General features: G+C 59.7%; 56 protein-coding genes and 2 riboswitches (1 of these 58 cut by a window edge). Of the genes, 25 read left to right on the forward strand and 31 right to left on the reverse strand.

Features of this window, described 5'->3' with window-relative positions:
• From pheT to rraA, 8 genes are all read right to left on the reverse strand, one after another.
• Positions 1-1,480 (reverse strand): phenylalanine--tRNA ligase subunit beta (gene pheT, locus RSF91_RS14650; RefSeq protein WP_332569115.1); only part of this gene is annotated, 1,480 nt, incomplete at its 3' end.
• 161 nt (positions 1,481-1,641) lie between these two features.
• A complete protein-coding gene (gene pheS / locus RSF91_RS14655) occupies positions 1,642-2,697 on the reverse strand; it encodes a phenylalanine--tRNA ligase subunit alpha (protein WP_332569116.1) in 1,056 nt (351 codons plus the stop codon).
• Between the two features lie 115 nt (positions 2,698-2,812).
• Positions 2,813-3,172 carry a 50S ribosomal protein L20 gene (gene rplT / locus RSF91_RS14660; RefSeq protein ID WP_099736470.1) on the reverse strand — a complete coding sequence of 120 codons (360 nt, stop codon included), beginning with the start codon at positions 3,170-3,172 and terminating at the stop codon, positions 2,813-2,815.
• Between the two features lie 26 nt (positions 3,173-3,198).
• Entirely contained in the window at positions 3,199-3,402 is a 204-nt protein-coding gene (gene rpmI / locus RSF91_RS14665; protein WP_332569117.1) for a 50S ribosomal protein L35, read from the reverse strand.
• Positions 3,403-3,598: 196 nt separating this feature from the next.
• Positions 3,599-4,228, reverse strand: a complete 630-nt coding sequence (gene infC, locus RSF91_RS14670) for a translation initiation factor IF-3 (protein WP_099736469.1) — start codon at positions 4,226-4,228, stop codon at positions 3,599-3,601.
• Positions 4,229-4,309: 81 nt separating this feature from the next.
• Entirely contained in the window at positions 4,310-6,229 is a 1,920-nt protein-coding gene (gene thrS, locus RSF91_RS14675; RefSeq protein ID WP_332569118.1) for a threonine--tRNA ligase, read from the reverse strand.
• A gap of 336 nt (positions 6,230-6,565) precedes the next feature.
• Positions 6,566-7,897, reverse strand: a complete 1,332-nt coding sequence (aceA, locus tag RSF91_RS14680) for an isocitrate lyase (protein ID WP_332569119.1) — start codon at positions 7,895-7,897, stop codon at positions 6,566-6,568.
• Between the two features lie 575 nt (positions 7,898-8,472).
• A complete protein-coding gene (gene rraA, locus RSF91_RS14685) occupies positions 8,473-9,000 on the reverse strand; it encodes a ribonuclease E activity regulator RraA (RefSeq protein ID WP_332569120.1) in 528 nt (175 codons plus the stop codon).
• 289 nt (positions 9,001-9,289) lie between these two features.
• On the opposite strand from rraA, the gene RSF91_RS14690 reads away from it, so the two are divergent.
• Positions 9,290-9,604 (forward strand): SWIB/MDM2 domain-containing protein, encoded by a 315-nt coding sequence (locus RSF91_RS14690; protein ID WP_099736465.1) that lies wholly within the window; start codon positions 9,290-9,292, stop codon positions 9,602-9,604.
• Between the two features lie 83 nt (positions 9,605-9,687).
• Here the strand turns inward: RSF91_RS14690 and RSF91_RS14695 are convergent, their stop codons facing one another.
• From RSF91_RS14695 to RSF91_RS14715, 5 genes are all read right to left on the reverse strand, one after another.
• On the reverse strand, positions 9,688-11,115 hold the full coding sequence (locus RSF91_RS14695; RefSeq protein ID WP_332569121.1) for a sulfite reductase subunit alpha: 1,428 nt from the start codon (positions 11,113-11,115) through the stop codon (positions 9,688-9,690).
• Positions 11,091-12,200 (reverse strand): FAD:protein FMN transferase, encoded by a 1,110-nt coding sequence (locus RSF91_RS14700; protein WP_332569122.1) that lies wholly within the window; start codon positions 12,198-12,200, stop codon positions 11,091-11,093. The genes RSF91_RS14695 and RSF91_RS14700 overlap by 25 nt, the downstream gene beginning before the upstream one ends.
• A gap of 83 nt (positions 12,201-12,283) precedes the next feature.
• Positions 12,284-13,084, reverse strand: a complete 801-nt coding sequence (locus tag RSF91_RS14705) for a DUF4198 domain-containing protein (protein WP_332569123.1) — start codon at positions 13,082-13,084, stop codon at positions 12,284-12,286.
• Positions 13,085-13,246: 162 nt separating this feature from the next.
• A complete protein-coding gene (locus RSF91_RS14710; RefSeq protein ID WP_332569124.1) occupies positions 13,247-13,768 on the reverse strand; it encodes a DUF2271 domain-containing protein in 522 nt (173 codons plus the stop codon).
• Positions 13,769-13,793: 25 nt separating this feature from the next.
• Positions 13,794-14,444, reverse strand: coding sequence for a PepSY-associated TM helix domain-containing protein (locus RSF91_RS14715; protein ID WP_332569125.1), 651 nt, complete (start codon positions 14,442-14,444; stop codon positions 13,794-13,796).
• Between the two features lie 375 nt (positions 14,445-14,819).
• On the opposite strand from RSF91_RS14715, the gene RSF91_RS14720 reads away from it, so the two are divergent.
• From RSF91_RS14720 to RSF91_RS14760, 9 genes are all read left to right on the forward strand, one after another.
• Entirely contained in the window at positions 14,820-17,081 is a 2,262-nt protein-coding gene (locus RSF91_RS14720) for a TonB-dependent receptor (RefSeq protein ID WP_332569126.1), read from the forward strand.
• Between the two features lie 276 nt (positions 17,082-17,357).
• Positions 17,358-18,038 (forward strand): Fe2+-dependent dioxygenase, encoded by a 681-nt coding sequence (locus RSF91_RS14725; protein WP_332569127.1) that lies wholly within the window; start codon positions 17,358-17,360, stop codon positions 18,036-18,038.
• 11 nt (positions 18,039-18,049) lie between these two features.
• Positions 18,050-19,183 (forward strand): alpha-hydroxy acid oxidase, encoded by a 1,134-nt coding sequence (locus tag RSF91_RS14730; RefSeq protein WP_332569163.1) that lies wholly within the window; start codon positions 18,050-18,052, stop codon positions 19,181-19,183.
• Positions 19,184-19,272: 89 nt separating this feature from the next.
• Positions 19,273-19,566, forward strand: coding sequence for a (2Fe-2S)-binding protein (locus RSF91_RS14735; protein ID WP_099737896.1), 294 nt, complete (start codon positions 19,273-19,275; stop codon positions 19,564-19,566).
• Positions 19,567-19,721: 155 nt separating this feature from the next.
• On the forward strand, positions 19,722-20,450 hold the full coding sequence (locus RSF91_RS14740; RefSeq protein WP_332569128.1) for an energy transducer TonB: 729 nt from the start codon (positions 19,722-19,724) through the stop codon (positions 20,448-20,450).
• A 23-nt stretch (positions 20,451-20,473) separates the two neighbouring features.
• The gene (locus RSF91_RS14745; RefSeq protein ID WP_169106770.1) at positions 20,474-21,196 is read left to right on the forward strand and encodes a MotA/TolQ/ExbB proton channel family protein; all 723 of its coding nucleotides are present in this window, start codon (positions 20,474-20,476) and stop codon (positions 21,194-21,196) included.
• A 3-nt stretch (positions 21,197-21,199) separates the two neighbouring features.
• Positions 21,200-21,616: an ExbD/TolR family protein gene (locus RSF91_RS14750; protein ID WP_099736455.1), complete on the forward strand. Its 417-nt coding sequence runs from the start codon at positions 21,200-21,202 to the stop codon at positions 21,614-21,616.
• Between the two features lie 6 nt (positions 21,617-21,622).
• Positions 21,623-21,820, forward strand: a complete 198-nt coding sequence (locus RSF91_RS14755) for a hypothetical protein (protein WP_332569129.1) — start codon at positions 21,623-21,625, stop codon at positions 21,818-21,820.
• Positions 21,821-21,896: 76 nt separating this feature from the next.
• Positions 21,897-22,106, forward strand: coding sequence for a hemin uptake protein HemP (locus tag RSF91_RS14760; RefSeq protein WP_442878861.1), 210 nt, complete (start codon positions 21,897-21,899; stop codon positions 22,104-22,106).
• A 205-nt stretch (positions 22,107-22,311) separates the two neighbouring features.
• Here the strand turns inward: RSF91_RS14760 and RSF91_RS14765 are convergent, their stop codons facing one another.
• Positions 22,312-22,719 carry a GlcG/HbpS family heme-binding protein gene (locus tag RSF91_RS14765; protein WP_332569130.1) on the reverse strand — a complete coding sequence of 136 codons (408 nt, stop codon included), beginning with the start codon at positions 22,717-22,719 and terminating at the stop codon, positions 22,312-22,314.
• A gap of 193 nt (positions 22,720-22,912) precedes the next feature.
• Here RSF91_RS14765 and RSF91_RS14770 point away from each other — a divergent pair, with 193 nt between their 5' ends.
• The 3 genes from RSF91_RS14770 (at position 22,913) to RSF91_RS14780 (ending at position 24,787) form a co-directional block, all read left to right on the forward strand.
• A complete protein-coding gene (locus RSF91_RS14770; RefSeq protein WP_332569131.1) occupies positions 22,913-23,605 on the forward strand; it encodes a Bax inhibitor-1/YccA family protein in 693 nt (230 codons plus the stop codon).
• Between the two features lie 129 nt (positions 23,606-23,734).
• Positions 23,735-24,091: a hypothetical protein gene (locus RSF91_RS14775; RefSeq protein WP_332569132.1), complete on the forward strand. Its 357-nt coding sequence runs from the start codon at positions 23,735-23,737 to the stop codon at positions 24,089-24,091.
• A gap of 207 nt (positions 24,092-24,298) precedes the next feature.
• Complete coding sequence (locus RSF91_RS14780) at positions 24,299-24,787, forward strand: DUF2325 domain-containing protein (protein ID WP_442878863.1); 489 nt, start codon at positions 24,299-24,301, stop codon at positions 24,785-24,787.
• 244 nt (positions 24,788-25,031) lie between these two features.
• On the opposite strand, the gene rlmD is transcribed toward RSF91_RS14780, so the two are convergent.
• Together rlmD and RSF91_RS14790 are read right to left on the reverse strand one after the other, a co-directional pair.
• On the reverse strand, positions 25,032-26,531 hold the full coding sequence (gene rlmD, locus RSF91_RS14785) for a 23S rRNA (uracil(1939)-C(5))-methyltransferase RlmD (RefSeq protein WP_332569134.1): 1,500 nt from the start codon (positions 26,529-26,531) through the stop codon (positions 25,032-25,034).
• Between the two features lie 309 nt (positions 26,532-26,840).
• Positions 26,841-27,152 carry a hypothetical protein gene (locus RSF91_RS14790; RefSeq protein WP_332569135.1) on the reverse strand — a complete coding sequence of 104 codons (312 nt, stop codon included), beginning with the start codon at positions 27,150-27,152 and terminating at the stop codon, positions 26,841-26,843.
• Between the two features lie 205 nt (positions 27,153-27,357).
• Between RSF91_RS14790 and RSF91_RS14795 the strand changes: the two genes are divergently transcribed.
• The 4 genes from RSF91_RS14795 (at position 27,358) to RSF91_RS14810 (ending at position 29,735) form a co-directional block, all read left to right on the forward strand.
• On the forward strand, positions 27,358-27,882 hold the full coding sequence (locus RSF91_RS14795) for a GbsR/MarR family transcriptional regulator (protein ID WP_332569136.1): 525 nt from the start codon (positions 27,358-27,360) through the stop codon (positions 27,880-27,882).
• A gap of 83 nt (positions 27,883-27,965) precedes the next feature.
• On the forward strand, positions 27,966-28,847 hold the full coding sequence (locus RSF91_RS14800) for an NAD-dependent epimerase/dehydratase family protein (protein ID WP_332569137.1): 882 nt from the start codon (positions 27,966-27,968) through the stop codon (positions 28,845-28,847).
• Positions 28,840-29,262: a DoxX-like family protein gene (locus tag RSF91_RS14805; RefSeq protein WP_332569138.1), complete on the forward strand. Its 423-nt coding sequence runs from the start codon at positions 28,840-28,842 to the stop codon at positions 29,260-29,262. The genes RSF91_RS14800 and RSF91_RS14805 overlap by 8 nt, the downstream gene beginning before the upstream one ends.
• Complete coding sequence (locus tag RSF91_RS14810; RefSeq protein WP_332569139.1) at positions 29,259-29,735, forward strand: DUF2269 family protein; 477 nt, start codon at positions 29,259-29,261, stop codon at positions 29,733-29,735. The genes RSF91_RS14805 and RSF91_RS14810 overlap by 4 nt, the downstream gene beginning before the upstream one ends.
• 57 nt (positions 29,736-29,792) lie before the next feature.
• On the opposite strand, the gene hdhA is transcribed toward RSF91_RS14810, so the two are convergent.
• On the reverse strand, positions 29,793-30,560 hold the full coding sequence (gene hdhA, locus RSF91_RS14815) for a 7-alpha-hydroxysteroid dehydrogenase (RefSeq protein ID WP_332569140.1): 768 nt from the start codon (positions 30,558-30,560) through the stop codon (positions 29,793-29,795).
• Between the two features lie 111 nt (positions 30,561-30,671).
• Positions 30,672-31,148 (reverse strand): Lrp/AsnC ligand binding domain-containing protein, encoded by a 477-nt coding sequence (locus RSF91_RS14820; RefSeq protein ID WP_099736443.1) that lies wholly within the window; start codon positions 31,146-31,148, stop codon positions 30,672-30,674.
• A 170-nt stretch (positions 31,149-31,318) separates the two neighbouring features.
• Here RSF91_RS14820 and putA point away from each other — a divergent pair, with 170 nt between their 5' ends.
• Positions 31,319-35,074, forward strand: coding sequence for a trifunctional transcriptional regulator/proline dehydrogenase/L-glutamate gamma-semialdehyde dehydrogenase (gene putA, locus RSF91_RS14825; protein ID WP_332569141.1), 3,756 nt, complete (start codon positions 31,319-31,321; stop codon positions 35,072-35,074).
• 189 nt (positions 35,075-35,263) lie between these two features.
• On the opposite strand, the gene RSF91_RS14830 is transcribed toward putA, so the two are convergent.
• From RSF91_RS14830 to tauA, 3 genes are all read right to left on the reverse strand, one after another.
• A complete protein-coding gene (locus RSF91_RS14830) occupies positions 35,264-36,163 on the reverse strand; it encodes an ABC transporter permease subunit (protein WP_332569142.1) in 900 nt (299 codons plus the stop codon).
• 85 nt (positions 36,164-36,248) lie between these two features.
• Positions 36,249-37,085: a taurine ABC transporter ATP-binding protein gene (locus RSF91_RS14835; RefSeq protein WP_442878862.1), complete on the reverse strand. Its 837-nt coding sequence runs from the start codon at positions 37,083-37,085 to the stop codon at positions 36,249-36,251.
• Complete coding sequence (tauA, locus tag RSF91_RS14840; protein ID WP_332569143.1) at positions 37,072-38,091, reverse strand: taurine ABC transporter substrate-binding protein; 1,020 nt, start codon at positions 38,089-38,091, stop codon at positions 37,072-37,074. Before tauA ends, RSF91_RS14835 begins: the two co-directional genes overlap by 14 nt.
• A gap of 166 nt (positions 38,092-38,257) precedes the next feature.
• Here tauA and tauD point away from each other — a divergent pair, with 166 nt between their 5' ends.
• Complete coding sequence (gene tauD / locus RSF91_RS14845) at positions 38,258-39,097, forward strand: taurine dioxygenase (RefSeq protein WP_332569144.1); 840 nt, start codon at positions 38,258-38,260, stop codon at positions 39,095-39,097.
• A 164-nt stretch (positions 39,098-39,261) separates the two neighbouring features.
• Here the strand turns inward: tauD and RSF91_RS14850 are convergent, their stop codons facing one another.
• The 9 genes from RSF91_RS14850 to RSF91_RS14890 form a co-directional block, all read right to left on the reverse strand.
• Positions 39,262-39,576, reverse strand: coding sequence for a hypothetical protein (locus RSF91_RS14850; RefSeq protein WP_332569145.1), 315 nt, complete (start codon positions 39,574-39,576; stop codon positions 39,262-39,264).
• Positions 39,577-39,822: 246 nt separating this feature from the next.
• On the reverse strand, positions 39,823-40,446 hold the full coding sequence (locus RSF91_RS14855) for a sugar O-acetyltransferase (RefSeq protein WP_332569146.1): 624 nt from the start codon (positions 40,444-40,446) through the stop codon (positions 39,823-39,825).
• Positions 40,447-40,627: 181 nt separating this feature from the next.
• Positions 40,628-42,502 (reverse strand): family 2A encapsulin nanocompartment cargo protein cysteine desulfurase, encoded by a 1,875-nt coding sequence (locus RSF91_RS14860; RefSeq protein WP_332569147.1) that lies wholly within the window; start codon positions 42,500-42,502, stop codon positions 40,628-40,630.
• Positions 42,503-42,581: 79 nt separating this feature from the next.
• The gene (locus RSF91_RS14865; protein ID WP_332569148.1) at positions 42,582-43,520 is read right to left on the reverse strand and encodes a family 2A encapsulin nanocompartment shell protein; all 939 of its coding nucleotides are present in this window, start codon (positions 43,518-43,520) and stop codon (positions 42,582-42,584) included.
• Between the two features lie 62 nt (positions 43,521-43,582).
• Entirely contained in the window at positions 43,583-44,506 is a 924-nt protein-coding gene (gene epsC, locus RSF91_RS14870) for a serine O-acetyltransferase EpsC (protein WP_332569149.1), read from the reverse strand.
• A gap of 189 nt (positions 44,507-44,695) precedes the next feature.
• The gene (locus tag RSF91_RS14875; RefSeq protein WP_332569150.1) at positions 44,696-45,172 is read right to left on the reverse strand and encodes a rhodanese-like domain-containing protein; all 477 of its coding nucleotides are present in this window, start codon (positions 45,170-45,172) and stop codon (positions 44,696-44,698) included.
• Between the two features lie 98 nt (positions 45,173-45,270).
• Complete coding sequence (locus RSF91_RS14880) at positions 45,271-46,203, reverse strand: CysB family HTH-type transcriptional regulator (protein ID WP_332569151.1); 933 nt, start codon at positions 46,201-46,203, stop codon at positions 45,271-45,273.
• A 435-nt stretch (positions 46,204-46,638) separates the two neighbouring features.
• The gene (locus RSF91_RS14885; RefSeq protein ID WP_332569152.1) at positions 46,639-46,875 is read right to left on the reverse strand and encodes a hypothetical protein; all 237 of its coding nucleotides are present in this window, start codon (positions 46,873-46,875) and stop codon (positions 46,639-46,641) included.
• Positions 46,876-47,005: 130 nt separating this feature from the next.
• Entirely contained in the window at positions 47,006-48,040 is a 1,035-nt protein-coding gene (locus RSF91_RS14890) for a sulfate ABC transporter substrate-binding protein (RefSeq protein WP_332569153.1), read from the reverse strand.
• A gap of 146 nt (positions 48,041-48,186) precedes the next feature.
• Here RSF91_RS14890 and RSF91_RS14895 point away from each other — a divergent pair, with 146 nt between their 5' ends.
• The 3 genes from RSF91_RS14895 (at position 48,187) to mnmC (ending at position 51,824) form a co-directional block, all read left to right on the forward strand.
• The gene (locus RSF91_RS14895; RefSeq protein WP_332569154.1) at positions 48,187-48,462 is read left to right on the forward strand and encodes an oxidative damage protection protein; all 276 of its coding nucleotides are present in this window, start codon (positions 48,187-48,189) and stop codon (positions 48,460-48,462) included.
• A 293-nt stretch (positions 48,463-48,755) separates the two neighbouring features.
• Positions 48,756-48,847, forward strand: a riboswitch (glycine riboswitch).
• A 13-nt stretch (positions 48,848-48,860) separates the two neighbouring features.
• Positions 48,861-48,980, forward strand: a riboswitch (glycine riboswitch).
• Positions 48,981-49,032: 52 nt separating this feature from the next.
• Entirely contained in the window at positions 49,033-49,698 is a 666-nt protein-coding gene (locus RSF91_RS14900) for a trimeric intracellular cation channel family protein (protein WP_332569155.1), read from the forward strand.
• A gap of 179 nt (positions 49,699-49,877) precedes the next feature.
• Positions 49,878-51,824: an FAD-dependent 5-carboxymethylaminomethyl-2-thiouridine(34) oxidoreductase MnmC gene (gene mnmC, locus RSF91_RS14905; protein WP_332569166.1), complete on the forward strand. Its 1,947-nt coding sequence runs from the start codon at positions 49,878-49,880 to the stop codon at positions 51,822-51,824.
• Positions 51,825-51,926: 102 nt separating this feature from the next.
• Here mnmC and RSF91_RS14910 read toward each other — a convergent pair whose 3' ends face one another.
• Positions 51,927-53,246 (reverse strand): hemolysin family protein, encoded by a 1,320-nt coding sequence (locus tag RSF91_RS14910; RefSeq protein WP_099736431.1) that lies wholly within the window; start codon positions 53,244-53,246, stop codon positions 51,927-51,929.
• A 295-nt stretch (positions 53,247-53,541) separates the two neighbouring features.
• Between RSF91_RS14910 and RSF91_RS14915 the strand changes: the two genes are divergently transcribed.
• The 3 genes in view from RSF91_RS14915 to RSF91_RS14925 are tightly spaced (at most 41 nt apart) and all read left to right on the forward strand, a layout consistent with a single transcriptional unit that may run on beyond the window.
• On the forward strand, positions 53,542-55,326 hold the full coding sequence (locus RSF91_RS14915; protein WP_332569156.1) for a nitrite/sulfite reductase: 1,785 nt from the start codon (positions 53,542-53,544) through the stop codon (positions 55,324-55,326).
• 41 nt (positions 55,327-55,367) lie between these two features.
• On the forward strand, positions 55,368-55,766 hold the full coding sequence (locus RSF91_RS14920) for a DUF934 domain-containing protein (protein ID WP_332569157.1): 399 nt from the start codon (positions 55,368-55,370) through the stop codon (positions 55,764-55,766).
• Positions 55,763-56,011 carry the 5' end (the start) of a phosphoadenosine phosphosulfate reductase domain-containing protein gene (locus RSF91_RS14925; RefSeq protein WP_332569158.1) on the forward strand. Its footprint extends 387 nt past the window's final position, so only the first 249 of its 636 coding nucleotides appear in the window; it begins with the start codon at positions 55,763-55,765; its stop codon lies beyond the right edge, outside the window. The genes RSF91_RS14920 and RSF91_RS14925 overlap by 4 nt, the downstream gene beginning before the upstream one ends.

Genomic DNA, 56,011 nt, shown 5'->3' on the forward strand with positions numbered 1-56,011 from the left:
GCGAGATAGGCGCCAGCGGCTTGGTGGTCGGCAGGTTTTCGTAGCCAATCATGCGGGCCACTTCTTCGATCAAATCTTCTTCCAGATTGATGTCGAAGCGGAACGTAGGCGCAGTCACAGAGACCACGCCTTCACTGACCACGGTGGCAGGCAGGCCCAGACCGTTCAGCGCATCCAGCACTTGCTGCTGGGTCACGGCCATGCCGATGACCTTGGCAGCACGGGCCACGCGCAGTTGCACGGGCTTTGGCTGGGGCATGTTGGGCTTTTGGTCGTCCATGGCCGCAACTTGCGTGTCGGGCGTGCCGCAAATTTCCAGCACCAGCGCGGTGATGCGCTCGATGTGCTCGGTGGTGAACTCGGGGTCCACGCCGCGCTCGAAGCGGTGACCCGCGTCGGTCGAGAAGTTGAAATGGCGTGAACGGCCAGCCATGGCCTTGGGGAACCAGAAGGCGGCTTCGATGTAGATGTTTTGGGTGTCGTCAGACACGGCAGTCGCATCGCCACCCATGATGCCGGCCAGCGATTCGACTTCCTTGTCGTCGGCAATCACACCCACTTTGATGAAGTCGTCAATCTTGATGGTGTTGCCGTTGAGCAGCTTGAGCGTTTCGCCCTGCTGGCCCCAGCGCACGGTCAGGCCACCGCTGATCTTGTCCAGATCAAAAATGTGGCTGGGGCGACCCAGCTCGAACATCACATAGTTGGAGATGTCAACCAAGGGCGACACCGAGCGCTGGCCGCAACGGGCCAGACGGTCAACCATCCACTGGGGCGTCTTCACCTGCGTGTTGACATTGCGCACGATGCGGCCCGAGAAGCGGCCGCACAGATCGGTCGCTTCAATCTTGACGGGCAGCTTGTCTTGCAAGGCCACGGCGGCGGCGGGGAAAGACAGTTGCTTCAGCGGCGTGCCGGTCAGTGCCGACAACTCGCGTGCTACGCCGTACACCGACAGGCAGTGCGCCAAGTTAGGCGTCAACTTCAGCGTGAACAGCGTATCGTCCAGATTCAGGTACTCGCGCACGTTTTGACCCAGAGGCGCATCCAGCGGGAACTCCAGCAGGCCGTTTGCGTCGTCGTCAATGCCCAACTCCTTGGCCGAGCACAGCATGCCAAAGCTTTGCACGCCGCGCAGCTTGCCCACCTTGATCATGAAGGGCTTGCCGTCTTCACCGGGAGGCAAAGCTGCGCCCACGGTGGCACAGGGAATGCGAATGCCCACGCGCGCATTGGGTGCGCCGCAGACGATGTTCAGCAGCTCGGGGCCGCCCACGTCCACCTGGCAGATGCGCAGACGATCGGCGTCAGGGTGCTGCACAGCTTCCTTGATTTCACCGACGACGATGCCGGTGAAAGGAGGTGCCACAGGATCCAGCTCTTCCACTTCCAGACCGGCCATGGTCAGGGTGTCGGCCAGTTGCTGGGTGGTCAGGTTGGGGTTGCAGTATTCGCGCAACCAGGATTCAGGAAATTGCATAGTCAGACTCTTTGGCGTTCAGGCCAGTTGCCACAGGGAAATCAACTGGCTGTATGGCGATCTTGCTTTCAAAAAAGGAGCTGTTCGCGCTTTTTTCACCTGGATTTCTGATTGTTTTATATTGGAAATCCTTAAGGAATGAGCGCAGCCAGCTCACTTTTTCATTGCTGAAATTGCGACAGAAAACGGATGTCGCCGTCGAAGAACAGGCGCAGGTCGTTCACGCCATAACGCAGCATGGTCAGGCGGTCAGGGCCCATGCCAAAGGCAAAGCCGATGTACTTTTCGGGGTCCAGACCCATGTTGCGCACCACATTGGGGTGCACCTGGCCGGAGCCCGCCACTTCCAGCCACTTGCCGGCCAACGGGCCGCTCTGGAACTGGATGTCGATTTCAGCCGAAGGCTCGGTGAACGGGAAGAAGCTGGGGCGGAAACGCAGCACCAGATCGTCCGATTCAAAGAAGGTCTTGCAGAAGTCGGTAAACACGACCTTCAAGTCCTTGAAGCTCACGTTCTCGCCAATCCACAGGCCTTCGCACTGGTGGAACATGGGCGAGTGGGTGGCGTCCGAGTCCACACGGTAAGTGCGACCTGGGGCAATGACGCGGATTTCGGGCATGGATTGGCCGGCATCAAGCGCATTGCGGTATTTTTTGACGTGCTGAACAGCGTGGCGCACCTGCATGGGGCTGGTGTGCGTGCGCAGCAAGTTAGGGGCGTGCGCCGTGCCGCCTTCTACATAGAAGGTGTCGTGCATGGAACGCGCGGGGTGGTCTTCGGGCGTATTCAGCGCCGTGAAGTTGAACCAGTCGGATTCGATCTCGGGCCCCTGGGCCACATCAAAACCCATGGAGCCAAAAATGCCTTCGATGCGCTCCAGCGTGATGGACACGGGGTGCAGACCACCGGCACCGCGGCGGCGGCCGGGCAATGTCACATCCAGCACTTCGGCCTTCAGGTGGGCTTGCAGCTCGGCATCAGCCAAGGCCTGGCGGCGGGCGGTCAGGGCCGCTTCAATTGCCTGCTTGGCTACGTTGATGGCAGCGCCGCGCGATTTTTTCTCTTCGACGGAAAGCTGCGCCATGCCCTTCATGAGCTCAGTCATCTTGCCCGACTTGCCCAGAAACTGCGCCTTGGCATTTTCCAGATCAGCGGGGGTATGGGCCTGCGCAAACAGCTGTTGCGCGCTCTCGACCAGAGAATCCAACTCGTTCATATCGACTCTTTATCGAATCTTAAAAATAAACAAGGGCTAGTGCCTTTTCAAGCCCTAGCCCTTGCTGTTTGTGCGCCAGCAGCTACTCAATTAAAAGCAACTACCGATCGTGACCTCAGGCAGCCAGCTTGGCTTTGACTTGGTCGACGATAGCTGCGAAAGCAGCCTTGTCGTGCACAGCGATATCGGACAGCATCTTGCGGTCGATTTCGATGGCAGCCTTCTTCAGACCGTTGGCGAATTGGCTGTATGTCAGACCCAGTTCACGTGCAGCAGCATTGATACGAGCGATCCACAGCTGGCGGAACACGCGCTTCTTGTTGCGACGGTCACGGTAGGCATACTGACCAGCCTTCATTACGGCTTGCTTGGCAACGCGATAGACGTTACCACGGCGGCCGCGGAAACCCTTAGCAAGGGCTAGAACTTTTTTGTGACGGGCACGGGCCGTTACACCACGTTTGACGCGAGGCATGTGTTTTCTCCTAGTTCGTCAGTGAATTACAGACCAGCGCCAGGCAACATCTTTGCGATGGAGCCCATATCGCCTTCATGCACGGAGACAGTGCCACGCAGGTGACGCTTGTTCTTCGTGGTCTTCTTGGTCAAGATGTGACGCTTGAAGGCTTGACCGCGCTTGACGGTACCACCGGGACGAACGCGAAAACGCTTCTTCGCGCTGCTCTTGGTCTTCATTTTGGGCATGTGAATGCTCCTATTGAATTTGTGCTCGCAAGGCGGCGTACAACCTGCACGCACTTCGCTAGCCTCCGAGGCACTTGTTCATCAGTCAGGCCGAAACCTCACTCATGTCTTGCAGGCAAGCCTGCAAATTCTTTTTTGTCTGCCTTACAAAACAAAAGTGGGCTGAGCCCACTCTTGCTGAAAAGCAAAACGGCAATTATGCCTTATCTGCAGCCTCTGGTGCTGCAGCAGCGCCATCACCCGAGACTTTTGCGCCAGGGGCAGGCTTTTTACCTGCGCGAGCTGGAGCAATCATCATGATCATCTGACGACCTTCCAGCTTGGGGAATTGTTCCACCTGGATGGAGTCAGCCAGATCATCACGCAGACGATTGAGCAGATTCAGACCGAGCTGCTGGTGCGTGATTTCACGACCGCGGAAACGCAGCGTGATCTTGCACTTGTCACCATCCGCCAGGAATCGGCGGATATTGCGCAGCTTGATGTTGTAGTCGCCATCATCGGTACCAGGACGGAATTTCACTTCCTTGATTTCGATGACGGTCTGCTTGGCCTTAGCTTCAGCAGCCTTCTTCTGTTCCTGATACTTGAACTTGCCGTAGTCCATCAAACGGCAAACGGGAGGAACCGCTGTTGCAGCGATTTCCACCAGGTCAACGTCCAGCTCACCGGCCATACGCAGCGCTTCTTGCAGCGATACGATGCCCAGAGGCTCGTTTTCAGGACCAGACAGACGCACTTCAGGCGCCATGATTTCTCGGTTCAGTCGATGCTTGCGCTCTTCACGGTGGCGGCGATCGCGAAATTCAGTAGCTATGGTTTTCACCTTGGATTGAAATGGCTACAACAGCGTAGCCGGCTAGCGTGCATTGCACGCAGACCGACCCGCCACAAAAATTAATTTGCCTCAGGCTTTGGCCGTGATGTCTTGGGCGATCATTTCAATAAATGCATCAACCGACATCACACCGAGGTCTTTGTTACCCCGGGCGCGCACTGCAACCGCACCAGCTGCCTTCTCTTTATCGCCTGCGACAAGGATGTAGGGCAGCTTCTGCATGGAATGCTCACGTATTTTATACGTAATCTTTTCATTGCGCAGATCAGTTACTACTCTAAGGCTTTGATTCGGCAATGCTTTTTGCAGCTTTTGCGCCACTTCCTTGGCATAGTCCGCCTGAGCGTCCGTAATATTGAGTACGGAAACCTGCACAGGAGCCAGCCAGGCGGGCAGCGCGCCAGAGTGGTGTTCGATCAAAATACCAATGAAACGCTCGAGCGACCCCAGAATGGCGCGGTGCAGCATGATGGGGCGGTGACGGTCACCGTCTTCACCCACAAATTCCGCATCAAGGCGCTCTGGCAAGTTCGGGTCGACCTGAATCGTGCCGCATTGCCACTCACGGCCCAGCGCATCCTTCAAGGTGTATTCGATCTTGGGGCCGTAGAAGGCACCCTCACCCGGCAGATATTCAAACTCGCAGCCCGAAGCACGCAGGCCTTCGGCCAGAGCGTTTTCAGCCTTGTCCCAGTCTTCGTCTTTGCCGATGCGCTTTTCAGGACGAGTCGACAGGCGATACAGGATATTGGTGAAACCAAAATCTGCGTACACCTTTTGCAGCAGCGCCGTGAAGGCCGTCACTTCAGCCTGAATCTGATCTTCAGTACAGAAGATATGGCCGTCATCTTGAGTGAATGCACGCACGCGCATGATGCCGTGCAGCGAACCTGTGGGCTCGTTGCGGTGGCAGTTGCCAAACTCACCAAAGCGCAGTGGCAGATCGCGGTAGCTCTTGATACCTTGCTTGAAGATGATGATGTGACCGGGACAATTCATCGGCTTGAGCGCGTATTCGCGCTTTTCCGAATCGGTCGTGAACATGTTTTCGCGGTACTTGTCCCAGTGACCGGTCTTCTCCCACAGGGTCTTGTCCAGAATCTGAGGGGCTTTCACTTCCTGATAGCCGTTGTCCTGGTAGACCTTGCGCATGTACTGCTCAACCTGCTGCCAGACCGACCAGCCCTTGGGGTGCCAGAACACAGTGCCTGGGGAATGCTCGTCAATGTGGAACAGATCCAGTTCGCGGCCCAGCTTGCGATGGTCGCGCTTCTCGGCTTCTTCCAGACGGAACAGATAGTCCTTCAGCTCATCCTTGGTCGCCCAGGCCGTGCCGTAGATGCGCTGCAGCATCTCGTTGCGGTGGTCGCCACGCCAGTAGGCGCCAGCCACCTTCATCAGCTTGAAATGCTTGAGCTTGCCGGTGCTGGGCACGTGAGGGCCGCGGCACAGATCTTCAAAAGCGCCTTCGCGGTACAGGCTCACATCTTCATTGCTGGGGATGCTGGCAATGATCTCGGCCTTGTAGTTCTCGCCCTGGCTCTTGAAATGCGCCACCGCTTCATCGCGTGGCAGCACACGGCGCTGCACAGGCTCATCCTTGTTAGCCAGCTCGGTCATCTTCTTTTCGATAGCGACCAAGTCTTCAGGCGTAAAGGGGCGCTTGTACGAAAAGTCGTAGTAGAAGCCGTTTTCAATCACAGGGCCGATGGTGACCTGCGCATCCGGGAACAGTTCCTTGACCGCATAAGCCAGCAAGTGGGCGGTGGAGTGACGGATCACATCCAGGCCATCCGCATCCTTGGCGGTAATGATGGACAGAGGGGAGTCGTTCTCAATAACAAAGCTGGTATCCACTACCTTGCCATTGATCTTGCCAGCCAGAGCCGCCTTTGCCAGGCCCGAGCCAATCGAAGCAGCAACCTCGGCCACCGAGACCGGGCCGGGATACTCGCGCTTGGAGCCATCGGGGAGCGTGATGTTGATCATGAAATTCCTTGTCAAACCAAATTTTTGTGGGTGAAAGCCAGCGCCAAAGCTTTGGAGTTGCCTGAAAGCAAAAAGCGCGGAACCAGTCCGCGCTTTGATGAAGGTGTCGAGAAATCTCGGGCAGGCGCGAACCGCCAGCTGCTATCAGCAGCTGAAATACATCTCCGATGTAGTTCGCGGTGTCATAACCGTTGATGCCTTTCTCGCCCTTGTGAATTGAAGTCGCAGCATTTTAACCCGGCAATGAAAAAAGCGTCCGGGACTTTCGCCCCGAACGCATAACCCTTTTTAAATTTTCACGACCTGGGCAGGTTCACTGCCCAAAGCTGCAGCAGATCAGTGGAACTGCTCTTCTTCAGTGGAGCCAGTCAGCGCCTTGACGCTGGAGCTGCCGCCCTGAATCACAGTCGTCACATCGTCGAAGTAACCGGCACCCACTTCTTGCTGGTGCGATACAAAGGTATAGCCTTTTTCGCGAGCTGCGAACTCGGGCTCTTGCACCATGTTCACGTAGTGCTTCATGCCTTCGCCATTGGCGTATGCGTGGGCAAACTGGAAGCTGTTGTACCAGTTGATGTGGATACCGGCCAGCGTGATGAACTGGAACTTGTAGCCCAGCGCAGACAGGTCTTCCTGGAAGGAGGCGATCTGGCTGTCGTTCAGGTTCTTTTTCCAGTTGAACGAGGGCGAGCAGTTGTAGCTCAGCAGCTTGCCGGGGCTGGCAGCATGCACGGCTTGCGCAAACTCACGGGCAAAGCCAATGTCTGGCACTCCGGTTTCGCACCACACCAGATCGGCGTAAGGGGCGTAAGCCACACCTCGGCTGATGGATTGCTCCAGACCGTTCTTGACGCGGTAGAAGCCCTCTTGTGTGCGCTCGCCGGTCAGGAAGGCTTGATCGTTGGCATCGTGGTTGCTGGTGATCAGGTTGGCGGCTTCTGCATCGGTACGGGCCAGAATAATGGTGGGCACACCCATCACATCAGCGGCAAAGCGGGCAGAAATCAGCTTTTCGCAGGCTTCACGGGTGGGCACCAGCACCTTGCCACCCATGTGGCCGCACTTCTTCACAGCAGCCAGCTGGTCTTCAAAGTGCACGCCAGCTGCGCCAGCCTGAATCATGTTCTTCATCAGCTCGAAGGCGTTCAGCACGCCGCCGAAACCAGCTTCCGCATCGGCCACGATGGGCAGGAAGTAGTCGATGAATTCCTTGTCGCCGGGGTTCACACCCTTGCCCCACTGAATTTCGTCAGCGCGCTTGAAGGTGTTGTTGATGCGACGCACCATGGTGGGCACCGAGTCGTAGGCGTAGAGCGACTGGTCGGGGTACATGGTCTCGGACGTGTTGCCGTCAGCAGCCACTTGCCAGCCCGACAGATACACGGCTTCCAGACCGGCCTTGGCCTGCTGCATGGCCTGACCTGCAGAGATAGCGCCAAAGGCGTTCACGTAGCCCTTCTTGGAATCGCCATTGATCTTGCTCCACAGCACCTCAGCACCGCGCTGGGCCAATGTGTGCTCTGGCTGCAGGCTGCCTCGCAGGCGAACCACATCAGCAGCGGAGTAACCGCGCTTCACACCCTTCCAGCGGGGGTTTTGCGCCCAGTCTTTTTCGAGGGCGGCGATTTGCTGTTCACGGCTGAGCTGTTGGTTCAGAGATTGGGGCATGGTCAGGTCACTCCTTAGCGGTTAAACGAGAGGGTTAGGTGTTCGTCCTTGGGATCAACTTTACGTCTTCAATGCTTTTTCAACGACTCTTATGTCTTATAAAAGACTATAAATTTATACCAACAAAAACAACAACTTATTTATTAATTTCACAATAAGAAAAGTAATTTCTCATATTGAGAAAATTTGCGGCACTGCAACATCATGAAATTTCATAATAAGAAATTCAACTCTTGCTTCGTGAAAAACTGCGAAATGAATTCTTCAAAACCGCCGCATCCTTCAAACGCAGTATGAAGAAAGTCGCATCGCATACGCTGCCGTGCTCATTTTTTGCACACAAATACCGAGGTAAAAGCAGTTAAACAGCGCCAAGTGACGCGGCAAAGACACACGGGGTTTGCGCACAACCCAAAAGCAGTGTCTTCCCCTGGAAGCACCCAAGCTTAGTATTGATAAGTGCACGACAACCCGGCACCCGCATCAGCCGAGCTCAATGACTGAGCTTGGTTCATGGCAGCGATTTTTAAAGCTAGATACGCCTTAAACCCTTGTCGGTAAGGCGCTATCCGCTATCAAATTAATGGACGGTCCAGCAAGTTACGACGACTGACCACAATGCCATCGGCGTCTGCATACAGCCAGTCGCCCGGGCACACCCACAGGCCGGCGATCTGCACATACACATCGCGCAGGCCCTGCCCCTGCTTGACCGTAGGCATAGGGTTCAGTGCCAGTGCATACAACCCCACTGCCGTGGCATTCAGCTCGGCCACATCTCGCACACAGCCGTAGACCAGCACACCCGCCCAGCCGCTCTTGGCCGCTGACGCCGCCACATTGCCACCCACCAGCGCGCGGCGCAGCGAGCCGCCGCCATCCACCACCAGAACACGGCCCCGGCCCGGCTCGGCCAGAGCGCTGCGCACCAGACTGTTGTCATCCAGACACTGAACGGTGCTGACTTCACCCCCAAAACTGATGTGCGCTCCAAAGCTGTGGAAAACGGGCGGCAGCACGCGGAAGTCCCCGCTGTCATCGCTGATATGGGCATCGCACAAGTCACAGGTGCTGAAGGAAGGACGTGAGGAGGAATCGCTCATGAAAGTCTCCGGGAGGTGATCAAACTACGCTCTTATCTTGCCTCGGGCAGCGATTTAGCGTTAGCACAGACTCAGGCTGCCGGGCACAGGGAGCAACTTTTTCACAACACTCCCGGGGGAAAACCCACGGAAACAGGCTCTAAAGGGCCTCGTAGCAACAAATCAAGGCAAAAAAACGTCTTTCTAGCTTGGAAGAGAGATTTTTTGCCATTAGCATCAGACTCAACCAGTGGATTGCAGCTGTTTTTCGCTGGTGATAAGTCCACTACCCAATTAGGAAATAAGCAACATGGCAACTGCAAAGAAGGCAACCGCTGCAGCATCCGCACCCGCAGCAGCTCCCGCCGCTAAGAAGCGCACTCCCAACGCTGCCTTCATGAAACCCCTGACTCCCAGCGCTGCTCTGGCTGCCGTGGTTGGTAAGGATCCCCTGCCCCGCACTGAAATCATCAGCAAGCTGTGGGTTTACATCAAGGCCAACAACCTGCAAGACGCTGCTAACAAGCGCATGATCAACGCCGACGCCAAGCTCAAGGAAGTGTTTGGCAAGCCGCAAGTCTCCATGTTCGAGATGGCTGGCCTGATCGGTAAGCACGTCAAGTAAGCCAAGGCTTGCTCTGACCACAAAAAAGCTGGCATTAGCCAGCTTTTTGCGTTTCTGAGGAAGGACTTCAATGCCCTTCGCGTTCAATACACATCACGGCGGTAGCGGCCTGACCCCAGCAGCTCATCCACTTTGGCTTCGCCCAGAATGGCCTGCAGCGTCAGGTGCACGCCTTGGCCCATGCCATTCAAGCTGCCGCAGACATAGATGGCAGCACCCTGCTCCACCCAATTGCGCACCTCTTCGGCATGGCTGCGCAGCAAATCCTGCACATAGCGTGAGTCTTTACCGTTGCGCGACCAGGCCTGATCCAGGCGCTCCAGTTGGCCACCTTGCACCCATGAGGCCAACTGCTCGGCACACAAAGCATCGTGCTGCGGGCTGCGCTCGCCAAACAGCAGCCATTGATCGCTGCGGCCTTGCTCTACACGGGCTTTGATGTGGCTAAGCAAACCTGCCAGGCCCGAGCCATTGCCGATCAGCATGAGAGGTCGCTCAGCGTTATCACCCAGCCTGAAGCCGCTGTGCGCGCGCACCGTCAGCGCCAGCGCATCGCCCACCGCCATGCCACGGCACAGCCAGTCTGAGGCCAGACCCGGCGAGCCATCCGCACGCGTGCTCTGGCGCACCAGCAGTTGCAGGCTGCCATCCGCCATGACCGAGGCAATGGAATAGTCGCGCGCGCGCTCAGGGTCCGCAGGCACGCATAGCGAGACCAGATCACCAGACTCCCACGACGGCAACTCGCCCGCCACCTGCGGCACCCAGTCAAGCTGATACAAGGCCCCACCCTGACTTTCGGGGTTGAGCAAGCGGCGCTGGCTGAGCACAAAAGGCCGACTGACAGGCGTTTGCAGCCAGTCTGCGGGCGCCGGCTCCTGCGCGGCGGATTCGCCCAGCAGGCTCTGGCGAATCTGCCCCACCTGCGCCTGCCAGGTCTGCAGGCTTTCGGCATTCATGTTGTCCACGCAGACCAGCTCGCTGCTTGCGCCACTGCCCTGCAACCATTCATGCACTTCCACGCCAAAAGCGCAGAACTGCTGGTATTCACGATCGCCCAGCGCCAGCACCAGTGCTCGGTGCTGCGGCAGTTGCGGGCGGGCCGATAGCAGCGTCTGCACAAAGCCCAACGCATGGTCGGGCGCATCGCCCTCGCCTGTGGTGGAGAGCATCCACAGGCTGTGCGCGTGCTGCAGCAGCAAATCTTCGGTCAGCTTTTCCACGGGCAGCAGGCGCACCTGCAAGCCGCCATCGACCAGCATTTGAGCCGTGGCGCGGGCCAGTGCTTCGGCCTGCCCGGTCTGACTGCCATAAACCACCAGCACGGCAGGCGCGGCGGCATTGCCTTGCGAGGTGCTGCTTTCCGCATCTTCCGCCTTGCGTTGTTTACGCACTTTTGCGGTAATACCCCAGCACAGACCAGCGTAAGCAGCTACCAAAGCCATAGCACCAGAGAGGCGCTCAGGCGTCAAAATCCATTCCACAGTCATGCCCCAAATTGATTGATCCAAGCCGGCGTCTTAAGCACCCGCCTGTCTGCCCCGGCCTCATCGGAATGAGAGCTCAGCACCGCCGCAATGGCGTGCTGGCGGGCAAAGTCCATACCTTCATCCGGCCCCAGCACCGTAAGCACAGTCGCTAGCGCATCAGCGTGCATGCATTCGGCATGAAACACGGTGACACTGGCCAGATCATGTGCGACAGGCCAGCCCGTTCGCGGGTCCAGCGTGTGCGAGTAGCGACGGCCATCCACGCTGAACTGGTGCCAGAAGTCGCCCGAGGTGGCAAAAGCGCCATCGTTGATGGCCACGACAAGCGGTGTACCATCCGTCGCCGCCCCCGTGCCCAGTTGTACCTGCCAGGGCCGCTCGTCGGGGCGTTGGCCCCAGCTGCGCAGCTCGCCGCCAATCTCCAGCAAGCCCGCAGCCCAGCCAGCGGCTTGCAGCTTTTGCACTGCCCAGTCCACGGCAAAGCCTTTGGCAATACCGCAAAAATCCAGCTCCAGCCCACCCGGTTGCCGCAGTTGCCGGGTCTGCGCATTCCATTGCATGTGCTGGTAGCCGCTGGTCTGCAGCAGACGCGCAATATCCTGTGCCGCAGGGGTCTGACCTTGGTGCGGCTGCAGCGGGTTCTGGCGCGGGCCAAAGCCCCATAGCGAGACCAGCGCGCCCATGCTCGGGTCCATGGCGGCACCCGAAAGCTCGGCCCAGTGCAACGCTGCTTCCAGAACATGAGCACATTCCGCAGGCAACACAAGCGCTTGACCGGGTTCTGACTGGTTAAAACGGCTGATGACGGAATCAGCCTCCCAGTTGCTCATCTGGGCAATGACGTCATCAAACACCTGCTGCAGCAGCGTTTGCACGGGTGCCATGGGCAGGTAATCAGGGTTGGCCAGCCGCAGTGACCAATGCGTACCCATGGTCTGGCCGGACAGGCGATGAATACGCCCATCTTGCTGATGCTGCAGGCTGGCAGGCTTCCAGCGCTGCACGCCAAAGTTCACCGCCTGTGCGGGGTGTTGCGCATTTGGAACCACCTGCGAAGGCAACTTCCAGAGGCTTGCATCAAAGCGCACACGCGGTGTTGTGGTCATGAACAGCGATTTAAAAGATCAGCAAAAGCGAAAACAACGACGCGCCCTGGTCGGGCGCGTATTCAATGCATCAAGCGGAAAGCTTAAGGCAGCACTTCCAGCGTAGCGATATAGCTCAGACGACGCTCGGTCGCCTTGGCGATGCTGGTCTTGTTGTCCGTCGCATCGGTATTGAGCCAGAACAGACCGGCGCGGGGGAACTTGATCTTGACCTGGCCCTTGGCATCGGTCTTGAGCTTCATGGCGTCCACACCGTCGCGGTAACGAATGCCGTCGGCCACCAGTTCGATTTCCAGATTCGCGGCGGGCTTGCCGTCGATGTGGAACTCAAACGTGGCTTCTTCGCTAGCAACCAGATCGTTGGGGTGAGTCACGGGCTTGAGCTCCAGGCCCTTGCCAGTCAGGGCAATGGCCGAGGGCTTGCCCAGCGAGACAAAGGTTTCCATGCGGCGCAGGTTTTCCGTCACTCGCACTTCCTTGGCATCGGCAGGAATTTGCTTGAGCACTTCTTCCACCGAGCCACGCAGGCGCTTGGGCTGGCCGTTAGCGTCCTTGTAGCCGCCCATCACGCCGGTCATCAGCATGGTGACGCGGTAAGTGCCGGTCTTCTCGGGCTTGAAGTCAAACATGCTGCGCAGCTCGCCCTTGGCGACGTTCTTCATCTCCACCGCAGAGCCATCGGGTGCGCTGACCTTCACGGCATCCAGACCCAGAGGGCGGTGGTTGAAGAAGAACACATCGTTGGACACCGCAGCATCCACCGTCACCCAGTCAGACTTGGACAGCACGGTGCTGGAGGGCTTGAACCACAGGTCATGCGCCTGTGCGCCCAGTACGGTCAGCGCCAGAGCGGCAGCAGCGAGAGCACGTGTTTTGAACTTCATATCAGGTCCTTGAGAGTAGAAAGGGTGACAAATCGAAAGGGAGAGGTGCGGCCTTCAAAAACCGGCACGAATCAAAGCCAGAGACGCCGGGCAAAAGCCGCCTTGCGGCGAGGCGTCGTCCCCCGCCCGCGAAGCGAGAGAGGGAGGAAGCGGCAAAGCCGCTCAGGGGGTGATATTCAATTTAATAGCGCCCAGCTCGGCATTGCCGGTGGCGCTCAGGCTGGTTGCCTGCTTGACGGGCCATTCAAACGGAATGGACACCAGCTCACGGCCACCCACTTCGCGTGCGGCTTCCACCATCAGCTTGTACTGACCGGGGGCCAGCTTGGGCAGAGGATTCTTGCCTTCGGTAAACGACAGGGCATGGGCGCCTGCAGGCTTGGTGGGCTGGGTCACGCCATCAATAGGAAAGCTCAGCTCGCGGCCGGTGCGGCGCCACCACTGGCGCATGTCCTTGAGCCACTTGGTGCCTTCGCCATCTTTCATCTTGGCGTCGTACCAGACGGACAGATTCGCTGCCACGCCGCCCTCGGCCTTTTCCAGCCACACGGCGACATAAGGCTTGTGGTACTCGGCCACTTGCAACTGCGGCACGGTGACAGACACATTCAGGCCACCTGCGATTGCGGGCAGGCCCATCACGGCGCTCAATGCCACCGAGGTCTTGAAAATCCTCTTCGCCATTCTTTTTTCCTTCACAAAATTCAGCTCAGTGCACCAGCAGCAAAACCAGTAGAACCGGTAAGACAAAGCCCAGACCCACCATGGGCCAGGTCATGGGGCGGCGCTGCGCGTGCATCTTCAAAATCAGCAAACCCGTAATACAGAACACCAGGCAGCCGATAGCAAACAGGTCAATGAACAGACTCCAGGCCGCACCCGCGTGGCGGCCCTTGTGCAAGTCGTTGAGGTAAGAAATCCAGCCCCGGTCCGTCGTTTCGTACTCGACCGCGCCATCCTTCATATCGACACGCAGCCAGGCATCGCCACCGGGGCGCGGCAGGGGCACATAGGCCTCTTCTTCGCTCCACTCCACGGCAAAGCCTTTGGCACTGACCTTGATCTGCTGCGCCAGCCAGCCATCAATATCGGCCGGTAATTTCACTACATCTTTGCTAGCAGCTTGCGCGCTCTGTTTCTGAGCTTGCTGCAGTTTTGTCAGCAAATCAGCAGGCAGTTGCGCCTCGCGCGTCTCGACCTTGGGCTTGGCTTCAATCTGCCCGGCATGGTTGAGGGTGAAGCCCGTTACGGCGAACAGCAGCATGCCGATCAGACAGATCGCGGAGCTGATCCAGTGCCATTCGTGCAATTTTTTGAGCCAGTACGCCCGCTGCGGAGCGTTGGAGGAAGCCGCTGTCATTCAAAACTTTCAGGGATTGCAAAGCCGCCAGACCGAGCCCGTATGCCTGACAGATTGCCGGCGGCTCAGCAGTGCTTGCACAACATGTGCGGCATTTTAGTAGTTGAAAATTCTAAATGCATATCACTTCTATTTACTTTACTTCACGTAAACAAACCTCAGCGCCAATGCGGGCGCACACCCATCGACAAGACCCGGCAGGCATCGGTCAACCGATCTGCACAAAAAACAGACAGGCGGCTGCATTAGCTGTTGCCGCATCGCAACAAATCGCTGGTTTTAGACGGTTTTATTGAGAATCTAATCGAGAACCATTATCAATATCACCTAGAATTCGATCGCTTTTTCAATAAAACCGACGACTCCTTCAAAAGCATGTTCAACAACTATCTGACTCCAACCGACTCCAATGGCTTGCGCTGCGAGCTCAAGCAAATCGTGATTGCCGCAGGCCTGTGCCTGATCGGTGCCAGCGCGATGGCTCAGCAGGAAACCACGCTCTCCACTGTGAATGTCGAAGCAGCCGCTGACAGCGGCTTCAAGGCCGAAACTAGCGCACAAGGCAAATTCACCGCCCCTCTGCTGGACACGCCCAAGACCGTTCAGGTCATCAACGAAGAACTCATCAAGCAGACTGGCGCCACCAGCCTGCAAGACGCTCTGCGCTCCACCCCCGGCATCACCTTCGGTAACGGCGAAGGCGGCAACCCCTCCGGCGACCAGCCCTTCATCCGCGGCATGGACGCTCAGTCCAGCACTTTTGTGGATGGCATGCGTGACATCTCCGCAGGCACCCGCGAAGTCTTCAACGTCGAAGCCGTGGAAGTCATCAAGGGCGCTGACTCGGCCTACGCTGGTCGCGGCGGCGCTGGCGGCTCGATCAACATCGCCACCAAAAAAGCCAAGAACGAGAACTTCATCGCTGGCGATGTGGGTCTGGGCACCGACAACTATCTGCGCGGCACGCTGGACATCAACCGCAAGATCAACGAAACCACCGGCTTCCGCTTGAACGCCATGGGTCACAGCGCTGATGTGCCTGGCCGCAACGGTCCCGACAACAAGCGCTGGGGCATTGCACCTACCGTCACCTTTGGCATGGGCACCCCCACCGAAGTGACTCTGTCGTGGCAGCACCTGCAAACAGACAACACGCCTGATGGTGGCGTTCCTTATCTGTACAGCAACGCAGCCATGGCCAAGTTGCCCGGCGGCTCCACTGTTCGCCCCACCTACGGCAATGATCGCGCCAACTGGTACGGCCTGAACAACCGCGATTTCGAAAAAGAAAAGAGCGACATGTTCACCGCCTCGGTCGAACACAAGTTCACTGACACCAACAAGCTGCGCAACAGCCTGCGCTACAGCAAGACCAAGCAAGACTACGTCTGGACCCAGCCTGACGACAGCAAGGGCAATGCCATCAATGGCTTTGTCTGGCGCCGTGGCAATGCCCGCGTGTCCGACACCACCACGCTGCAAAACGTGACCGAGTTCACCGGCAAGGAACAGACCGGCTCCATCAGCCACACCTATGCATTCGGCCTGGAACTGTCCAAGGAAAAGTCCGACGTCCTTTCCACAGCAATCCAGAACACCGCCACTACCTGCACCTCGGTGGTCGATCCCTGGTGCACCACACTGAGTAACCCAAGCGGCGCCAACGCCCCATGGAACTTTGCATGGTCTCTGCCCGCCCAAGCCACCGTCAACAAGGTGGACACCGTTGCTTTGTACGGCTTTGACACACTGAAGCTCAACGAACAATGGCTGGTGAATGGTGGCCTGCGTGTAGACCACTACAAGCTCAGCACATCCGGCCCTGCCGGTGGCCGCGCACCGAACAACTACCCTGCGTATGACCTGAGCCGCAGCGACACCCTGTTCAACTACCAGTTGGGCGTGGTCTACAAGCCTGCAGCCAACGGCAGCATTTACGCCAACCTCGGCACAGCTTCTCGTCCCGGTGGCTCGACTCTGGGCAACGGTAACGAAGACCTGACCACAACGACAGATGCACTGCTCAGCCTGAAGCCAGAGAAGACCAAGTCCATCGAACTGGGCACCAAGTGGGATCTGCTGGACAAGAAGCTGAACCTGACTGCCGCCATCTTCCGCAATGAAGTGACCAATGTCCGCATCACTGATGCAACCGGCACTTACATGGGTGGCAACAAGACCGTGAATGGTCTGGAGCTGGGCTTCACCGGTCAGATCCTGTCCAACCTGAGCGTGTTCGGCGGCTATACCTTCATGGATAGCGAGCAAAAGAACATGGGCATTGGCAACATTGCCAACGGCCAGCGCTTCACCAATACCCCAAAGCACAGCTTCAGCATGTGGACCAGCTACAAGCCCATGTCCAAGCTGACTCTGGGTCTGGGCATCTATGCACAAAGCAGCGTCAACGCAGCCTATGCCGTGTCTACTGTGGATGGCGGCATCGTGACCAAGGGTGCCAATGGCTATGCCCGTTACGACGCGATGATGGCCTACCAGATCGACAAGAACCTGGCATTCCAGCTGAACGTCTACAACCTGGGCAACAAGACCTACTACAGCGGCGTGCGCTCGCCTCACTACGCCACCATGGCTGCTGGCCGCTCGGCTGTGGCTTCGCTCAAGTTCACGTACTAATTTGAACCTCGCCTGCGCTTGATCTGGCGCAGGTCTGCTTCAATGCATGACACACAGCCCCGCTGGCCGTTACTGCCAGCGGGGCTTTTTACATGCACACTTGGTTCTTGAAGATGCACTGCAATCTTTGCAAAGCCTCTTTACCCGATTCAAAAACAATAGCTGTTTGCGCCTTATCCATAAGCACTTCAATGTCCAATTGACTTGAATCGCTTATCTATCAGGCGGCAGGCGGTACGGTTTTACTCCAAGACTGACACCCCATAAAGTCTCACCATGCTGCTTCGCATCCCTGCTCTGCTGACCCCCGATGAAGTGCGCCACTGCCGTCAGGCACTGGAGAGCGCCGCTTGGCAAGATGGCCGCACCACGGCTGGCCATGTGGCCGCGCAGGTCAAAAGCAATCTGCAACTGCCGCTGGACAGCACCACCGGCCAGCAGATTGGCGACCTGATTCTGGACAGGCTGGGCCGCAATCCGCTGTTCATGTCTGCCGCACTGCCGCTCAAGGTGCTGCCACCGCGCTTTAACCGCTATGAAGGCGGTGGAACCTACGGCAACCATATCGACAACGCCTTTTTCACCATTCCTGGCACGGCCATCAAGGTGAGAACCGATGTCTCCACCACCGTCTTCTTTAGCGCCCCTGATGAATACGAGGGCGGCGAGCTGATCGTGGAAGACACTTACGGCGAGCAAAGCGTGAAACTGGCTGCAGGCGACGCCATCGTCTACCCCGGCACCAGCCTGCACCGCGTCAACCCCGTGACCCGGGGCACGCGCTATGCCTCGTTTTTCTGGACACACAGCTTGATCAAATCTGCCGAGCAGCGCCGCCTGCTGTTTGATCTGGACCAATCGATTCAGCAGCTGACGCAGGAGCAGCCCGGGCACGCGCGCATCGCATCGCTTTCGGGCACCTATCACAACCTCCTTCGCATGTGGTCTGAAGCATGACAACAGAACGTTTGAATGCCGCAGGCCAGCCCGTCAAGCCTGCACTGACGCAGATTCCCCCCCATATGGGCAATCTGGCCGACTACGCCACACTGGCGCGCGAGCATATGGAGGCACATGCCTGGGCGCATCTGGAAAGCGGTGCCGACCAAGGCCTGACGCTGGCGCATAACCGCAAGGCTTTTGACCAGATCCGGCTGCGCCCTGAACCGCTCGCCGATCTGTCACAAGCCCATACCCGGCAAAACCTGCTGGGGCAGTCATTGGAATGGCCGCTGCTGCTGGCCCCCGTTGCCTACCAGCGGCTGGCGCATGCCGATGGCGAGCTTGCCACGGCCCGCGCAGCCATGGCCATGCGCACAGGCATGGTGGCCAGCACCCTGTCGAGCTACACACTGGAAGAAATTGCGCAGGCCGCACACACGGCAGCGCAAGAGCTGGGGCGCAGCGGCCCCCTGTGGTTTCAGCTCTACCAGCAGACATCGCGCGAGCACACGCTGAGTCTGGTGCGCCGCGCTGAAGCCGCCGGTTATCAGGCACTGGTCTGGACGATTGATGCGCATATCAAACGCTCTAGCTACCCGCTGCCGCCTGGCGTGGAAGCCGCCAATCTGCGCGGCATGCCCGAACAGCGCCAGACCAGCGATTTGATGAGCGAGCACATTCTGTTTGGCACCGATCTGGCCCAAAGCGCGCCCACCTGGGACGATCTGGTGTGGCTGCGCGCACAGACGCAGTTACCGTTGATCGTCAAAGGCGTGCTTTGCGCCAGCGCCGCAGCCAAGGCGGTGACGCTGGGGGCCGATGCCATCATCGTCTCCAACCACGGCGGCCGCGTGCTGGATGGAGCCGTGTCGCCGCTGGAGATTCTGCCTGCCATTCGGGCGGCCGTACCAGCTCATATACCGCTGCTGATGGATAGCGGCGTGCGCCACGGCACCGATGTGCTCAAAGCAATTGCGCTGGGCGCCAGTGCCGTGATGGTGGGCCGCCCACAGATGCATGCGCTGGCCGTGGCCGGCATGCTGGGCGTGGCTCACATGCTGTATTTGCTGCGCGCGGAGTTTGAGCTATCCATGGCCCAGACCGGCTGTCAAATCATTGAAAACATTGAAAAAAATCTCTTAACCACTTATCAAATGTGAGTAATTCAGTAGCATGCATTGCAAATGCGACGGATTCTCATTTATACTCAAGCTATCACTTCAATAGCCAGCAACAACTGCCTGTAGCCATGATCGTCTGTGTATGCCGCCGGGTTTCTGACCGAGAAATAGCACGCCACGCGCACGCGGGGATGAGCTTTGACGAAATCCAGTTTGAACTGGGAGTCGCCATGCAATGTGGGCGCTGCGAAGGCTGCGCACGCGATGTGGTCGCCCAGTGCAGTGCAACTCACCCGATCGCGGCCATTCACAACGAAGCGCACGCCTGTGCGCCCGTACAGACGGTTCAGCTTGCCACCAAAATTCTGGAAAGCAAAGCATGGCCCACCTCACTGTCCTCTCAGCCGTCTTCGGCAGTCTGATTCTTGTGATGGTCTGCACCTGGTGGATTCTGCGTGAGTGATGCAGTCCCGCCAGCGTCTTCTGCGACTACTTTTGCTTTCCCTGCCACTTACTACCCGTAACCAGCGCTTTTCTTTACTGGCTCCAGCCTGCGCTGGTTGCTCTTTCCGCTCTTATGTCCCAGTCTGATCAATTTGCACCTGCCACTGGCATCAGCCGCAATGTGGCAGTTGCTAGTGCTGTGGTTGTTGTGCACGCTGCCGCCCTGTGGGCCATGCAGCATGGCCTGGCACAGCAAAAACCGGCAGAGATAGTGGTTCCCGCCAGCGTGATTGCCGAGTTTGTGGCGCCTCCTGCGCCAACGCCCACGCCGCCTTCTCCTCCACCACCTCCTGCGCCGCCAAAGCCAGCACCCAAGCCTCAGCCCAAGCCGGATATCAAGAAGGCGCCGCCGCTGCCCAAGGCAATCAAGGACACGACGCCTGCGCCCGCAGCCCCCAAAGGCTCGCTGGATGACAACGACAGCAAGGCGGACAAGACACCGCCTGCGCCGCCCGCTCCTCCAGCACCCCCTGCTCCACCGGCGCCGCCTGCACCACCCGCACCTCCGGCCCCGCCCAGATTTGAGCAGCCTTCAAGCAATGCGGCTTATCTGAACAATCCATCGCCCGCCTACCCATCGGTGAGTAAGCGCATGGGCGAGCAAGGCAAGGTGCTGCTGCGCGTTTACATCAACGAGCAGGGCCAGCCCGAGAAGATCGAAATCAAGCAGACCAGCGGCTTTGAGCGTCTGGATGAAGCTGCCATCAACACTGTGCAACGCTGGAAATTTGTTCCCGGCAAGCGCAATGGTGTGCCCGAACCTATGTGGCACATCGTCCCCATCAACTTTGTTCTCAAATAACTCAGAAGTTCTCAGGAGTACCCATGGAATCCCAATTCGGCATTGCCCACGTCTGGACACAGGGCGACTTCGTGACCAAAGCGGTGGCCATCATCTTGCTGGCCATGTCAGTGGCCTCTTGGCTGGTCATCGTTCTCAAGGCCATAGACATCGTGAAGTTCAAGAAGTACGCCAACACGGCGCAAGACTTCTGGCATAGCACCGACCTGGCCACGGGCCTGGAAAAGCTGGGCAGCGACAAGCAGAACCCCTTCCGCTTCATGGTGCTGGAAGGCCGCGAAGCCTCTGCCCACCACCGCAAGACCAGCGCCCACCTGCATGACACGCTGGACATCAGCGACTGGGTGACCCGCTGCCTGCGCAATGGCATCAATGAGTTCACAGCACGCCTGCAGTCCGGTCTGGCCATTCTGGCCTCCGTTGGCTCTACCGCGCCCTTCATCGGCCTGTTCGGCACGGTCTGGGGCATCTACCACGCACTGGTGGCTATCGGCACTTCGGGCCAGTCCTCCATCGACAAGGTGGCAGGCCCCATCGGCGAAGCGCTGATCATGACCGCTCTGGGTCTGGCCGTGGCCATCCCTGCCGTTCTGGGCTACAACGCTCTGGTGCGCGGCAACAAGGGCATCCTGAACGCTCTGAACAGCTTTGCCCACGATGTGCACGCCTATTTCGTGACCGGTGCCCGCGTGACCGTGGACGGCCAAGTCTCCGGCAATGTGCTGCCGCTGAAGAAAGGCGCGTAAGCCATGTCATTCGGAACCATGGACGACGAGGGCAGTGATGAGGTGATGAACGAGATCAATATGACGCCTCTGGTGGACGTCATGCTGGTGCTGCTCATCATCTTCATCATCACCGTGCCCGTGATGAAACACTCGGTCAACGTGGACCTGCCCCGCGCCACCAATCAGCCTGAAGACACCAAGCCTGCCACCGTGCAGCTGGGCATCACCGCTGATGGAAAATACTCGTGGAACGCACAGGAAGTCAGCGACGAGCAGCTGGAAGCCAACCTGCTGGCCGAGGCCGCCAAGGAGCCTCAGGCTGACCTGCACATTCGCGGCGATAAGGAAGTGCGTTACGAGCGCGTGGCCCAAGCCATGGCCGCCGCGCAGCGCGCAGGCGTCAAAAAAATTGGCTTTGTGACCGACCCTGCCAAGTAAGCCTGTGTGCTTTTGAACCAAACGGCCCTTTCGAGGGCCGTTTTTTATGCTTCAAATTTAAAAAAACAGGCTCAAACGCTCTATAAGAAAGCGCTTACAGCTATCAATTTAGAAGCTCCATACTTCATCCCAAAACAGGCTGGCCTCACCAAGCTTCGCGACACAGGGATAGCAACACTAAATATTTTTAAAGAAATAAATTAAATGCGAGTAGTTATCACTTGCAATTCAACTGAGAATTGTTATCATTCACTCAGTTTAAAAATTAAGGAATCACGGCATGTCTGCACCGCTTGTTGCGACCTCACAGCCCACCACACAGATGGCAGCCGCAACAGCGATGGCATCATCCACTGCCGCCGCAAGCAGCAGCGCAGGCGTAGATAGCGCCCTGCTGCTCAATGGCCAGAAGGCCGTCACCATCGTGCATAACGGCACGCCTTACCGCTTGCAGGCCACCAAGCTGGGCAAACTGATTTTGACCAAGTAGCGCACTTCAAACCGTTTCATCGTGGGGCGACACCGAAAGTGTCGTATTCGCCAGCCACAGTTGCTGTAGAGCGCAAGCCCTCTCTTTCGCTCACACCTCAATAGCCACGCGCTTTTTTACCCACAGCCGCCCAAAACAAAACCCCTGCCGCTTGCGCGTGCAGGGGTTTTGTTTTGGGCTCTGCCTTAGCGGCAGAGCAGCGCTATTACAGGCCCAGAGCGGCAATACCAGCCTTGGCAACCTGTGCATCTTCATTGGCCTTGACGCCAGACACGCCCACAGCACCCAGCACCTGGCCGCCCTTGACGATGACCACGCCGCCTTCGAGCAGACCATCCACAAAAGGCGCGCTCAGGAAAGCGGTGCGGCCATTGTTGATCATGTCTTCAAACGCCTTGGTGTCCTTGCGGCCGATAGCAGCCGAGCGGGCCTTGGCGGGAGCAATGTGTGCAGAGATAGCAGCAGCACCATCCATGCGTTGCAACAGCAGCAGGTGACCGCCGTCGTCCACAATGGAAATCGTCACAGGCCAGTTGTTCTTCAGCGCTTCAGCTTCAGCGGCAGCGGCGATCGCCTTAACGTCGGCCAGTTCGAGTTCGTGCTTCGTCTTCATACAGGTATAGGTATCCGTCGGATTTTCAGTGCGACAAGCATATTCGGTACTGAGACTTTGACAATAGATGTCATGTGAAAAACATTTCATCCTAAAACTGCCGCAGTGCCGGGGGGTATTGCAATCTCCTGTCAAGAGCCCCACCTAGAATGAGAATGTTTCTACACACAATTCCTGAAGGAGGAATGGCCACATGAACGAACAAGTCACCACACTGGGCACTGCGGGCTACGGTGTCTCGCAGCAAGAGCGCAACCGTGTTTTGCGCAACACTTACTGGCTGCTGGCACTGAGCCTCTTACCTACCGTGCTGGGTGCTTGGCTGGGCGTTGCCACAGGCATCACCCGCTCACTGACAGGCTTTACCGGCCTGCTCGTGTTCATGGGCGGCGCCTTCGGCTTCATGTACGCCATTGAAAAGACCAAGCACTCGGCCGCTGGCGTGCCTGTGCTTCTGGGCTTTACCTTTTTCATGGGCCTGATGCTCTCGCGCATGATCGGCATGATTCTGGGCTTCTCCAACGGCGCGCAGCTGATCATGACGGCCTTTGCCGGCACAGCTGGCATCTTCTTCGTCATGGCCATGCTGGCCACGGTGATCAAGCGTGACCTGTCGGGCATGGGCAAGTTCCTGTTCGTCGGCGCCTTGGTGCTGATGGTGGGCGGCATCATCAACGTGTTTGTGGGCTCTACCGCAGGCATGATGGCCATCTCCATGCTGGCTATCGGCATCTTCTCGGCCTACATGCTGTATGACCTCAAGCAGATCATCGACGGCGGCGAAACCAACTACATCAGCGCCACTCTGGCCCTGTATCTGGACCTGTTCAACGTGTTCCAGAGCCTGCTGGCCCTGCTGGGCATCATGGGCGGCGAACGCGACTAAGCATCTTCAGACGCTTATGACCCAGAAGGAGTGCCTCGGCACTCCTTTTTGTTTGCTTTGCCTTGAATGTTGCAGGATATTTCAGATTCAGCCTCAATTTATGCCAGCCATTGCCGATACCCAGACAAGATGAAGCCAAACCACCTCCCCCGCGCGCTTGCCATTGCTCTGCTGCCTCTGGTGCTGGCAGGCTGCAAGATCGAAGATATTCCCGGCCTGGGCCCGGACCCACGCGCCGTGGCCAAAGACTCGGAGGCCAAGGCCATCGGCGGCGCCTGCCGCCACGCCATGCGCGGGCTGGAGGATTGCTACGTCCTCAACCCCAAAGCACCCAAGGCACTGGTGTTCGCCGGCTGGAAGGACATGGACGAATACATGCGCGCCAACAAAATTGAAGGCGTTCCATCCGTACTCGGCCAGAGCGCCCCAGAAAAGCGCAGCGCACCTGAGCCAGACAACAGCGCCAGCCGCAACAACCGCAGCTAAGCCCCGTCTGCTGAACCCACAAGCCGTAGCCACAGTGCTACGGCTTTTTTATTGCCTGGCCAATATCCACCCTTACAAACATCTGGTCTATTCTTTATTGATAACGATTCTCATTTATCATGCGAGCAACGTCTTACAAACCATGCAGAGAGGATTGCTATGCCAGATGATGAATTCCAGCAACTGCGCCTTGAGCATGGGGCAATCATGCAGATTTATCAGGAGGCGCAAATTCGCTGCACTGAACAAATTCAATCGCTGGCGCACGAGACTGAAAAGCTCAAGCGCCAGCTCATTCGCCTCAGGGCTCAGCTCATCGCGCGCGACACTGCCCTCTTCTGGGAGCGCGAACAGCGGCATGCACTGGCTATAGAGCTGGCAGCCAGCTTGCTCACCCAATCTAGCCCCAGCAAAAAACAGCTCTCACCAGCGTCGTTACCCGCTACACCTGAGCAGCAATTGCTGGAAAGCAGCCTGCACGCCGCTGATCTGGTGATCTGCCAGACCGGCTGCATCAGCGATGGTGACTATTGGCGGGTCGAGGATCACTGCAAACGCAATGGAAAGCCATGCGTGCTGGTCGACGAGCCCAATGCCTTGCGCGTGGTGCGCCTGCACACGTCGTCAGAAGATGGAAAAGTGGTGGCCGCGCAAACCAGCCTTGAAAGCACAAGGCAAAAATGTGAGTCTGACTGAGACCGCTTGGATGAAAAAAAGCGCTCGCTCTTTCAAAACCCTGCTGGGTCTGCTCATCAGCATGGCAGGCTTGCTGATCATTGCTTCATGGCTCTGGGAATAAGACTTACCAGCCAACTTTGCTCAAAACGGCCCCATCGCGCAGGGAGCCGTGGCAAACAATGCCAAGGGCTTGATCGGAGCTTGAGTGATCTGCGCAAGCTCTGCGCAGATCACTCAAAGACTAAAGGCGATCAAAGGGCGATCAGATACGCTCAAAAACAGCCATGCTTTCCACGTGGGCTGTATGCGGGAACATATTGACCACGCCCGCCATCACACAGCGGTAACCAGCCTGGTGCACCAACAAGCCTGCATCGCGCGCCAGAGTGGCGGGGTTGCAGCTCACGTAGACGATGCGCTTGGGGAACTCCCAGCTTTCCTGACCTTCAGGCAGAGCGAGCAGCAGGTCTGGCTGCTCTTCCGTGGCCACGCCCACTTGCTTGGCGCCCGTGCGAATCTGGTGAATATCCGCCAGCGCCTGCGACAGGGCAAAAGCGCCTTCACGGGGAGGATCGACCAGCCACTTGTCTGCATTGCCGTCGGCAATCAGCATGGCGGGCGTCATATTGAACAGATTGCGCGCCACAAATGTCGTAGGCGCCAGCTTTTCGCCTTCAGCACGCACGGCGTTGTTGGCGGCGTAGTTCTCGTGCGAACGCTGCACCAGCGTGTCCGAGCCCTCAATACCCAGCACTTCGCCGGCCATGGTAGCAATCGGCAGGGTGAAGTTGCCCAGACCGCAGAACCAGTCGATCACGCGCTCGTTCTTTTTGGCATCAAGCAAACGTAGCGAGCGGCCCACTAGCACGCGGTTGATTTGCGGGTTCACCTGCGTGAAGTCCGTGGGCTTAAACGGCATGGTGATGCCAAATTCCGGCAGGCTGTATGACAGCTGGGTGCCGCCCTCTTCCATGCGGTGCACGGTGTCCGGGCCCTTGGGCTGCAGCCACCACTGCACATTGTGCGCAGTGCCAAAGGCGCGCAGGCGCTCCAGGTCGGCCACGCTCAGCGGCTCCAGATGGCGCAGCAGCATGGCAGTTACATGCTCGCCGCAAGCCACTTCAATCTGGGGCAGGGTTTCACGCGCATCCATGCTGCCAACCAGGCCGCGCAGAGGCATCAGCATGGCATCCACATGGGGGGGCAAAATTTTGCAGGTTTCCATGTCGGCCACATAGCGGCTCTTGCGCTCATGGAAGCCGACCAGCACCTTGCTCTTTTTGATGACGTAGCGCACCGACAGGCGCGAGCGGTCACGATAGCCCCAAGCTGGGCCTTCGATGGGGCGCAGCATGGTCTCGGGCTTGACCTTGGACAGATGCCAGAGGTTGTCTTCCAGCACGCGCTGCTTGATGGCGACCTGAGCGCCCACATGCAGATGCTGCATCTTGCAGCCACCACAGGCACCTTCGTGCAGGCCAAAATTGGGGCAGCCGGGCGTCACGCGCTGCGAGGATTCACGGTGAATCTCGGTCAGCGAGGCGGCTTCCCAGTTGTTTTTCTTGCGATGGGTATTGGCGCTGACGATTTCGCCCGTCAAAGCACCGTCAATAAAGACCACCTTGCCATCAGGCTTGCGTGCTACGCCCTTGGCGTCCATATCCATGGACAACACCTGCAGCCAGCCCTCAGGCAAAGTGGGCGCATCGGTGTCTAGTTCTGGCAGGTTCTCGGGGATTTTGTTGTCGCTGGATTTACTCATGGTGGGCGATTGTCTCAGGCCTGCTTGTGCACAGCAGAAAACCACCAGAGAAACCCGCAGCAGTCTTGTCGCTCACAAGCCAGCCGCAGCCCCCAAAGCCAGAAACACCACAACTCAACGCCAATTACAGGTCAATTTTGTTTAACGCTCGAGAACCTCTTAGGCCTGGCGCTCAGGCAAACCACGGGCCTAGCGTAATCTGTGCTGTAACAGTTGACCGAGGATGAAGCTCTTGAGACTGAGCCACCACGAAAACCTCAAGAAAAAGCGGCTCTGGCGCTTACCAGTCAAGCGCAAGCCGCTACAAATTCAGAAGCGTTGGTCTTCTCGGCGGCGGAGTTCGCGGCTGTTACGCGCGGCAGCGATCTGTGCGCGCTCGGCAACCAGGTTGACCTCCGTCGCGCAGTTGTACTCGTCCAGCGAGAAAAACATCCTCGCACCGGGGCTGAGCTGGGGCACCGTCATATGCAGCGGCAAAGAGAGATCCACCGGTGCCAGATTGGAGCGATAAATCAGCTCGTTATTCGGCGCGTACACAAAGTAGCAAGCGGCAGATGCGGCTTGGGCCACGGCGCAGGCCGACAGAAGCACGCAGGCACGCAATACGGATACAGCGGTCATGAACTCTCTCCCTTACCAGTCAGAGGCTCCATGCCCCTTGGATGCTCGCCATTCTATGTGGCAGTCGCCAAAGACAGAAATTTCTGTACCTCCTTACCGGCTCTGTGTTCCTTGCTGCAACCAATAAAGCGCAGGCTGGATTCTGTTTGACTTGATTGAAATTTCTGTATTGACAGAAATTTCAATCAACAACACACTCCATCCCATGCAACTCAGTCCTATCGCCGAACGTTTTGTGCACCACTGGGGAGACATGGGCAACGCCTGGGGCGTGAACCGCACCGTGGCACAAATCCATGCCCTGCTCTTCTTTCATGGCCGCCCGCTCAACGCGGATGACATCTGCGAAACACTGGGCGCAGCGCGCTCCAACGTCAGCAACAGCCTCAAGGAACTGCTGAGCTGGAACCTGATTCGCAGCAGCCGCAAAACAGGCGACCGCCGTGAATACTTCGAGACATCGGCCGATGTCTGGGAGCTGCTGCGCACCATTGTGCGAGAGCGCAAGCAGCGGGAGTTTGACCCCACCAGCGCCCTGCTGCGCGAGCTGATTGCCCAGCCCGAATTTGAGCAGGAAACACCCGACGCCCAGGACCGCGTGCACGAGACACTGCGCCTGATGGAATCGCTGGGTATCTGGACGGATGAAATGCTGCGCCTGTCACCCTCCACGCTGGACAAGATTTTGCGCCTGGGCGCCAGCGTGCAGCGTTTTGTGCGGAGCTCTTGAGGTATCTCTCTGCTTCGAAAAAGGAAAAACAGCTTCACTGATTTAAATTTCTGCAAAAGCAGAAAATTGCAAAGGAGTCACGTATGCGAGTTCTGATTTGCGGCGGCACAGGCTTTCTGGGTCGGCATATCGTCAATGCCCTGATGCAGCAGGGTCACGACCCCGTGGTGCGCAGCCGCCACAGCACACCGGCCCTTGATTTCAACGCCTGCACCCAAGCCGAACAATGGCTCGAACACCTGAACGGCATCGATGCCGTCATCAATTCCGTCGGCGCCCTGCGGGATAAGCCCGGCCAGGATCTGCAGACCTTGCACACCCTGGCGCCCGTGGCTCTGTTCGATGCCTGCGCCCAGGCCGGCGTACGCCGTGTGGTCCAGGTCTCGGCCTTGGGCTCCGGCCAGAGCAGCACCCAATACGCCAGCACCAAGCGTGCAGCAGACGAGCATCTGTTGGCACTGGGCGCACAAGGCCTGCTCAATCCCGTCGTGGTGCGCCCCAGCATCATCTTCGGCGCAGGCGGTGCCAGCAGCCAGCTGTTTTTGAACCTCGCCAAGCTGCCCGTACTGCTGCTGCCGCAGATCATGCGCAGCAGCCAGATACAACCGGTGGCCGTGCGCGATCTGGCTGAAGTACTCGCGCATATGGCAACCTCGGGCCGCCCCGGCGGCATCGTTGAAGTCGGCGGCCCCCAGCCTTTGTCGACCGAAGCCTTCATCGCCAGCCTGCGCGCACAGATGGGTTATGGCCAGGCTTCGGTACACGCCCTGCCCGACTGGATGAGCAAGGGCAGCGCCAGACTCGGCGATCAGATAGCGGCCATGCCCTGGTGCAGCGAAACCATGGCCTTGCTGGAAAACGACAACGTCACCGATCCCCAGACCCTCGCCACCTTGCTGGGCCGCACTCCCGCGGCTCCAACGGCCATGCTGGCAACCCTGCCCAAAGAAAGTCGCCATGCCTGAGCTGCGCAAAGCAAACGAATCAGCTACACGCTTCATGCACGCCAGCCTTGTCATCGTCTGGCTGGGCACCGCTGCCGTCAGTGCGCTGGACTACTTCGGCCTCTCTGGCCTTAACCATGAAGGCGCGCGCCTGCTGGCCGACGGCGGCATCAGCGATACCCGCTGGCAGGCAGCCCTCATCTGGTCCGGCCTGCTGGCTGACCTGCTTATCGGTCTGACCCTGCTGCTGCGCCCCGGCCGCGGCAGCTATTTTGTCGCGCTATTCATGATGGTCGCCATGACCGTCATCGGCACCGCACTACAGCCCACGCTGTGGCTGCACCCGCTGGGGCCGCTGCTCAAAAACCTGCCCATCGCCGCCATGCTGTGGTTTTTGCTGCAGACCCACAACGCAACCCAGAAGCTTGAATCATGAATACCTATCTGCTGCTCAAAACCCTGCACATCCTCTCCAGCGTGTTGCTGGTGGGCACGGGTCTTGGCTCGGCCTTTTACATGTTCTTTGCCAACCGCAGCGGCTCCGTACCCGCACAAGCCGTCGTCAGCCGCCTCGTCGTGCGGGCGGACTGGTGGTTCACCACGCCCTGCATCTTTATTCAGCCCATCACCGGCCTCGCCATGGCCTATATGGCCGGATATCAGCTCAGCACGCCCTGGCTGGCGCTGTCACTGGGGCTATATGTGCTGGCCGGTATTTGCTGGCTGCCCGTGGTGTGGCTGCAGATTCGCATGGCAGCCATGGCGAATGAGGCCCATACCCAGAATCAAACCCTGCCCCAGCTCTATCAGCAATACCAGTTGCGCTGGGAATCTCTGGGCTACCCCGCGTTTATTGCCATGGCGGGTACTTATTACTTGATGGTGAATAAGCCAGTGCTCTGGGGGTGATGCAGTATCGCGCCTGTAAAAAGTTGCGGAGGTTATTGACGGCGGAGAGTCAGGCGCTCAATCCAGCTCCTGTACGCCGCCGCCCGAAACCGTGAGAATCTGTCCGCTGATCCAAGCTGCCGCAGGACTGCACAGGAACAACGCCGCATTGGCCATGTCCTGCGGCACGCCCAATCTGTTGATGGGTGTGTGGGCCAGCATTTGCGCCTCTATTTCATCGTTCAATACGGACTTCAGCGCATCGGTCAACGTGGCGCCTGGGGCAATCCCGTTCACGCGAATCGCCTTGGGTCCCAGGTCAAAAGCGATGTTGCGCACCAGGTGGCTGGTTGCGGCCTTGGAAGATGCGTACGCCGCCATTCGCTTGTTTTTGTTTTCTGCCGACATGGAGGTAATCGCCAGAATTGCCCCATAACCGGCTTTTTCCATTTCAGGCACGGCCAACTGCGCCAGGCGAAATAGTGAAAAGACATTGAGCTCGTAGGCACGGCGGAAATCGGCCATCGGCATATCAAAGGGCTTCGGGCCTCCGCCCCCTGCATTGCTGACCAGGGTGGTCAGCTTGCCAAAATGACGAACGGTCTCGCGCACCAGAGCGCCCAGATCATCCTCCTTGGTCACATCACAGGCCTGGGCCGCTGCTCGCCCTCCCCGGCTATTGATTCCTTGAGCCACCTCTGCTGCCGTAGTGGCGTTGAGATCGCTGACCATCACGGCAGCGCCCGCTGCCGCAAAGGTCTCGGCAATCGCGCGGCCAATACCCGCGCCAGCGCCGGTCACCACCGCCACCTGTCCGGCAAGCGTGAAATCAATGGGGTTATACATAGCAGCACTCCTGTGAAAGACTCAATTCACCTCGACCGTTGGGAAGCCCGTTTCAGAAAAATAAGGCAATGACCGGGAGCCTGTCAAACAAGGCGTCAATCGCCCACGCCGCTACAAAGGCAGCCGCGCATCGTCCTTGACTTCTTCCATCACCGCATAAGTCCGCGTCTCGCGCACACCCGGCAGTTGCCAGAGCACGCTGCCCGCAAACTCGCGGTAAGCCGCCATGTCAGCCATACGGGTCTTGAGCAGATAGTCAAAGCCGCCCGCCACCATATGGCATTCCATGATGGCCGGGTAGGCCAGTACGGCGGCCTTGAACTCATCAAACACATGGGGCGTGGTGCGGTCCAGCAGCACCTCTACAAACACCGTCATGCCCACACCCAGTTTCCTGGGGTTGAGCCGCGCTTCGTAGCCGAGGATGTAGCCGTCCCGGGTGAGCCGCGTGACTCGCGCCTGCACAGCGGTGGGGGACAGGGCGACCTGCTCGGCGAGTCGCAGGTTGGAGATGCGGCCATCTGTTTGCAGAATTGCCAGTATCTTGCGGTCAATCCTGTCTAAATCGACTTCTAAGACGTCATTCATTGGTGAATTCCTCTTTTGAATTCAACAAATATAGTGATTCATTCTTTGGCAAACCAGCAATGATTTTCCCTATGTAGACAGCTGCAGCCGGGCCGCATGCAATGCAGTTGTTGACATGGTGAAGGCCGCGCACCCTTGTCGCGGCCCGGCTCCCCATCCTCTGTACTGACATGCCAATCTTCACACCGCTGCCAGACTCCGCCCACCCTGCCGATGCGCTGCGCCGCGCCGTCACCGCTGCCACGCGCATGGCAGAGCCCGATGCCGTAGCCCAGTTACTGCCCGCCGCCACCCTTGCCGCACCACAGGCCGCGCAGGTCGCTGCCCATGCCAAAAAACTGGTGGAGCAATTGCGTGCCCAGCCCGCAAGCCTGGGGCGGCAGGGGCTGGTACAGGGCTTGCTACAGGAGTTTTCACTGTCGTCACAAGAAGGCGTAGCGCTAATGTGCCTGGCCGAGGCTTTGCTACGCATTCCCGATGCCGCGACGCGCGATGCACTGATTCGCGACAAGTTGCGCGGCGGCGACTGGCAGGCGCATCTGGGCAAGAGCCCATCCCTGTTCGTCAACGCCGCCGCGTGGGGGCTGGTGGTGACGGGCAAGCTGGTCGATACGCACAGTGAATCGGGGCTGCTGGCGTCCCTCAAACGCATCACCGCCAAGGGCGGCGAGCCACTGGTACGCAAGGGCGTAGACATGGCCATGCGCCTGATGGGTGAGCAGTTTGTGATGGGCGAAACCATTGCCGAGGCGCTGGTGCGCGCCCGCGAGCTGCAGGCCAAGGGCTTTCGCTACTCCTACGACATGCTGGGCGAGGCTGCACTCACGGCGCAAGATGCGCAGCGCTATATGCAGTCTTATGTGGATGCGATTCACGCCATTGGCAAGGCATCGGCGGGCAGTGGTATTTACGCCGGGCCGGGCATTTCCATCAAGCTCAGCGCCCTGCACCCGCGCTACAGCCGCGCCCAAGTGCAGCGCGTGATGGGCGAGCTGCTACCCCGCGTGCTACAACTTTGCGAGCTGGCGCGCAGCTATGACATGGGCCTGAATATCGACGCCGAAGAGGCCGACCGGCTGGAGCTGTCGCTGGACCTGCTGGAGCAACTGGCCCACGCGCCAAGTCTGGCGGGCTGGAATGGTCTGGGCTTTGTGATTCAGGCCTACCAGAAGCGCTGCCCTTATGTGATCGACTATCTGGTCGATCTGGCACAGCGCAGCGGCCGCCGCCTCATGGTGCGACTGGTCAAGGGCGCCTACTGGGACAGCGAAATCAAGCGCACGCAGATCGACGGCCTGGCCGACTACCCCGTCTACACCCGCAAGCACCATACCGATGTGGCCTACATCGCCTGCGCCCGCAAGCTGCTGGCAGCGCCAGACGCCATCTACCCGCAATTTGCAACTCACAATGCGCAGACCGTAGCAAGCATCGAATCACTCGCCAGCGCACAGCCATACAGCGCTGAGCGCTATGAATTTCAATGCCTGCACGGCATGGGCGAGCCGCTTTACCGCAACGTGGTCGAAGCGGCAGACAGCTCCGCACGCCGCCCCTGCCGCATCTACGCCCCCGTGGGCACGCACGAGACGCTGCTGGCTTATCTCGTACGCCGTCTGCTGGAGAACGGGGCCAACAGCTCCTTTGTGCACCGCATTGCCAACCCCGACTGGCCTATCTCAGATTTGATAGCTGCCCCCGCAGATCAGACAATGGCTGAAGGCCAAAAAGACCTGAATGCGGATGGCACCGAAGACATAGGCCAACCCCACCCCAACATTCCCCAGCCACGCGACTTGCTGGGCGAGCAGCGCGCCAATTCAGAGGGTCTGGATTTGAGCGATGAAAGCGTGTTGGCTGCACTTTCGCAATGCCTCATGCAAAACCAGCCAGAACCCGCAGCCACAGCGCACGAGGCAAGCAGCGCCATCACCAACCCCGCCCAGTTGCAGCAAGTGCTGGGCCATGTGGCAGACGCCACGCCCGAGCAAATTCAGCAGGCGCTGCAAGCGGCCCACAAGGCCCAGCCCGCATGGAACAACACCCCCGCGGCCCTGCGTGCCAGCGTGCTAGAGGCAGCCGCCGATAGCTACCAGGCCCAGATGCAGCCGCTAATGGCCCTGCTGATGCGCGAAGCCGGCAAGACCGCCGCCAACGCAGTGGCCGAGGTGCGTGAGGCCACAGATTTTTTGCGCTACTACGCCGCACAACTGCGCAGGCAGGATGAGGCAGGTTTACTCGCACCCGGCATAGGCCCGGTGGTGTGCATCAGCCCGTGGAACTTTCCGCTGGCCATCTTCACCGGCCAGATAGCCGCCGCGCTGGCCGCAGGCAATGTGGTGCTGGCCAAACCTGCCGAGCAAACCCCGCTGATCGCCATCGAGGCCGTGCGCCTGCTGCATCAGGCAGGCATGAGCCACGATATTCACGCCGATGTGCTGCAACTGCTGCCCGGCCAGGGCGAAACCGTGGGTGCGCCGCTGGTGGCCGATGCGCGGGTGGCAGGCGTGCTGTTTACCGGCTCCACCGACGTGGCCCGATTGCTGAATCAGCAAACCGCCCAACGCCTGCGCGCTGATGGCGAGCCCGTGGTATTGGTGGCAGAAACCGGTGGCCAAAACGCCATGATCGTGGACTCCTCCGCGTTGGTTGAGCAAGCCGTGCAAGACATTGCCGCCTCGGCCTTTGACAGTGCGGGCCAGCGCTGCTCTGCCCTGCGCCTGCTGTGCGTGCAAAACGACTGCGCTGATCGCGTTGTCGACATGCTCAAAGGCGCCATGCAGGAGCTGCGCTGCGGCGACCCGGCCGAGCTGCACACCGATATCGGCCCCGTGATTGATGCCGAAGCCAAGGCTGGCATTGAGCAGCACATTACAAAACTCAAGGCACAGGACCTGCGCGTGCACCAGTCGCCCATCAGCGATGCGGTGATGGCACAAGGCCACTTTGTGCCGCCCACGCTGATCGAGCTGAACGACCTGCAAAGCCTGCAGCGCGAGATATTTGGCCCCGTGCTGCATGTGCTGCGTTACCAGCGGCGCGAGCTGCCGCAGCTGCTTGCGCGCATCAACGCACTGGGCTACGGCCTGACCATGGGCCTGCACACCCGCATTGATGAAACCGTGCAGCAGGTCGCTCAGTCCGCCCATGTGGGCAACCTTTACGTCAACCGCAATATGGTGGGCGCCGTCGTAGGCGTGCAGCCGTTTGGGGGCGAGGGTCTGTCGGGCTCAGGCCCCAAGGCGGGCGGGCCGCTCTACCTGCCGCGCCTGCAGCAGGCGCCCAGCTCGCCGCTGCGCCTGCTTTGCCATGTATTGCAGCAAGCGGGGGCTGCGCAAGAAGTCACCACCTCAGAGCCCCGCGCCGCCTTGCAGCAACTGGGCCACTGGGCAGAGAAAAATGGCGAAATGCCGGTCAGCAGCAGTTGTGAGCGCCTGCAAGACGCCCTGCCCGACCTGCATGCCGCACGCCTGCTGCCCGGCCCCACGGGCGAGCGCAATCTCTATACCCTCATTGCCAAGCCACGCACGCTGTGCCTGGCGCAAAGCCAGAACATGCTGCTGCAGCAACTGGCCGCCGTGCTGGCCTGCGGCTCCAGAGCCGTATGGCCACACTCGCCCGTCAGCACCAACCTGCACAACGCTTTGCCCCAGGCGCTGCGCAGCCATGTGGAGCTGCTGGCTGCTGGCATCACCACGGCACAGATCGCCGAAACCACAGTCATGGACGCCACCCTGCTGGAATGCGATGACGCGCAGTTCATGCAATGGGCACAGGCGCTGGCGCGGCGCAGCGGCCCCATCGTGCTGCCCACACGATGCCATGCGGGCCAGCCCGTGCGACTGGAGCGGCTGTGGCATGAACGTGCGCTGTCGCACAACACGGCGGCAGCGGGGGGGAATGCGGCGCTGATGAATCTGGAGTGAAGCCCTCTGTGTCGTCTCGCCCCTTCCCTAAAGAGCGATTCTAAAAAGAGAGCACCCAGCGCAAGCAGTACCAGCGCCAGGTGCTTTTTTCATCAAAATTCATCCAGCAGGTTTTTCACAACCGATGGCTGGATGCCGAAAGCCTGTAATCAAGACGTAAACCCGTCACCATCCTGCACCTGAAAAACCTCAACGGCCATGCCAGGGCAGCAGCCAGCGTTCCAGCTTGCGCAGCAGTGCATCAAGCAGCAACGCAATCGCGCCGATGACAAAAATGCCCATCACCACAATGTCGGTGCGCAGAAAGTTCGAGGCGTTGAGCACCATCTGCCCCAGTCCCTGCGTGGCGGCCACCATTTCGGCGGCGACCAGCGTGGTCCAGGCAAAGCCCATGGCAATGCGCAGGCCCACCAGAATGTCGGGCAGCGCTGCGGGAGCTATGGCGTGGCGCAGCAGCTGCCAGCGCGTAGCGCCCAGTGAGCGCAGCGCATTGATCTGCTCGGCACTGGCATTGCGCGTGCCCGCGCGTGCGGCCAGCGCCATGGGGGCAAAGCAGGCCAGGTAGATCAGCAGCCATTTCGATGCCTCGTCAATGCCCAGCCAGATCACCACCAGCGGCAGATAGGCCAGCGGCGGCAGCGGGCGGTAGAACTCCAGAATAGGGTCCAGCACCACTTGCGCCCAGCGGTTGACGCCCATGGCAATACCCACAGGCACAGCGGTGAGCACGGCCAGCACAAAAGCGCCAAACACGCGCAGGCTGCTCCACTGGGCATGCACCCACAGCGCATCGCCGCCCTGAATATCGCCGCGCCAGGCCTGGCCCAAGGCCTTGATCACCGCTTCGGGCGGCGGCAAAAACAGCGGCGGCACCCAGCGCAGCTCGGTCGCCAGCCACCACAGCGCCAGCCAGGCCGCCACACTGAGCAGCGCCCACCCGCGCCGGGGGCTGGGCCGATGGCTGCGAAAGGCCGCGACGGCCGGAATCTCACCCTCCGGCACAACGGGAGCCTGAAGCCGGGGCAGCGTCTGCCCGCCCCCCTGCGGCTCCCGCACGGCGGCCGTTGAGGCCAATATGGTTGCGCTCATATCATTCAATCCAGCAAAACGGTAAAAATAGCCAAATTGGCTCGTAGCGCTTGTGCATCAAGCGCAAGCAGCTATGTTTTTCATATCAAACCAATGTCAGCTCGGCTTGCGATGCCTCGCCAATCGCGGCCATCAGCCGCTCACGCATGGCAATGAATTCGGGCAGCGATTTGACGGCGCGCGCGCTCTCGCCCGCCAGGTAGCGGCGGCCAAAATCGACGGCCAGACTTTCCGTAATGCGCCCGGGGCGCGGGCTCATCACGATGATGCGGCTGGCCAAAAACAGTGCCTCCTCCACATCGTGGGTGATGAAGAACACGGTGCGGCGCGTGGCGCGCTCCTCGGCCCACAGCCGCAAAATCAGCTCCTGCAGCGATTCGCGCGTGAACACATCGAGTGCACCCAGCGGCTCGTCCATCAGCAGCAGATCGGCATCATTGGCCAGCGCACGCGCAATGCCCACGCGCTGCTGCATGCCGCCCGACAATTGCCAGGGCAAGGCCGTCGCACGCTGCGCCAGCCCCACCTGGGCCAGTCGCTCAAGCGCCAGTCGGTGGCGCTGCTCGCGCCCCACGCCGCGCAGGCGCAGGCCCAGCGCCACGTTGTCGATCACATTGAGCCAGGGCAGCAGCGCATGCTTTTGAAACACCACACCGCGATCGGCCCCGGCATCGACCACCGGCTGGCCCTGCCAGTCAATACGGCCTGTCGATGGCGCGGTAAAGCCGGCAATGCAATTAAGCAGCGTGGTCTTGCCGCAACCAGAAGCACCCACGGCAACAACGAATTCACCGGGCGCAATGTCCAGATCAAGATCGTGCAAGGCCAGCGCCTGCACATCGTGGGCAGGCGCGCCTTCATAGCGCACGGACAGGCCCCGTACCGAAAGGCCTGCCGCCAGATTCAGATCACTGCGCAGCACGGCGCACCCAGCTGTCGTTCACGCCCACCGAATAATCGGGCAGCACCTGCTGCACCGAGCCTTGCGTCTGCAAAAACTGGGCCGTAGCGGCCAGCGACTGCGAAACCACGGAGCTTTTGCCGCCGCCCAGCCACTTCGGGCTGGCCTGCTCGGCCGGCGTGATGAAGGCATAGAGCTTGAGGCTGTCAGGCACCGTGGCCACTTCGGCCCCCGACCATTTGGCAACCGCCTTGACCTCGGGGGACTGGGGCGTCCACGCCGCAGTATTACTGGTGTAGCGCTTGTCGGCCTCGGCCAGCACCTTTACGAACTGGGCCAGAAATGCGTCGTTGGCCTTGGCAAAGTCGGTGCGCACGGCCAGCGCATCAAACGTGGCCTTGCCGGTCTTGAGCGCGATATCACCCGAGGTGGTCAGCACCTGACCGTTTTGCTTGATCTTGGCCAGCACCGGGTCCCAGACAAAGGCCGCATCGATATCGCCACGCTCCCAGGCGGCCAGAATTTCGGGCGGACGCAGATTGAGAACCTTCACATCCTTGGGGTTGACGCCTGCGGCCTGCAGCGCCACGAGTGCGTGGAAGTGACTGGTCGACACATAGGGAATGCCGATCTTCTTGCCCTTCAAGTCGGCCAGTGTTTTGGCGTTGCTGCCATTGCGCACCACCAGCGCTTCGGCGTTGTGGATGTTGTCGGCCACCCAGAAAATCTGAATCGGCACGCCCTGCGACAGCGCAGCCGCAAACGGGGAGGAACCTGCCTCACCGATGTGAATGGCACCACTGGCCAATGCACGGGTGATTTCTGCGCCGCTGCCCAGCTTGCGGTAGCTGATCTTGTAGCCCGTGGCCTTTTCCACGGCCTGGGTTTCCTGGGCATAGCGCCAGGGCAGCACCATGTCCTGATAGCCAATTACCACCTCATTGGGTGCGGCCTGTGCGGGCAGTACTGCGGCGCCCAGTGCGGCAGCCAGAACGAGAGAGAAAAGACGGCGATTTGGTGTTTGCATGACGAAAGCTTTTTTGAAGAGGTTGGAACACTTTCAGTCTAGGAATTGCGCAGCGTTTTGCATGCGCGAAATTCGCATGTGCAAATGCAAAAAACGCGCAACCAGCGCAGTGCCGCCGGGCGGAAACTCGGCGCTCTGCATCCACTCTGATCTGCACGTTTTGACCATGGAAATTCAGCCCTTAGGCCCGGCCATTGGCGCCGTTGTGAGCCATATCGATCTGACCCACCCCTTGCCGCTGGCCCAGCGCGATGCGCTGCACGCCGCACTGCTGCAGCACCAGGTGCTGTTCTTTGAAAACCAGCCCGTCACCCCCCTGCAGCAGCGCGATCTGGCGGCGCAGTTCGGGCCGCTGCACATACACCCCGTCTACCGCAATATTCCCGAAGTGCCCGAGATCATCGTGCTCGACACGGACGACAACAACCCGCCCGATAACGACAACTGGCATACCGACATCACCTTCACCGAAGCACCGGCGCAGGCCGCCCTGCTCTCGGCGCGCCAGCTGCCGCCTCTGGGTGGCGACACACTGTGGGCCAGCAATGTGGCCGCGTTTGAAGCCCTGTCCGCCCCTTGGCAGCGGCTGCTGTCGGGTCTGAATGCCGAGCATGATTTTGTGAAGTCATTCCCCGCCTGGCGCTTTGCCCGCACGCCCGAGGAACGCCTGCGCTGGGAAGCGGCCGTCGCCAAGCACCCGCCCGTTCTGCACCCGGTGATTCGCACTCACCCTGAAACCGGCCAGCAAGGCCTGTTTGTCAACGAAGGCTTCACCACCCGCATCGTGGAGCTGAGCGCCACCGAAAGCGATGCCGTGCTGCGCCAGCTGTTCGCCCATATCAGCAAGCCCGAATTCACCGTGCGCTGGCGCTGGAAGGTCGGCGATCTGGCCTTCTGGGACAACCGCAGCACCCAGCACTACGCCTGCGCCAACTACCTGCCCCACCGCCGCGTAATGCACCGCGCCACAGTGCTGGGGGATCGACCTTTCTATCGGGCAGCTTGAGGTAGTGCGCCAGCTCCTGAGACTGATTTCTGCCGCCCAATAAAGCAAGCCCCGAAGCTCGGATGAGTTTCTGGGCTGTGAGGGCAGTTGTCGACCTTGAGCCGACAGTCAGTTGGCGCACGCGGTAAGCGGCTGGCCGAAGGGCAGTTCGCTTGAGCGATGGGTCAGGTAGATGATGACTTATTGTTCTCAGCCCTGCGCCAACTGAAGCCGGACCATGCTAGGCGGCCAATGAAGAGACCAGTGCAGAAGAACGAAAGCACGTAGAGAACGTGCGCAGGCCAAGCACCAAGCAACTGCTCGATTGAGCCAAAGATCAATTGACACAGCTGCCAGTAGCGACCATTACATGGCACGCTACTCGGCCGATTCTCCAGCCCCAGCACCAGCGCGGTGATGAAGGCCACTGCTGAAAAGATGACACCACACCATGGCAGCCAGAGCGGTATGGTGTGATTCGCGCTGTACGACTGCTTCATGGACATCTGCCTAACTTGATTTAGACGACAAGCCAAACGTAGTTGTCGTTCGGATAAAAAAGAATATGCCGCAGCAATGGTGCTAACAAAGCAGAGGATAGCTTTTTAGTCAAACCTAAAAGTTTCAAGTTCGCAGCCTGCGATGAGGGTTGAAGACCAACGTTCGAGTGACTGCTTCTGGCCGGTTGCAGCTTTCGCTGTTCGACCTAGTGCAGTCGTTCCGATGGTTTCATCGAACTACTGAATCTATAAGTTAGACGAGCCATTCGACATGAATTGAGGCTTAAATCCAGTTTTGTCCTGTTCGGAAATCAGTCGGATGACTTTGCATGGGACGCCGGCAGCGATGACACCTGATGGAATATCTGATGTCACAACACTGCCGGAACCAATGATCGAACCATCTCCAATCGTTACCCCGGGATTGATGTGCACGCCCGCACCGACCCAGACTCGATTGCCAATCTTTACGGGCTTTGCGAAGCATCCGCCTGCGGCGCGTTCCATAGGGTCAATGGCGTGATTAGACGTATAGATACCGACTCGCGGCGCAAGGAGCACATGGTCACCGATGTAAATGCCACCGCCATCGAGCATGATGCAATCGAAGTTGGCATAGAAATTGTCGCCAATGTGAATATTCCGCCCGAACTCACAACGGAAGGTGGGTTCGAAGTGTACGTTTCGACCTAGATGCCCTAGCAGAGTCCTGAGGATCGCTTCCCGCTCACTGGCTGGTTTCGAGAAGGAGTTGTTGTACTCATTGGTCAGCAGCACCGCACTCTGCCTCGCCGCCACTAATTCAGGCGAGAGGTCGTTATACATTTGCCCAGAACAGATATGAGCAAATTGCGTTTCGAGCTTTGACATTGGGTGCGATTAGTTTCTTTAGGAAGGCGATAACCATAGCGCATTGCTGACACTCCTACGGTAGCTTCTGGCCGATCAGAGACCATCGCAAAGGTCTCGGACGAACACTTTTGATTTGAAATAAAAACAGCGCCAGCCCATGTATTCCATGCGCTGGCCGCTATCTTTTTTAAATAACTCTTTAATGCGTGGTTCGGCGCTGCCCCGCCAGTCTGCGCACTACAGCCACCATCTGTTCGATTTCTGCAAAGGTGTTGTAGAAGGCCACCGACGGCCTCACCGTGGACTCCACACCAAAGTGCCGCAAGATCGGCTGGGCGCAATGGTGGCCGGTGCGCACGGCAATACCTTCCGCGTTCAGCGCCTTGCCTACTTCATCGGTGGTGTAGCCCTGCAGCGTGAAGGACAGCGCGCTGGCTTTGCCCGGCACGGTGCCGATCAGGCGCAGGCCGGCAATCGTGGCCAGTTGCTGCATGCCGTAGTCGACCAAGGCGTGTTCGTAGCGGCTGATGTTTTCTATGCCAATGCGCTCCACATATTCCAGCGCAGCGCCCAGGCCCACGGCGTCAGCAATATTGCCGGTACCCGCCTCGAAGGTGTTGGGCAGCGGCTGGTAGACGGTCTTCTCGAACGTGACATCGGCAATCATGTTGCCGCCGCCTTGCCAGGGCGGCATGGCTTCCAGCACCTCGCGACGGCCCCAGAGCACGCCGATGCCAGTGGGCGCAAAAATCTTGTGGCCCGAAAAGACAAAGAAGTCGGCCCCTATGTCCTGCACATTTACCGGCGTGTGGGCGATGGACTGCGCGCCGTCGATCAGCGTGGTGATGCCGCGTGCCTTGGCGCGCGCCACCACCTCCTTGACCGGCACCACCGTGCCCAGCACGTTGGAGACATGGCCGATGGCGACTATTTTGGTGCGCTCGTTGAGCAGCTTTTCATATTCATCGAGACGAATCTGGCCCTGCTCGTCCACGGGAATCACGCGCAGCTTCGCGCCCTTGGCTTGCGCCAGTTGCTGCCAGGGCACGATGTTGGCGTGATGCTCCAGGTGGCTGATGATGATCTCGTCGCCCTCGCCCACGTTCTGCCCGCCCCAGGCCTTGGCCACGAGATTGATGGCCTCGGTCGTGCCGCGCACAAAGATCACCTCGCGCGCATCGGGCGCGTGGATGAAGCGGCGCACCACTTCACGCGCATGCTCGTAGGCATCCGTGGCGCGCGCCGCCAGCGTATGGGCGGCGCGGTGGATGTTGGAGTTTTCATGCTCATAGAAGTAGCTGATGCGCTCTATCACCTGGCGCGGCTTGTGCGTGGTGGCAGCGTTGTCCAGCCAGACCAGGGGTTTGCCGTTGATGCGTTCTTGCAGGATGGGAAAGTCACGACGCACGGCCTGCACATCAAAGCCCGGATGGCGGTCTTGCGCGACAGACAGGAGCTGTGCCACCTCGCCATGGTGGTGCGGTTTGGTCGGCGTGACAAAGCCGCTGGGCAACCGAACCGCATCGACAAAATAGAACTGGGGCGCTGCGCTGGCGGTAACGGGCGCTCCAGATCGCTCAGGCGCCTGATACAGCTGGGGCACATTGCCAAAGCTGTGGCTGGCCAGCGCCTGCACGGCCTGCTGGCTCAGCGCATCCAGGCGCGATGGTGCGGGCTGCCCCCCGGCATTGACAAGGCCAGCCAGACGCGGTTCATAGCCGGGCAAGGCGGCAAAGGCCTTGTCGGGCTCGCCATTGCCGGCCTGCGCCTGCGGCAGCAAGGCAGGTGCACGGTTGATGAGCGACAGCGAGGTGCCGGGGCTGGATGGCAGCAGATTGCTGCCCGGCACCTGCCCCAGTGGAATGGGCGAACCCGGCACATTGGGCGACACGCCCGAGGGCGCGGCCAGCGGGCTGCCGCCGGGCGCCCAGTTGGCCGGGGCTTGGGCACCGGGTACGGGGCTGGGCGCATCGCCTGGCAGGCTGCGAAACAGGCTGGTGGCCAGTTGCGCAAGCAATTGCGGATCGATGGGCGCAGCGCCTGTGGGTGCGGGGATGGCGGTGGTGGAACTCAAAACCAATTCTCCTGAATCGCTGCCAGCTATCAAAACCAATAGCTGGCAGCGCTTGCTATATCTACGTTAGAGCGGCTTTTTACTTATATGTATCGAGCGCCGAATAGTCGTGATAGCGGTCGATGCGCACATCGTCGAGCACCGCCAATGCATCGGGGGTGAGCACGGCCAACGAGCAGTACAGCGAGACCAGATAGGAGCTGATGGCCTGGTCATTGATACCCATGAAGCGCACCGACAGACCCGGGCTTTGCTCACCCGACAGACTAGGTTGGAACAGGCCTACCACGCCCTGGCGGCGGTCGCCCACGCGCAGCAGCAAGATGCTGCTTTTGCCGTCAGCCACCGGAATCTTGTCCGAAGGAATCAGCGGCACACCGCGCCAGGTAATGAACTGCGAGCCGAACAGGCTCACGGTGGGCGGCGGCGTGCCACGGCGCGTGGCCTCGCGGCCAAAGGCGGCAATGGTCAGCGGGTGGGCCAGGAAGAAGGCTGGCTCCTTCCAGACTTTGCTCAGCAACTCATCCAGATCATCGGGCGTGGGCGCGCCGCCATCGTTGAGCGGGAAGATGCGCTGCTCATCTGTCACCTGCGCCAGCAGACCGTAGGAGGCGTTGTTGATCAGCTCGCTTTCCTGGTTCTCCTTGATGGTTTCGATCGTCAGGCGCAGTTGCTCCTTGATCTGATCGTGCGGGCTGCTATAGAGGTCGGAGATGCGCGTATGCACATCAAGCACGGTAGAGACCGCATTCAGAAAATACTCGCGCGGCTGCTCCTCGTAGTCCACAAAAGTGCGTGGCAGCTGGTTATCGAACTGCTTGGCGGTGCAGGTCACCTTGATGTCTTCGGGGTTCTTGACCTGGTTGACGCGGTAGATGCCCGCCTCCACCGGCACCCACTGCAGCAGATGGGTCAGCCAGCGCGGCGTGATGGTGGCCAGCTGGGGCGCAGTCTTGGTGGCATTGGCTAACTGGCGGGCGGCGTTGTCGCCCAGGGTATGCAAGGTCGTGTTGGTCATGAAACGTAGTCAGGGTTGAGGAAACTAACGAGGGAAAACAAGGGGGAAAACTGCAGCACCGCTCAGGCCGCAACGGGCAGCGGCTGCACTTTTTCGACGGGACTGGATTGAGAGACATGGGCCTGCGGAGCCACGTCCTGCGTGACCCAGACATTGCCGCCGATGACCGCGCCACGGCCGATGGTGATGCGGCCCAAAATGGTGGCGCCGGCATAGATCACCACGTCGTCCTGCACGACGGGGTGGCGCGGCCAGCCTTTTTGCAGATGGCCTTGGGCATCGCGCGGAAAGCGCTTGGCGCCCAGCGTGACGGCTTGATAAATGCGCACATTGCGGCCGATAACCGCCGTCTCGCCAATCACCACACCCGTGCCGTGATCGATAAAGCAACCCGCACCAATGCGTGCACCGGGGTGGATATCTATGCCCGTAAGTCCATGGGCCAGCTCAGCGGCCATGCGTGCCAGCAGCGGCAGCTCCAGCCGGTACAAGACATGGGCGATGCGGTGGTGAAGCAAGGCCAGCACGCCGGGGTAGCTGAGCACGACTTCATCCACGCTCTGCGCCGCCGGGTCGCCGTGATAGGCGGCCAGCACATCGACATCGAGCAGTTTGCGCAGCAGAGGCAGCTCCTGCGCAAACTCGCGCACCGCCTCTACGGCGCGCACATCCAGCCGTTGCACGTCTTCGCGCGAGCTGTCCTGGCGGGCGCGGTAACGCAACTCGATACGGGCCTGCGCCAGCAGCGCCTGCAGGGCGGTGTCCAGCGTGTGGGCGATGTAGAAATCCTCGCCCGCCTGGCGCAGCTCCGTCGGCCCCAGTCGCAGCGGATAGAGCACGCCCTTGAGCGACTCGATGGCCTGCTCTACCGCCTTGCGCGAGGGAAATTCACGCTGCGCCGTATCGGTACGCCCCTGCTGCTCACGCCACAGCTCACGAACCTGGCGCAGCTCGCTGACGACCTTGGCAATGGAAAAATCACTCATGATGTTGTCCTTTTTTGAGACAAAAAGTCCCCCGCAGCGCTTGATGAGAAAGCGCTGTCAGCTATCGTTTTTAAAAAATTAATAAAGCGTTTGAACGCTCATGCGCTGGCCCGTTTCAAGCCAGCGGCATAGAGCAAGGACCGCCCCGCCCCCTTTGGGAAAGCGGCAAAGCCGCTCAGGGGGAGCAGCTCAGTCCTGCACCCAGGGCAAACCTTGAAAGCGCCAGCCGTCGCCACCACCGCGGTGCTGGGCGGCATCCAGTTCGCCTTCAAAGCCTTCGCTGACGTTGAAGACATGGGTCAGCCCCGCCTTGGCCGCCTCTTGCGCGGCCAGGGTCGAGCGCTTGCCGCTGCGACACAGCAGCAGCGCAATGGGTGCGCTGCCGTCGGCTGCCGCCTGCCTGGCCAGCAGCGCCGTCAGCTCGCGCACAAAGCGCGGGTTGCGCGCCAGCGCTGTGCCCGTGGCCCAGGGCACATGGGCGCTACCGGGCACATGGCCGACGAATTTGCGCTCCTCTGCGGTGCGCACATCCACCAGCAGCGCCAGTCCCTGTTGCACCATCTGCCAGGCTTGGCGCGGCGGCACCGAGCCCATAAAACTCAGGCCATGTGCCGTGGCCTGAGCCACGGCTTCTTGAAGGGCGGGAAGCTTGGATATGTCCGTCATCACTGATTCATCTAAAGGATGGCAATGACGCTATGTTGCGATCCGCGCCCGATTCCATCAACGAACAAATCACAGCTTGCTTATGCAGAAAACGAGGATCAGCTCTGCACCGCCAGCAAGGCATCGCGCACCACTTGCTCGGGCAAGGTGGGCACAAAGGTTTCGATAAAGGAATAGGCATAGCCGCGCAGCCAGGCATCGCGGCGCAGCGCCAGGCGCGTGAGGTTGACCTCAAACAAATGGCGCGCATCAATGGCGCGCAGATACCGGTCGCGCTCAGCATCAAAGGCTATCGACGCGATGATGCCCACGCCCATGCCCAGCTCGGCATAGGTCTTGATGACATCGGCGTCCATGGCGGTCAGCACCACATCGGGTGTCAGCCCTGCGGCTTCAAACGCCTTGTCGATATGCGCGCGGCCGGTAAAGCCTTGCTCGTAAGTGATGATGGGGTGCGTGGCCAGCATCTCCAGCGTGACCGGCCCGCTCGCATCGAGCAGTGCATGGCCGGGCGGCACGACGATGCTGTGCGACCAGCGGTAGCAAGGCAGCGTGAGCAGGTTGTCATAACCGGCCAGTGCCTCGGTGGCCACGCCGATATCGGCCTCGCCGGACAGCAGCATCTCCGCCACCTGGCGCGGCGAGCCCTGATGCAGGTGCAGCGAGACCTGCGGATACAGCGCCCGGAAATCTCTCACCACCTGCGGCAGTGCATAGCGCGCCTGAGAGTGGGTGGCGGCAATCGACAATCTGCCTCGCTCGCTGGCCCGAAAGTCCGCGCCCGCACGGCGCAGGTTGTCGGCCTCCAGCAGCATGCGCTCGACCATGGGCAGCAAGGCCTCGCCGGGAGGAGTCAAGCCCGTCAGGCGCTTGCCAGCGCGCACAAAAATATCGACACCCAGTTCTTCTTCGAGTTCTCGGATTTGCCGGCTCACCCCCGGCTGCGAGGTGTGGAGCATGGCCGCCACCTCGGTCAGATTGAAGCCACGCCGCACGGCCTCGCGCACGGATCGCAGTTGCTGAAGATTCATTTTTTGATAGCAGCCAGCGCCCTACCCTGATACGCCAGCAGCCCTTTTTTCTATGGTTTTATCAAATCACCCAGCGCCAGTTGCTGGCAGAAGCGCCCAGCCAGCTGTCCTGCACTGGGGCAGGTTCCACATCGAACTTGCCGCACGCGTTTGAGCAGCAGGCGCTGCTGATGCACCGGGGCACTGGCCATGTTCACGGAGCGATTTCGGCAAGCCTGGGTTACGCTGTCCAGATCCCGCCATCCGCTACTGCTGCCCCCAGTAGCGATGCCATCGCCGGGTGGCCTATCCAGCGACGCTTGCTAAGGCCCGGCGTCGCCTTGTCATATCTCTTCTGTACTGCCTGCGGCTTCGCGCCGCGTCTCAAGCGCAAACCTTCGGTTGGCTGAGGCGGTTTTGGCCGCCAGTTAGCCACCGTTGGTGAAGCGCTCTTGGTTAAGCGCCCTTAGTCAGTTGCTCCACCGGCTGGTGTCCGCCCTGTGGCTTGTCTTGCTGCGTGCAGCGGTCTGCCGCTTCTTTCGCACGGTCGCTCGCGCCATTCCACAGCTGACCGCTTGCCATCAATGCCTCAGCCTCATCCCACGATGCTTCCCACGCCACCAGCGGCTGGCGCGCATTCAAGGCACCGGCACTGACCAATGACTGCGTCATACGACTCCACCAATTGCTCATCACAAGCTCCCATTCATTTTCTGAATTGCATGGCACCCGGGCCATTCCCACCTCTGCCCGGGTGGCGTCACCCACGCGTTGCGAAATATCGGCAACAGGGGCACGCCTTGCGCCCCTGCCTTCATTGCTCTTACTTCTTGGCGTAAATCTGGTCGAAGCTACCGCCGTCGGCAAAGTGCGCCTTGTCAGCCGCAGCCCAGCCACCAAAGGCCTTGTCGATGGTGAACAGCTCCAGCTTGGGGAACTGGCTGGCGAACTCGGCCGCCACCTTGGCATCGGTAGGGCGGTAGAAGTTCTTGCCGGCAATGCGCTGGGCGTCTTCGGAGTACAGGTACTTCAGATAAGCCTCGGCCACTGCGCGCGTGCCGCGCTTGTCCACCACCTTGTCGACCACAGCCACCGAGGGCTCAGCCAGGATGGAGAGCGAAGGCGCAATGATCTGGAACTTCTCTGGGCCAAATTCCTTGAGCGCCAGATAGGCTTCGTTTTCCCAGGCCAGCAGCACATCGCCCAGACCACGCTGCACAAAGGTCACGGTAGAGCCGCGTGCGCCGGTGTCCAGCACGGGCACGTTCTTGTAGAGCTTGGTGATGAAATCCTTGGCCTGCGCATCACCGCCGTACTTGCGCTTGGCAAATTCCCAGGCGGCCAGATAGTTCCAGCGGGCACCGCCCGAGGTCTTGGGGTTGGGCGTAATCACCTGCACACCGGGCTTGACCAGATCGTCCCAGTCCTTGATGCCCTTGGGGTTGCCCTTCTTCACCAGAAACACAATGGTCGAGCTGTAAGGCGCGCTGTTGTGCGGCAGGCGCTTTTGCCAGTCGGCCTTGACGTTGCCGTTCTTGACCAAGGCATCAATATCACCGGCCAGCGCCAGCGTGGCGACATCGGCATCAATGCCGTCAATGATGGAACGCGCCTGCTTGCCCGAGCCACCGTGCGACTGCTTGATGGTCACGTCCTGGTTCTGCGTGGCCTTCCAGTGCTTGGCAAACGCCTGGTTGTAATTCACATACAGCTCACGGGTCGGGTCATAGGACACGTTGAGCAATTGCACGCCGCTTTGTTGTGCAAAAGCAGGCAATGTGGGCAGAGCGGAGAGGGTCAAGCCAGCAATCAGACCGGCAGCCAGAGGAAACTTGATAAAGTTGCGACGATTTTTCATTGGACTGTGTTCTTGGAGTGAATGGATAACGGGCTTCTTCTCCCCCGTTGCTGTGCATTCTTGACCCGCAGTCTTAAAACTCAAACTACTAAGATTTCAGTTTGTTATTACCCAAACATCTGTAATCAAACAAGAGGACCCTACACATGGCACGTACCGTTCATTGCATCAAGCTGGATCAGGATGCAGAAGGCCTGGACTTTCCCCCTGCACCCGGCGAACTGGGCAAGCGCATCTATGAAAGCGTGAGCAAGCAGGCCTGGGCCGACTGGCTCAAGCACCAGACCATGCTGATCAATGAAAACCGCCTGAACCTGGCCGACGCGCGCGCCCGCCAGTACCTGGCCCGTCAGATGGAAAACCATTTCTTTGGTGGCGGTGCAGATGCTGCTCAGGGCTACGTGCCTCCTAGCGCTGAGTAAGCTCGCCTGAGTCAGAGACCTCAGATACAAAAGCCCCGTGGCAATGCCCGGGGCTTTTTTGTTGCTGGCTGCAGCCAAAGGTGCCAGATTTGTCACGATCAGGAATCAAGGAAAACCAGCCTATACCCCAAGCACAGAAAGCGCGAGCAGCTATCAAAATTAAGTTATCGCCGTTCTCATCGGCATCGCCAACGGCAAACGCCAAGCCTCAAATAAAACAAACAATCAGTTCACCAAACCCAGGCAACACAGGTACTAACCCGAACAGCACCTCTATAACTGGCTAAAATCGCGCCCATCCTGCGGGAGAGCGGAGCCTGCAACGGTTCCCGCCGAAGGCGCAAACTCCCATAATCGCTCAGGCAATAAGTACCGCAGGTGGGTCAGACACGACCCGGATATCGCCAACTGGAGAGCAGCCCGCAATCACAAGTCTGCAGGGCTCACCGAAGGGGCAAGCATGTCCACCGCGAAGGTGTACATGCGCAACTCTCAGGTAAAAGGACAGCGGGAGAGGCAAACCAGACACTCCCGCTGATGTGAGTGGCTGGTCTATTTTCAAGTGCCGTCATGCTTCCTTCTGTCTCTTTGCTGGACTCGTTCCAGACTTCCAATTTCACCGTCATGCTGGTCATCTATCTGGTGGCCATCACTGCCGAAGCCATGTCCGGCGCGCTTGCTGCCGGCCGGCGCAATATGGATATCTTTGGCGTCGTCGTCATTGCCTTTGTCACGGCCCTTGGCGGCGGCACCATTCGCGACATGGTCCTGGGCCACTACCCAATTGGCTGGACGCAGCACCCCGAATATGTGTATCTGGTCATCAGCTTCGGCCTGCTGACCACGGTGATTGCACGCCATATGCACAGACTCAAGCAGGTGTTTTTGCTGCTGGACGCCATGGGCCTGATCGCCTTCTCGCTGATCGGCTGCAACACCGCGCTGGAGCTGGGCTACCCCACCATCGTCGTCATCATGGCGGGCATGATTACCGGTATCAGCGGCGGCATTTTGCGTGATGTGCTGTGCAACCAGGTGCCCGTCGTCTTCCGCCGCGAGCTGTATGCCAGCGTGTCGCTGGCCGTGTGCCTGATGTTCCTGGGCCTGCGTCACCTGGATGTCAGCCCCAATATCAGCACCATCGTATGTTTTGCCGGTGGTCTGGCCTTTCGTATGGCGGCCATTCGTTTTAAATGGCGCCTCCCTGTCTTCTCCTACCAGCAACGCTGGGAATAAAAGTGGACACCCCCTGTGGCGCTGCGCGCCTTCCCCCTCTCTCTCGCTACGCGGGAGGGGGACGCAGCCATCGCTGCGGGGCGGCCCTTGCTTGGCTGCACTGACTTCAGCGAACGCTCGTTTTTAGTGCCACGCCCTCTTTGATGTAGTTTTTTTCCATGTCTGAACCCATCACATGGATGCCTGATGGCACTCCCTATAACACCCGATTTGGCGACCGCTATCACAGCGAAGATGGCGGCCTCGATCAGGCTACCCATGTCTTTCTGGGTGGCTGCGGCCTGCCTGCCGCATGGGCCAACACGCCGCAATGGCGGATTCTGGAAACCGGTTTTGGCTTTGGTCTGAACTTTCTGGTGACCTGGGCGGCCTGGAAGGCAGACCCGCAGCGCACGCAGCTGCTGCATTTTGTTTCGGTTGAGGCCTTTCCCGTTTCCCGCGAAGACCTGCTGCAATCCTTGCCTGCGGATGGCCAGCTGCGCGCTCTGGGCCTGCAACTGGCCGAGCAGTGGTGGGGGCTGCTGCCAGGCGTGCACCGCCTGTCTTTTGAAGATGGCCAAGTGCTGCTGACGCTGTATCTAGGCCCGGCACAGACCATGCTGCGCAAGCAGCAACTCACGGCAGATAGCGTCTACCTCGATGGTTTTTCACCCCAGCTCAACCCCGAGCTGTGGGATGAGAACGCCATGAAAAACATCGCCCGCCACTGCCGCCGCGGCACGCAGCTGGCGACCTGGTGCGTCGCGGGCAGCGTGCGGCAAGCCCTGAAGACGCAGGGCTTTGACGTCAAAAAAGTGCCGGGAACGCCCCCCAAGCGACACAACCTGCAGGCAAGCTACAACCCGGCGTGGGAGCCCCGCCAGCGCGCGGATGGGCTGCCTGCGCCTGTCAAGCAGCCCGGCCACTGCCTGGTGCTGGGTGCAGGGCTAGCGGGTGCCGCCGCAGCAGCCAGTCTGGCAAGGCGGGGCTGGCAGGTCACCGTGCTCGACAGTGCTGCGCAGCCCGCTGCCGGAGCATCGGGTCTGCCTGCAGGGCTGTTCTGCCCCCATGTCTCACCCGATGACAGTGTTTTATCGCGCCTGTCCCGCAGCGGCGTGCGCACCACGCTACAAACTTTGCAGCAATTGAGCGCTACCCAAAAACTGCAAACCGGCGAGGACTGGGCCCATGGCGGCGTGCTGGAGCATGACCTGAACGAGCCCGCCCACCTGCCCCCCCAATGGCTGAAGACAGGCAGCGCCGAGCACGCCTGGGGCCCGCAGTGGAGCAAGCCCGCTACCGCTCAGCACCTGCAAGCCGCCCGCTTGCCTGATGACAGCCACGCCCTGTGGCACGCGCAGGCGGGCTGGGTCAGGCCTGCGCAACTGGTGCGGGCCTTGATGCAATCACCCCTTATTCAGTGGCAGGGCAATGCGGAAGCAGCCAGGCTGCAGTGCGATGAAGTCAGCGGCCAGTGGCAGGTGTTGAACCTGCAGGGCCAGAGCATTGCCCAGGCCGACATGCTGGTGCTGGCGCTAGGCCCGGCCAGCAAAACACTGCTGCAAGCCAGTGGCATGGATGCAGGACTGTGGGAGCTGCAAGCCATACGCGGGCAAGTCAGCGTGGCCGAGCATACGGCGCAGACGCAGGCGGCCATGCCGCCCTTCCCGGTCAACGGCCACGGCAATCTGGTGCCGGACTTTCCGGGTGGCACCCCTGCCAGCCCGCACCAATGGATCATGGGCTCCACCTTCGAGCGCGATGTGACCGAGCTGCCACCCAGCGCCGCCGACCAGCAGGCCGCACATGCAGGCAATGGCGAAAAGCTGGCCGCCCTGCTGCCCGCATGCAGGCAGGCGCTGCAATCCTTTTTTGATGCCCCGCAGCAGCCCGAGACCTGGGCGCGCGTGCGCTGCGCCGCCTATGACCGCCTGCCGCTGGCCGGCCCCGCCGGCGAAGCGGCGGACAGCCTGCCCGGCCTGTGGGTGCTGACGGGACTGGGCTCGCGCGGACTGACGCTTTCCATGCTGTGCGGCGAGTTGCTGGCAGCGCGCCTGCATGGGGAGCCACTGCCGCTGGATGCCAAGCTGGCGCAATCGCTGGGAACGCAGCGACTGTGGAGTCGCGTAACGCGTGATCTGGCGTGATCCGAAAAGCGCCTGACTAAAAATCAGGACTCCTAAAAAAAAGAGCACCTGCCGCTTATCCATAAAGCGCCAGGTGCTCTTTTAATGCCTGAAAGACTGGAATTACGGCAGCGTAATCGCGTCTGCTGAGACTAAAGGCTCCAGCTTGGTGGCCAGCACCTTATCGAGCGTCTTGCCGTCCATGTCCACCACTTCAAAGCGCCAGTCTTCCCACTCGACCACGTCGGATTCGCTGGGCACGCGGCCCAGCAACAGCATCACCATGCCGCTGAGCGTGTGATAGCGGCCGCGCTCCTCTTCGGGCACGGCATGCAGATTCAGGCGGTCCTTGAGTTCAGGCACGGGGATATGTCCATCCAGCAGCCAGCTGCCATCCGGACGCTGCACAGCCCAGCTGGTTTCGTCGTCGCGCGGCTGGAATTCACCGGTAATCGCTTCAATCAAATCCTGCAGCGTGACAATGCCTTGCACCTCGCCGTATTCATCGATCACAAACGCCATGTGCAGATCAGAGTTACGGAAGGTGTCCAGCAGCTCCATGCCAGTGATGGTTTCCGGCACATAGAGCGCCGTCTGCAGCGGCTGATCGCCAAGCTTTTGCTCGCCCTTCTGGCGCACGGTCTGCGCCAGCCACTGGCGGGCATTGAGCACGCCCACGATATTGTTCATATCGCCACGCACCACGGGGTAGCGCGCATGGTCGGCTTCTTCCATCCGGGTCAGATTGACGTCCAGGCTGTCATCAATATCCAAAAACACCACATCGCTGCGCGGCACCATGAGTGAGCCGATCTGGCGGTCATCCAGCCGGAACACATTGCGCACCATGGTGTGCTCTTGTGACTCGATCACACCGGCGCTGTGACCCTCCACCAAAATGGCCTGAATTTCCTCTTCGGTCACCACGCTGCCATTGCTTTCCTTGACGCCCAGCAGTTTGAGCAGGCCGCGTGTGGATGCCGACAGCAGCCACACAAAAGGCTTGGTGGCCAGAGCCAGAAAGTTGATGGGGCGCGAGATCAGGCGCGCCAGCGCTTCGGGGTTGGTCTGGCCCAGACGCTTGGGAACCAGCTCGCCCACCACGATAGAGAAGTAGGTGATCAGCACCACAACCAGACCGGTAGAGACGTAACCAGCCGTTTTGGCCTGCATGCCGGCGTCTATCAGCTTGAGTGCCAGCGGCCCGGCTAGAGCCGCCTCGCCCACGATACCGTTGAGCACGCCAATCGAGGTAATACCAATCTGAATGGTGGAGAGAAAACGCGTTGGGTCCTCTCCTAGTTTGATAGCAGCTACCGCACCGCTGTCGCCCTCATCCACCATTTTTTGCATGCGGCTCTTGCGGGCGGTAACCAGCGCAATCTCCGACATGGCGAACACGCCGTTCAAACAGATGAGAGCGAAAAGTATGGCTATTTCCATAGTCAGGCACCCGCTTTCAATCCAGGCGCCTCAATCATTGAACAAGCCCCGATTCTAGGGAATCAGCGAGCCTTGCTTACAGATAAATGCAAGTGCACTGCAAGGAAATCCCCAGATACGGCGCACTTTGGCGCGAAAGCAAGCCTTTCTTTACGGTCTCACATATTCTTTTAGTTATATATGAAGGACTAAATAATCGTTTGTTTTTATATAAAGCCTCTCTACAGTTCGCTCCAACGATCACAGTGCAATGCCATTCGAGGCAAGGCATTCGCTCCACGGAAGAACTGAAGACATGTATCAATACACCGATTTCGACAAAGCGTTCGTCAAGCAACGCGCCGACCAGTTCCGTGACCAGCTGGAACGCTGGCAGGCAGGCAAGCTCGCGGAAGATGATTTCCGCCCGCTGCGTCTGCAAAACGGCTGGTATGTACAGCGCTATGCGCCCATGCTGCGCGTGGCCGTGCCTTATGGCGAGATCAACTCCGCCCAGATTCGCGTGCTGGCCAAGGTCGCCCGTGAGTACGACGAGCCCGAAGCCGCCGTCTTTCAGGCCGCGCTGGATGGCCAGGGCAAGATGGGCACCACCTATCTGCCCAAGAACTGCGCCCACTTCACCACCCGCACCAATGTGCAGTTCAACTGGATCCCCTTGTCCAGAGCTGCCGATGTGATGGACCTGCTGGCCAGCGTCAACCTGCACGGCATTCAGACCAGCGGCAACTGCATCCGCAACACCACCACCGATGCGCTGGCCGGTATTGCCCCTGACGAAGCCATTGACCCCCGCCCCTACGCAGAAATTTTGCGCCAGTGGACCACGCTGCACCCCGAGTTCGCCTTCCTGCCACGCAAGTTCAAGATCGCCATCACCGGCGCCAAGGAAGACCGCGCAGCCACAGGCTGGCACGATGTGGGCCTGCACATGGTCAATAATGAAGCGGGCGAAATCGGCTTCAAGGTTTTTGTCGGTGGCGGCATGGGCCGCACGCCCGTGATCGGCACCGTGATTCGTGAGTTCCTGCCCTGGAACCAGATCATGAATTACATCGAGGCCATCGTGCGTGTCTACAACGAGCTGGGCCGCCGCGACAACAAGTACAAGGCGCGCATCAAGATTCTGGTCAAGGCCGAAGGCCAGGCCTATATCGACGCGGTGGAAGAAGAATTCCGCCAGATCGTTGACGTAGACGGCGGCCCCCACACTGTGCCTCAGGCCGAGTTTGACCGCGTGGCCGCCATGTTCACCACGCCCGATCTACCCGCCATTGCCGAGGCAGCTGCCGACGAGCTGACCCTGATCGAACAAACGGCCAAAGAGCCCGCCTTTGCCCGCTGGGTCGCCCGCAACGTGCATGCCCACAAGCTGGCAGGCCTGCGCGCCGTCACCCTGTCTTTCAAGCGCGTGGGCCAAGCCCCTGGCGATGCACAGAGCGAGCAGCTCGATGCACTGGCGCAATTGGTCGATGCCTTCTCCGCAGGCGAAGCCCGCGTAACGCATGACCAGAACGTGATGCTGCCCTGGGTACAGGTCGGCCAGCTGCATGCGCTGTGGACCGAAGCCAAGGCTCTGGGTCTGGCCAGCACCAATGTGGCCCTGCTGACCGACATGATTGCCTGCCCCGGCGGCGACTTCTGCGCACTGGCCAACGCCCGCAGCCTGCCCATTGCCGACGCCATCACCGCCCGTTATCAGGATCTGGACGAGCTGGACGATATCGGCGAGATTGACCTGCACATCAGCGGCTGCATCAACAGCTGCGGTCACCACCACAGTGGCCACATCGGCATTCTGGGCGTGGATAAGGACGGCAAGGAGTGGTACCAGGTCACTCTGGGCGGCTCTGACGGCTCCACCCTCTCGGGCAACGCCGTGGCTGGCAAGGCCATCGGCCCATCTTTCAGCGCCGCCGAGGTGCCTGACGTGATCGAAGCCGTGCTGAGCACCTACCGCGACCTGCGCCACAGCGGCGAACACTTTATTGACGCCGTGCGCCGCATTGGCATCGACCCTTTCAAGGAAGCTGGCAAGGCTGCCCGCCATCCCGCAGAAGACGAAGAAGCCGCGCTGGCCTGAGCCGCGAGCAAGAACAAAAAGCCAAGAGCAAGGAATTGATAATGAAAATTCTGGCAAGCCATGACTACCAGGCCCCCAGCGAGAGCACCGGCCACGTGCTGGTACTGGCCAATGATGTGAATGCACTGGAAGCCGATCTCGACGGCATCACGCAAGTCGACCTGAACTTCCCCAACTTCACCGACGGCCGCGCCTTCAGCCAGGCCTATCTGCTGCGTCGCCGCCTGAAATTTGCGGGCGACATCCGCGCCACCGGCGATGTGTTGATCGACCAGCTGGTGCAGATGCAGCGCACGGGCTTCAGTTCTGCCGTGCTGCGCGAAGGCGTAGACGCTGCCGATGCACAGCGCCAGTTCGAGCGCTTTGGCGGCTACTACCAGGCCGATGCGCTGGAGCACCACCCCCACTTTGCCCAGACTTCGGCGCTGGAGGCCGCATGAGCCAGCTCGCCCCCGCCATGAATCTCGCCAGCGTCAACGCTGAGCTGGGCCACGATGCCGCTGCGCTGGTGCGCTGGGCCGTGGGTCTGGGTCAGCCCACCATCGTCACCACCAACTTCCGCCCGTTTGAAGCGGTGATTTTGCACATGGTCGCTCAGGCCCGCCCTGATGTGCCCGTGGTCTGGATGGACAACGGCTACAACACCGAAGCCACCTACCAGTTTGCCGACGCAGTCACCAAGCAG

Origin of the sequence: Comamonas sp. (assembly GCF_036643215.1) — a bacterium.
Taxonomy (GTDB): domain Bacteria; phylum Pseudomonadota; class Gammaproteobacteria; order Burkholderiales; family Burkholderiaceae_C; genus Comamonas.

What these genes read in the sequence shown, in the direction of transcription:
- pheS (WP_332569116.1), bottom strand. Translation starts at nt 2,697, where the DNA reads ATGAACGAGTTGGATTCTCTGGTCGAGAGCGCGCAACAGCTGTTTGCG.
- rplT (WP_099736470.1), bottom strand. Translation starts at nt 3,172, where the DNA reads ATGCCTCGCGTCAAACGTGGTGTAACGGCCCGTGCCCGTCACAAAAAA.
- rpmI (WP_332569117.1), bottom strand. Translation starts at nt 3,402, where the DNA reads ATGCCCAAAATGAAGACCAAGAGCAGCGCGAAGAAGCGTTTTCGCGTT.
- thrS (WP_332569118.1), bottom strand. Translation starts at nt 6,229, where the DNA reads ATGATCAACATCACGCTCCCCGATGGCTCCAAGCGCGAGTATCCCGGC.
- aceA (WP_332569119.1), bottom strand. Translation starts at nt 7,897, where the DNA reads ATGCCCCAATCTCTGAACCAACAGCTCAGCCGTGAACAGCAAATCGCC.
- rraA (WP_332569120.1), bottom strand. Translation starts at nt 9,000, where the DNA reads ATGAGCGATTCCTCCTCACGTCCTTCCTTCAGCACCTGTGACTTGTGC.
- RSF91_RS14690 (WP_099736465.1), top strand. Translation starts at nt 9,290, where the DNA reads ATGGCAACTGCAAAGAAGGCAACCGCTGCAGCATCCGCACCCGCAGCA.
- RSF91_RS14700 (WP_332569122.1), bottom strand. Translation starts at nt 12,200, where the DNA reads ATGACCACAACACCGCGTGTGCGCTTTGATGCAAGCCTCTGGAAGTTG.
- RSF91_RS14705 (WP_332569123.1), bottom strand. Translation starts at nt 13,084, where the DNA reads ATGAAGTTCAAAACACGTGCTCTCGCTGCTGCCGCTCTGGCGCTGACC.
- RSF91_RS14710 (WP_332569124.1), bottom strand. Translation starts at nt 13,768, where the DNA reads ATGGCGAAGAGGATTTTCAAGACCTCGGTGGCATTGAGCGCCGTGATG.
- RSF91_RS14715 (WP_332569125.1), bottom strand. Translation starts at nt 14,444, where the DNA reads ATGACAGCGGCTTCCTCCAACGCTCCGCAGCGGGCGTACTGGCTCAAA.
- RSF91_RS14720 (WP_332569126.1), top strand. Translation starts at nt 14,820, where the DNA reads ATGTTCAACAACTATCTGACTCCAACCGACTCCAATGGCTTGCGCTGC.
- RSF91_RS14725 (WP_332569127.1), top strand. Translation starts at nt 17,358, where the DNA reads ATGCTGCTTCGCATCCCTGCTCTGCTGACCCCCGATGAAGTGCGCCAC.
- RSF91_RS14735 (WP_099737896.1), top strand. Translation starts at nt 19,273, where the DNA reads ATGATCGTCTGTGTATGCCGCCGGGTTTCTGACCGAGAAATAGCACGC.
- RSF91_RS14740 (WP_332569128.1), top strand. Translation starts at nt 19,722, where the DNA reads ATGTCCCAGTCTGATCAATTTGCACCTGCCACTGGCATCAGCCGCAAT.
- RSF91_RS14745 (WP_169106770.1), top strand. Translation starts at nt 20,474, where the DNA reads ATGGAATCCCAATTCGGCATTGCCCACGTCTGGACACAGGGCGACTTC.
- RSF91_RS14750 (WP_099736455.1), top strand. Translation starts at nt 21,200, where the DNA reads ATGTCATTCGGAACCATGGACGACGAGGGCAGTGATGAGGTGATGAAC.
- RSF91_RS14760 (WP_442878861.1), top strand. Translation starts at nt 21,897, where the DNA reads ATGTCTGCACCGCTTGTTGCGACCTCACAGCCCACCACACAGATGGCA.
- RSF91_RS14765 (WP_332569130.1), bottom strand. Translation starts at nt 22,719, where the DNA reads ATGAAGACGAAGCACGAACTCGAACTGGCCGACGTTAAGGCGATCGCC.
- RSF91_RS14770 (WP_332569131.1), top strand. Translation starts at nt 22,913, where the DNA reads ATGAACGAACAAGTCACCACACTGGGCACTGCGGGCTACGGTGTCTCG.
- RSF91_RS14775 (WP_332569132.1), top strand. Translation starts at nt 23,735, where the DNA reads ATGAAGCCAAACCACCTCCCCCGCGCGCTTGCCATTGCTCTGCTGCCT.
- RSF91_RS14780 (WP_442878863.1), top strand. Translation starts at nt 24,299, where the DNA reads ATGCAGATTTATCAGGAGGCGCAAATTCGCTGCACTGAACAAATTCAA.
- rlmD (WP_332569134.1), bottom strand. Translation starts at nt 26,531, where the DNA reads ATGAGTAAATCCAGCGACAACAAAATCCCCGAGAACCTGCCAGAACTA.
- RSF91_RS14790 (WP_332569135.1), bottom strand. Translation starts at nt 27,152, where the DNA reads ATGACCGCTGTATCCGTATTGCGTGCCTGCGTGCTTCTGTCGGCCTGC.
- RSF91_RS14795 (WP_332569136.1), top strand. Translation starts at nt 27,358, where the DNA reads ATGCAACTCAGTCCTATCGCCGAACGTTTTGTGCACCACTGGGGAGAC.
- RSF91_RS14800 (WP_332569137.1), top strand. Translation starts at nt 27,966, where the DNA reads ATGCGAGTTCTGATTTGCGGCGGCACAGGCTTTCTGGGTCGGCATATC.
- RSF91_RS14805 (WP_332569138.1), top strand. Translation starts at nt 28,840, where the DNA reads ATGCCTGAGCTGCGCAAAGCAAACGAATCAGCTACACGCTTCATGCAC.
- RSF91_RS14810 (WP_332569139.1), top strand. Translation starts at nt 29,259, where the DNA reads ATGAATACCTATCTGCTGCTCAAAACCCTGCACATCCTCTCCAGCGTG.
- hdhA (WP_332569140.1), bottom strand. Translation starts at nt 30,560, where the DNA reads ATGTATAACCCCATTGATTTCACGCTTGCCGGACAGGTGGCGGTGGTG.
- RSF91_RS14820 (WP_099736443.1), bottom strand. Translation starts at nt 31,148, where the DNA reads ATGAATGACGTCTTAGAAGTCGATTTAGACAGGATTGACCGCAAGATA.
- putA (WP_332569141.1), top strand. Translation starts at nt 31,319, where the DNA reads ATGCCAATCTTCACACCGCTGCCAGACTCCGCCCACCCTGCCGATGCG.
- RSF91_RS14830 (WP_332569142.1), bottom strand. Translation starts at nt 36,163, where the DNA reads ATGAGCGCAACCATATTGGCCTCAACGGCCGCCGTGCGGGAGCCGCAG.
- tauA (WP_332569143.1), bottom strand. Translation starts at nt 38,091, where the DNA reads ATGCAAACACCAAATCGCCGTCTTTTCTCTCTCGTTCTGGCTGCCGCA.
- tauD (WP_332569144.1), top strand. Translation starts at nt 38,258, where the DNA reads ATGGAAATTCAGCCCTTAGGCCCGGCCATTGGCGCCGTTGTGAGCCAT.
- RSF91_RS14850 (WP_332569145.1), bottom strand. Translation starts at nt 39,576, where the DNA reads ATGAAGCAGTCGTACAGCGCGAATCACACCATACCGCTCTGGCTGCCA.
- RSF91_RS14855 (WP_332569146.1), bottom strand. Translation starts at nt 40,446, where the DNA reads ATGTCAAAGCTCGAAACGCAATTTGCTCATATCTGTTCTGGGCAAATG.
- RSF91_RS14865 (WP_332569148.1), bottom strand. Translation starts at nt 43,520, where the DNA reads ATGACCAACACGACCTTGCATACCCTGGGCGACAACGCCGCCCGCCAG.
- epsC (WP_332569149.1), bottom strand. Translation starts at nt 44,506, where the DNA reads ATGAGTGATTTTTCCATTGCCAAGGTCGTCAGCGAGCTGCGCCAGGTT.
- RSF91_RS14875 (WP_332569150.1), bottom strand. Translation starts at nt 45,172, where the DNA reads ATGACGGACATATCCAAGCTTCCCGCCCTTCAAGAAGCCGTGGCTCAG.
- RSF91_RS14880 (WP_332569151.1), bottom strand. Translation starts at nt 46,203, where the DNA reads ATGAATCTTCAGCAACTGCGATCCGTGCGCGAGGCCGTGCGGCGTGGC.
- RSF91_RS14885 (WP_332569152.1), bottom strand. Translation starts at nt 46,875, where the DNA reads ATGAGCAATTGGTGGAGTCGTATGACGCAGTCATTGGTCAGTGCCGGT.
- RSF91_RS14890 (WP_332569153.1), bottom strand. Translation starts at nt 48,040, where the DNA reads ATGAAAAATCGTCGCAACTTTATCAAGTTTCCTCTGGCTGCCGGTCTG.
- RSF91_RS14895 (WP_332569154.1), top strand. Translation starts at nt 48,187, where the DNA reads ATGGCACGTACCGTTCATTGCATCAAGCTGGATCAGGATGCAGAAGGC.
- RSF91_RS14900 (WP_332569155.1), top strand. Translation starts at nt 49,033, where the DNA reads ATGCTTCCTTCTGTCTCTTTGCTGGACTCGTTCCAGACTTCCAATTTC.
- mnmC (WP_332569166.1), top strand. Translation starts at nt 49,878, where the DNA reads ATGCCTGATGGCACTCCCTATAACACCCGATTTGGCGACCGCTATCAC.
- RSF91_RS14910 (WP_099736431.1), bottom strand. Translation starts at nt 53,246, where the DNA reads ATGGAAATAGCCATACTTTTCGCTCTCATCTGTTTGAACGGCGTGTTC.
- RSF91_RS14915 (WP_332569156.1), top strand. Translation starts at nt 53,542, where the DNA reads ATGTATCAATACACCGATTTCGACAAAGCGTTCGTCAAGCAACGCGCC.
- RSF91_RS14920 (WP_332569157.1), top strand. Translation starts at nt 55,368, where the DNA reads ATGAAAATTCTGGCAAGCCATGACTACCAGGCCCCCAGCGAGAGCACC.